The sequence below is a fragment of the Corynebacterium sp. TUM25015 genome (assembly GCF_056393505.1).
Genome location: NZ_CM150783.1, coordinates 1,729,172 through 1,786,842, shown reverse-complemented (window position 1 = coordinate 1,786,842; position 57,671 = coordinate 1,729,172). Strand labels below are relative to the sequence as shown.

General features: G+C 59.3%; 52 protein-coding genes and 1 tRNA gene (2 of these 53 running past the window's edge). 28 read left to right on the top strand and 25 right to left on the bottom strand.

The window, feature by feature from the left end:
* From whiA to secG, 6 genes are all read left to right on the top strand, one after another.
* Positions 1-130, top strand: the 3' end of a protein-coding gene (gene whiA / locus AC06DS_RS08090; protein WP_477100463.1) for a DNA-binding protein WhiA. The gene continues 857 nt to the left of window position 1, outside the view; the window shows 130 of its 987 coding nt (coding positions 858-987); its start codon lies off the left edge, out of view; the stop codon is at positions 128-130.
* Between the two features lie 186 nt (positions 131-316).
* Positions 317-1,324: a type I glyceraldehyde-3-phosphate dehydrogenase gene (gene gap / locus AC06DS_RS08085; RefSeq protein WP_293791483.1), complete on the top strand. Its 1,008-nt coding sequence runs from the start codon at positions 317-319 to the stop codon at positions 1,322-1,324.
* Between the two features lie 155 nt (positions 1,325-1,479).
* The gene (locus AC06DS_RS08080) at positions 1,480-2,691 is read left to right on the top strand and encodes a phosphoglycerate kinase (protein ID WP_477100462.1); all 1,212 of its coding nucleotides are present in this window, start codon (positions 1,480-1,482) and stop codon (positions 2,689-2,691) included.
* Positions 2,692-2,751: 60 nt separating this feature from the next.
* Positions 2,752-3,537 (top strand): triose-phosphate isomerase, encoded by a 786-nt coding sequence (tpiA, locus tag AC06DS_RS08075; protein WP_293791481.1) that lies wholly within the window; start codon positions 2,752-2,754, stop codon positions 3,535-3,537.
* Positions 3,538-3,607: 70 nt separating this feature from the next.
* Positions 3,608-6,388, top strand: coding sequence for a phosphoenolpyruvate carboxylase (gene ppc, locus AC06DS_RS08070; protein WP_477101195.1), 2,781 nt, complete (start codon positions 3,608-3,610; stop codon positions 6,386-6,388).
* Between the two features lie 108 nt (positions 6,389-6,496).
* Complete coding sequence (gene secG / locus AC06DS_RS08065) at positions 6,497-6,736, top strand: preprotein translocase subunit SecG (RefSeq protein WP_293791480.1); 240 nt, start codon at positions 6,497-6,499, stop codon at positions 6,734-6,736.
* 33 nt (positions 6,737-6,769) lie between these two features.
* Here secG and pgl read toward each other — a convergent pair whose 3' ends face one another.
* The 5 genes from pgl to tkt all read right to left on the bottom strand — a co-directional run bounded on the left by pgl (position 6,770) and on the right by tkt (position 13,602).
* Positions 6,770-7,603: a 6-phosphogluconolactonase gene (gene pgl, locus AC06DS_RS08060; RefSeq protein WP_293791479.1), complete on the bottom strand. Its 834-nt coding sequence runs from the start codon at positions 7,601-7,603 to the stop codon at positions 6,770-6,772.
* Positions 7,600-8,676, bottom strand: coding sequence for a glucose-6-phosphate dehydrogenase assembly protein OpcA (locus AC06DS_RS08055; RefSeq protein WP_293791478.1), 1,077 nt, complete (start codon positions 8,674-8,676; stop codon positions 7,600-7,602). Before AC06DS_RS08055 ends, pgl begins: the two co-directional genes overlap by 4 nt.
* Before the next feature lie 73 nt (positions 8,677-8,749).
* Positions 8,750-10,312 (bottom strand): glucose-6-phosphate dehydrogenase, encoded by a 1,563-nt coding sequence (gene zwf, locus AC06DS_RS08050; protein WP_473963286.1) that lies wholly within the window; start codon positions 10,310-10,312, stop codon positions 8,750-8,752.
* Between the two features lie 40 nt (positions 10,313-10,352).
* Positions 10,353-11,465, bottom strand: coding sequence for a transaldolase (gene tal, locus AC06DS_RS08045; RefSeq protein WP_477100461.1), 1,113 nt, complete (start codon positions 11,463-11,465; stop codon positions 10,353-10,355).
* Between the two features lie 46 nt (positions 11,466-11,511).
* Complete coding sequence (tkt, locus tag AC06DS_RS08040; RefSeq protein ID WP_477100460.1) at positions 11,512-13,602, bottom strand: transketolase; 2,091 nt, start codon at positions 13,600-13,602, stop codon at positions 11,512-11,514.
* Between the two features lie 277 nt (positions 13,603-13,879).
* Here tkt and AC06DS_RS08035 point away from each other — a divergent pair, with 277 nt between their 5' ends.
* Complete coding sequence (locus tag AC06DS_RS08035; RefSeq protein WP_473963289.1) at positions 13,880-14,872, top strand: heme o synthase; 993 nt, start codon at positions 13,880-13,882, stop codon at positions 14,870-14,872.
* Positions 14,873-14,899: 27 nt separating this feature from the next.
* Here the strand turns inward: AC06DS_RS08035 and AC06DS_RS08030 are convergent, their stop codons facing one another.
* From AC06DS_RS08030 to mptB, 5 genes are all read right to left on the bottom strand, one after another.
* Positions 14,900-15,694: a hypothetical protein gene (locus AC06DS_RS08030; RefSeq protein ID WP_477100459.1), complete on the bottom strand. Its 795-nt coding sequence runs from the start codon at positions 15,692-15,694 to the stop codon at positions 14,900-14,902.
* Positions 15,695-15,745: 51 nt separating this feature from the next.
* Positions 15,746-16,816: a COX15/CtaA family protein gene (locus AC06DS_RS08025; protein ID WP_293791472.1), complete on the bottom strand. Its 1,071-nt coding sequence runs from the start codon at positions 16,814-16,816 to the stop codon at positions 15,746-15,748.
* A gap of 69 nt (positions 16,817-16,885) precedes the next feature.
* Positions 16,886-17,677, bottom strand: coding sequence for an ABC transporter permease (locus tag AC06DS_RS08020; RefSeq protein WP_477100458.1), 792 nt, complete (start codon positions 17,675-17,677; stop codon positions 16,886-16,888).
* Positions 17,674-18,654 carry an ABC transporter ATP-binding protein gene (locus AC06DS_RS08015; RefSeq protein ID WP_293791470.1) on the bottom strand — a complete coding sequence of 327 codons (981 nt, stop codon included), beginning with the start codon at positions 18,652-18,654 and terminating at the stop codon, positions 17,674-17,676. The genes AC06DS_RS08020 and AC06DS_RS08015 overlap by 4 nt, the downstream gene beginning before the upstream one ends.
* On the bottom strand, positions 18,638-20,431 hold the full coding sequence (gene mptB / locus AC06DS_RS08010) for a polyprenol phosphomannose-dependent alpha 1,6 mannosyltransferase MptB (RefSeq protein ID WP_477100457.1): 1,794 nt from the start codon (positions 20,429-20,431) through the stop codon (positions 18,638-18,640). The genes AC06DS_RS08015 and mptB overlap by 17 nt, the downstream gene beginning before the upstream one ends.
* Positions 20,432-20,687: 256 nt before the next feature.
* On the opposite strand from mptB, the gene AC06DS_RS08005 reads away from it, so the two are divergent.
* From AC06DS_RS08005 to AC06DS_RS07975, 7 genes are all read left to right on the top strand, one after another.
* Entirely contained in the window at positions 20,688-21,371 is a 684-nt protein-coding gene (locus AC06DS_RS08005; protein WP_448307663.1) for a helix-turn-helix transcriptional regulator, read from the top strand.
* A gap of 3 nt (positions 21,372-21,374) precedes the next feature.
* Positions 21,375-22,817: a Fe-S cluster assembly protein SufB gene (sufB, locus tag AC06DS_RS08000; protein ID WP_293791258.1), complete on the top strand. Its 1,443-nt coding sequence runs from the start codon at positions 21,375-21,377 to the stop codon at positions 22,815-22,817.
* A gap of 5 nt (positions 22,818-22,822) precedes the next feature.
* Positions 22,823-24,034, top strand: a complete 1,212-nt coding sequence (sufD, locus tag AC06DS_RS07995) for a Fe-S cluster assembly protein SufD (protein ID WP_448307664.1) — start codon at positions 22,823-22,825, stop codon at positions 24,032-24,034.
* Positions 24,035-24,084: 50 nt separating this feature from the next.
* Entirely contained in the window at positions 24,085-24,840 is a 756-nt protein-coding gene (gene sufC, locus AC06DS_RS07990; RefSeq protein ID WP_448307665.1) for a Fe-S cluster assembly ATPase SufC, read from the top strand.
* A 92-nt stretch (positions 24,841-24,932) separates the two neighbouring features.
* Positions 24,933-26,186 (top strand): cysteine desulfurase, encoded by a 1,254-nt coding sequence (locus AC06DS_RS07985; protein ID WP_477100456.1) that lies wholly within the window; start codon positions 24,933-24,935, stop codon positions 26,184-26,186.
* 16 nt (positions 26,187-26,202) lie between these two features.
* Positions 26,203-26,667, top strand: a complete 465-nt coding sequence (sufU, locus tag AC06DS_RS07980; RefSeq protein WP_477100455.1) for a Fe-S cluster assembly sulfur transfer protein SufU — start codon at positions 26,203-26,205, stop codon at positions 26,665-26,667.
* 10 nt (positions 26,668-26,677) lie between these two features.
* Positions 26,678-27,094, top strand: coding sequence for a metal-sulfur cluster assembly factor (locus AC06DS_RS07975; RefSeq protein WP_293791253.1), 417 nt, complete (start codon positions 26,678-26,680; stop codon positions 27,092-27,094).
* On the opposite strand, the gene AC06DS_RS07970 is transcribed toward AC06DS_RS07975, so the two are convergent.
* A complete protein-coding gene (locus AC06DS_RS07970) occupies positions 27,084-27,920 on the bottom strand; it encodes a lycopene cyclase family protein (RefSeq protein WP_477100454.1) in 837 nt (278 codons plus the stop codon). The genes AC06DS_RS07975 and AC06DS_RS07970 overlap by 11 nt on opposite strands.
* A gap of 695 nt (positions 27,921-28,615) precedes the next feature.
* Between AC06DS_RS07970 and AC06DS_RS07965 the strand changes: the two genes are divergently transcribed.
* Positions 28,616-30,247 carry an ABC-F family ATP-binding cassette domain-containing protein gene (locus AC06DS_RS07965; RefSeq protein ID WP_477100453.1) on the top strand — a complete coding sequence of 544 codons (1,632 nt, stop codon included), beginning with the start codon at positions 28,616-28,618 and terminating at the stop codon, positions 30,245-30,247.
* Here the strand turns inward: AC06DS_RS07965 and AC06DS_RS07960 are convergent.
* Both AC06DS_RS07960 and AC06DS_RS07955 read right to left on the bottom strand, forming a co-directional pair.
* The gene (locus AC06DS_RS07960) at positions 30,244-30,987 is read right to left on the bottom strand and encodes a glutamine amidotransferase (RefSeq protein WP_477100452.1); all 744 of its coding nucleotides are present in this window, start codon (positions 30,985-30,987) and stop codon (positions 30,244-30,246) included. The two genes, AC06DS_RS07965 and AC06DS_RS07960, sit on opposite strands and share 4 nt — an antisense overlap.
* Before the next feature lie 37 nt (positions 30,988-31,024).
* Positions 31,025-34,408: an indolepyruvate ferredoxin oxidoreductase family protein gene (locus tag AC06DS_RS07955; RefSeq protein WP_477100451.1), complete on the bottom strand. Its 3,384-nt coding sequence runs from the start codon at positions 34,406-34,408 to the stop codon at positions 31,025-31,027.
* Positions 34,409-34,646: 238 nt separating this feature from the next.
* Here AC06DS_RS07955 and AC06DS_RS07950 point away from each other — a divergent pair, with 238 nt between their 5' ends.
* Complete coding sequence (locus tag AC06DS_RS07950) at positions 34,647-35,126, top strand: Lrp/AsnC family transcriptional regulator (RefSeq protein WP_477100450.1); 480 nt, start codon at positions 34,647-34,649, stop codon at positions 35,124-35,126.
* Here the strand turns inward: AC06DS_RS07950 and AC06DS_RS07945 are convergent.
* The 5 genes from AC06DS_RS07945 to acnA all read right to left on the bottom strand — a co-directional run bounded on the left by AC06DS_RS07945 (position 35,103) and on the right by acnA (position 41,126).
* Positions 35,103-35,861: a hypothetical protein gene (locus AC06DS_RS07945; RefSeq protein ID WP_477100449.1), complete on the bottom strand. Its 759-nt coding sequence runs from the start codon at positions 35,859-35,861 to the stop codon at positions 35,103-35,105. The genes AC06DS_RS07950 and AC06DS_RS07945 overlap by 24 nt on opposite strands.
* 59 nt (positions 35,862-35,920) lie before the next feature.
* Positions 35,921-37,294, bottom strand: coding sequence for a PFL family protein (locus AC06DS_RS07940; protein ID WP_293791246.1), 1,374 nt, complete (start codon positions 37,292-37,294; stop codon positions 35,921-35,923).
* A gap of 18 nt (positions 37,295-37,312) precedes the next feature.
* Positions 37,313-37,582: an ACT domain-containing protein gene (locus tag AC06DS_RS07935; RefSeq protein WP_293791245.1), complete on the bottom strand. Its 270-nt coding sequence runs from the start codon at positions 37,580-37,582 to the stop codon at positions 37,313-37,315.
* A gap of 31 nt (positions 37,583-37,613) precedes the next feature.
* Positions 37,614-38,183, bottom strand: coding sequence for a TetR/AcrR family transcriptional regulator (locus tag AC06DS_RS07930; protein WP_448307676.1), 570 nt, complete (start codon positions 38,181-38,183; stop codon positions 37,614-37,616).
* 132 nt (positions 38,184-38,315) lie between these two features.
* Complete coding sequence (gene acnA, locus AC06DS_RS07925) at positions 38,316-41,126, bottom strand: aconitate hydratase AcnA (RefSeq protein ID WP_477100448.1); 2,811 nt, start codon at positions 41,124-41,126, stop codon at positions 38,316-38,318.
* A gap of 249 nt (positions 41,127-41,375) precedes the next feature.
* Between acnA and AC06DS_RS07920 the strand changes: the two genes are divergently transcribed.
* Together AC06DS_RS07920 and AC06DS_RS07915 are read left to right on the top strand one after the other, a co-directional pair.
* Complete coding sequence (locus AC06DS_RS07920; RefSeq protein WP_473963300.1) at positions 41,376-41,903, top strand: Rv1476 family membrane protein; 528 nt, start codon at positions 41,376-41,378, stop codon at positions 41,901-41,903.
* A 401-nt stretch (positions 41,904-42,304) separates the two neighbouring features.
* Positions 42,305-44,170: a DIP1281 family NlpC/P60 protein gene (locus tag AC06DS_RS07915; RefSeq protein WP_477100447.1), complete on the top strand. Its 1,866-nt coding sequence runs from the start codon at positions 42,305-42,307 to the stop codon at positions 44,168-44,170.
* A gap of 6 nt (positions 44,171-44,176) precedes the next feature.
* Here the strand turns inward: AC06DS_RS07915 and AC06DS_RS07910 are convergent, their stop codons facing one another.
* On the bottom strand, positions 44,177-44,953 hold the full coding sequence (locus AC06DS_RS07910) for a hypothetical protein (protein ID WP_477100446.1): 777 nt from the start codon (positions 44,951-44,953) through the stop codon (positions 44,177-44,179).
* 25 nt (positions 44,954-44,978) lie between these two features.
* Here AC06DS_RS07910 and AC06DS_RS07905 point away from each other — a divergent pair, with 25 nt between their 5' ends.
* The 3 genes from AC06DS_RS07905 to AC06DS_RS07895 are packed head-to-tail and all read left to right on the top strand — an operon-like array spanning position 44,979 to position 47,464.
* Positions 44,979-45,809 carry a DUF3097 domain-containing protein gene (locus AC06DS_RS07905; protein WP_476727667.1) on the top strand — a complete coding sequence of 277 codons (831 nt, stop codon included), beginning with the start codon at positions 44,979-44,981 and terminating at the stop codon, positions 45,807-45,809.
* Positions 45,810-45,831: 22 nt separating this feature from the next.
* On the top strand, positions 45,832-46,272 hold the full coding sequence (locus AC06DS_RS07900) for an NfeD family protein (protein ID WP_477100445.1): 441 nt from the start codon (positions 45,832-45,834) through the stop codon (positions 46,270-46,272).
* Between the two features lie 16 nt (positions 46,273-46,288).
* Positions 46,289-47,464, top strand: a complete 1,176-nt coding sequence (locus AC06DS_RS07895; RefSeq protein ID WP_293791237.1) for an SPFH domain-containing protein — start codon at positions 46,289-46,291, stop codon at positions 47,462-47,464.
* On the opposite strand, the gene AC06DS_RS07890 is transcribed toward AC06DS_RS07895, so the two are convergent.
* The 3 genes from AC06DS_RS07890 to AC06DS_RS07880 all read right to left on the bottom strand — a co-directional run bounded on the left by AC06DS_RS07890 (position 47,461) and on the right by AC06DS_RS07880 (position 48,890).
* Positions 47,461-48,081: a DNA-binding protein gene (locus tag AC06DS_RS07890; RefSeq protein ID WP_477100444.1), complete on the bottom strand. Its 621-nt coding sequence runs from the start codon at positions 48,079-48,081 to the stop codon at positions 47,461-47,463. The two genes, AC06DS_RS07895 and AC06DS_RS07890, sit on opposite strands and share 4 nt — an antisense overlap.
* A gap of 5 nt (positions 48,082-48,086) precedes the next feature.
* Complete coding sequence (locus AC06DS_RS07885) at positions 48,087-48,704, bottom strand: TVP38/TMEM64 family protein (RefSeq protein WP_477100443.1); 618 nt, start codon at positions 48,702-48,704, stop codon at positions 48,087-48,089.
* 100 nt (positions 48,705-48,804) lie between these two features.
* Positions 48,805-48,890: transfer RNA gene (locus AC06DS_RS07880), tRNA-Leu, on the bottom strand.
* A gap of 151 nt (positions 48,891-49,041) precedes the next feature.
* Between AC06DS_RS07880 and AC06DS_RS07875 the strand changes: the two genes are divergently transcribed.
* Positions 49,042-49,599: a YbhB/YbcL family Raf kinase inhibitor-like protein gene (locus AC06DS_RS07875; RefSeq protein ID WP_477100442.1), complete on the top strand. Its 558-nt coding sequence runs from the start codon at positions 49,042-49,044 to the stop codon at positions 49,597-49,599.
* On the opposite strand, the gene AC06DS_RS07870 is transcribed toward AC06DS_RS07875, so the two are convergent.
* Entirely contained in the window at positions 49,596-50,699 is a 1,104-nt protein-coding gene (locus AC06DS_RS07870) for a quinone-dependent dihydroorotate dehydrogenase (RefSeq protein WP_448307685.1), read from the bottom strand. The two genes, AC06DS_RS07875 and AC06DS_RS07870, sit on opposite strands and share 4 nt — an antisense overlap.
* 27 nt (positions 50,700-50,726) lie before the next feature.
* On the bottom strand, positions 50,727-51,845 hold the full coding sequence (locus AC06DS_RS07865) for a hypothetical protein (protein ID WP_477100441.1): 1,119 nt from the start codon (positions 51,843-51,845) through the stop codon (positions 50,727-50,729).
* A 70-nt stretch (positions 51,846-51,915) separates the two neighbouring features.
* Here AC06DS_RS07865 and AC06DS_RS07860 point away from each other — a divergent pair, with 70 nt between their 5' ends.
* From AC06DS_RS07860 to AC06DS_RS07850, 3 genes are read left to right on the top strand one after another with little or no spacing between them, the layout of a single operon-like run.
* A complete protein-coding gene (locus AC06DS_RS07860) occupies positions 51,916-52,788 on the top strand; it encodes an undecaprenyl-diphosphate phosphatase (RefSeq protein ID WP_477100440.1) in 873 nt (290 codons plus the stop codon).
* Between the two features lie 11 nt (positions 52,789-52,799).
* Complete coding sequence (gene mshC, locus AC06DS_RS07855; protein ID WP_477100439.1) at positions 52,800-54,047, top strand: cysteine--1-D-myo-inosityl 2-amino-2-deoxy-alpha-D-glucopyranoside ligase; 1,248 nt, start codon at positions 52,800-52,802, stop codon at positions 54,045-54,047.
* A gap of 24 nt (positions 54,048-54,071) precedes the next feature.
* Positions 54,072-54,548 (top strand): hypothetical protein, encoded by a 477-nt coding sequence (locus AC06DS_RS07850; protein ID WP_477100438.1) that lies wholly within the window; start codon positions 54,072-54,074, stop codon positions 54,546-54,548.
* Here AC06DS_RS07850 and AC06DS_RS07845 read toward each other — a convergent pair.
* Positions 54,545-55,390 carry a thioesterase family protein gene (locus tag AC06DS_RS07845; RefSeq protein WP_477100437.1) on the bottom strand — a complete coding sequence of 282 codons (846 nt, stop codon included), beginning with the start codon at positions 55,388-55,390 and terminating at the stop codon, positions 54,545-54,547. The two genes, AC06DS_RS07850 and AC06DS_RS07845, sit on opposite strands and share 4 nt — an antisense overlap.
* Positions 55,391-55,479: 89 nt before the next feature.
* Between AC06DS_RS07845 and AC06DS_RS07840 the strand changes: the two genes are divergently transcribed.
* The 3 genes in view from AC06DS_RS07840 to aspA are tightly spaced (at most 58 nt apart) and all read left to right on the top strand, a layout consistent with a single transcriptional unit that may run on beyond the window.
* Complete coding sequence (locus AC06DS_RS07840) at positions 55,480-56,487, top strand: phosphoribosyl-ATP diphosphatase (protein WP_476727674.1); 1,008 nt, start codon at positions 55,480-55,482, stop codon at positions 56,485-56,487.
* Between the two features lie 24 nt (positions 56,488-56,511).
* On the top strand, positions 56,512-57,357 hold the full coding sequence (hisG, locus tag AC06DS_RS07835; RefSeq protein ID WP_293791226.1) for an ATP phosphoribosyltransferase: 846 nt from the start codon (positions 56,512-56,514) through the stop codon (positions 57,355-57,357).
* 58 nt (positions 57,358-57,415) lie between these two features.
* Positions 57,416-57,671, top strand: partial view of an aspartate ammonia-lyase gene (aspA, locus tag AC06DS_RS07830; RefSeq protein WP_293791225.1) — the 5' end (the start) only. The gene runs 1,304 nt beyond the window's last position; the window shows 256 of its 1,560 coding nt (coding positions 1-256); its start codon is at positions 57,416-57,418; its stop codon lies beyond the right edge, outside the window.

The following is a 57,671-nucleotide window of genomic DNA, read 5'->3' as shown; positions in this document are numbered from 1 at the left end:
GATGACCAAGGATGCCGTGGCAGGTCGCATTCGACGCCTGCTTTCAATGGCTGATAAACGCGCCGAGGAACTGGGATTACCGGACACACATTCCGCTGTCACCTCGGAGTTGTTCAACGACGTTGATTGATTTCTAACCCCGTAGAAGTCAGCACGGATACCCCCATCGCATATGGGATAAGAATCGCTGCGAACCCTAGGAGGCGCAGGTACTCTCGGAGGTGTCGGCGTGAGGGTCGAGGGCTTGGAGTTTTGAGCCGTAGGCCTTGGCGTCTAGCTCGAAGAAAAATAGACGCAGTTTTTAGGAGTTCAACTTATGACTATCCGTGTTGGCATCAACGGTTTCGGCCGAATCGGCCGTAACTTCTTCCGCGCAATCCGTTCCCAGGGCGCTGACCTGGAGGTTGTGGGCATCAACGACCTGACTGATAACAAGACGCTGTCTGTCCTGCTGAAGAACGACTCCGTTATGGGTCGCCTGGATGCCGAGATCGAGTACGACGACGAGTCCATCACCGTCGACGGCAAGCGCATCGCCGTTTCTGCTGAGCGCGACCCGAAGAACCTGAACTGGGGCGAGCTGGGTGCGGACATCGTTATCGAGTCCACCGGTTTCTTCACCGATGCTGAGGCTGCCAAGGCACACATCGACGCGGGCGCTAAGAAGGTCATTATCTCCGCTCCGGCGAAGAACGAGGACGCTACCTTTGTCGTTGGTGTAAACCACACCGACTACGACCCGGAGAACCACCACATCATCTCCAACGCCTCCTGCACCACCAACTGCCTGGCTCCGCTGGCCAAGACTCTCGACGAGGAGTTCGGCATCGTCAAGGGCCTGATGACCACCGTTCACGCTTACACCGGCGACCAGCGCCTGCACGACGCTCCGCACAAGGACCTGCGCCGCGCCCGCGCCGCAGCCGTTAACCTGGTTCCGACCTCCACTGGTGCTGCAAAGGCCGTTTCCCTGGTTCTGCCGCAGCTGAAGGGCAAGCTGGATGGCTACGCAGTGCGCGTTCCGGTTATCACCGGCTCCCTGACCGACCTGACTTTCGAAGCTGAGAAGCCGGTCACCGTCGAGGCTGTCAACGCTGCACTCAAGAAGGCAGCCGAGAATGAGCTGAAGGGGATTGCAAAGTACTCCGATGACGCTCCGCTAGTCTCCACCGACATCGTGGGTGATTCTCACTCCTCTATTTTCGACTCTGGCCTGACCAAGGTCATCGACAACCAGGTCAAGGTTGTCTCCTGGTACGACAACGAGTGGGGCTACTCCTGCCGTCTGGTCGACCTGGCAACCTACGTCGGCGAGCGCCTCTAAGTAGGCCTTGTCCGCAAAGCTATAAGGATTACGGGTTCGGCTCCGATCGCCGCACGTGTCGCGCGTCGCGGGGTCGAGCCGGCCCGTTTTCTCATGTAGCCCCCACCCTCTACCTTCATTAACCACCCAAATAGAAACTTTTTAAGGAGCTTCCCATGGCCATCAAGACCGTTAAAGACCTGATCAACGAGGGCGTCCAGGGACGCCATGTTCTGGTTCGTGCGGACCTGAATGTCCCGCTGTCTGACGGCAATATCACCGACCCGGGTCGTATCGATGCTTCCGTACCTACGTTGAAGGCTCTGTTGGAAGCCGGAGCTCGCGTCGTTGTCTCCGCCCACTTGGGTCGCCCCAAGGGTGAGTTCAAAGAGGAGTTCTCCCTGGCTCCCGTCGCGGAAGCTCTCGCTGAGCGCCTAGACCAGTGGGTACCGCTAGCCACTGACGTCACCGGCGAAGATGCTCACGAGCGCGCCAACGGCCTTGACGACGGTGACATCCTGCTGCTGGAGAACGTTCGCTTCGATGCCCGCGAGACCTCTAAGGACGAGACAGAACGCGCTGAATTCGCGGCCGAGTTGGCTGCCCTCACCGGTGACAATGGTGCCTTTGTCTCCGATGGCTTCGGCGTGGTTCACCGCAAGCAGGCCTCCGTCTACGATGTGGCCAAGAAGCTGCCGCACTACGCAGGTGGTCTTGTCGAGGCCGAGCTGAACGTGCTCCGCCGCGTGTCGGCGACCCCGGAAAAGCCCTACGCCGTTGTGCTGGGTGGTTCCAAGGTGTCTGACAAGTTGGGCGTCATCGAGGCACTTGCACCGCGCGTGGACAACCTCCTGATCGGCGGTGGCATGTGCTTCACCTTCCTCGCGGCACAGGGCTACTCGGTTGGCGGCTCTTTGCTGCAGGACGACATGATCGACACCTGCAAGGATCTGCTGGAACGCTTCGGTGACGTCATTGTTCTGCCCACCGATGTAGAGGTCGCCGAGCGTTTCGACAAAGACGCCGACCACCGCACCGTCGACCTGAACTCCATCCCGGAAGGTTGGATGGGTCTGGACATCGGCCCGGACTCCGTTCAGCTGTTCTCCGAAATCTTGGCCAAGTCCAAGACCGTGTTCTGGAACGGCCCGATGGGCGTATTCGAGTTCCCAGCCTTTGCGGCGGGTACGCGGGGTGTTGCCGAGGCGATTATCGACGCCACCGGCGGCGGTGCATTCTCGGTCGTCGGCGGCGGCGACTCGGCCGCGGCTGTTCGCACCCTGGGCCTGGGAGAGGAAGGTTTCTCCCACATCTCCACTGGCGGCGGTGCCTCCCTGGAGTTCCTGGAGGGCAAGGAACTTCCCGGCGTTTCCGTCCTGGAAAGCTAAACGCACCCCGTACGTTCCAGAAGTACTAAGCAGTAAGCACAGTAGAGAGGCATTGACACAATGACCGCACGCAAGCCACTTATCGCCGGCAACTGGAAGATGAACCTGAACCACTATGAGGCTATTCAGGTCGTGCAGAAGTTCGTCTTCGCACTGCCGAAGGAGTACTACGAGTCCGTGGATGTGGCCTTTATCCCGCCGTTCACGGATATCCGTTCCGTTCAGACTCTGGTGGATGGAGACAAGCTGGAGATTACTTACGGTGGCCAAGACGTATCCCAGCACACTTCGGGTGCTTACACCGGTGAGGTATCCGGCGCAATGTTGAAGAAGCTGGGCTGCACGTGGGCCATCATTGGCCACTCCGAGCGTCGCCAGTACCACGGAGAGACCGACGAAACCGTAGCAGCCAAGGCTCGCGCAGCACTGGATAATGAACTGCAGCCGATTGTCTGCGTGGGCGAACAGCTGGATGTCCGTGAAAAGGGCGAGCATGTCGAGTTCGTTAAGAACCAAACCAAGGCCTCCCTGGCGGGACTGTCCGCTGAGGACCTTTCCAAGACCGTCATCGCATATGAACCCGTCTGGGCAATTGGCACCGGCAAGGTTGCCTCTGCCGAGGATGCACAGGAAGTCTGCCACGCGATCCGTGAGCTCGTCGCCGAGCTAGCTGGCGAGGAGGTCGCTGGTGGTATTCGCATTCTCTACGGTGGTTCGGTGAAAACCGATTCCGTCGGAGAGCTAGTCAGCCAGCCAGACGTGGATGGCGGACTCGTCGGCGGGGCGTCGCTAAACGGCGAAGACTTTGCACGCCTGGCAGCGGCCGCAGCAAAGGCGACGGCCTAACACAATGAGCAACGACACGATCCGCGGCACCGCCATTCCCGTCGCTCCTGATGAAATCGCCCACCCAGAGATCAGCCCCACGGTGCGAGACGATACCCGTTACCTGGGACGGATCCTGGGAGAGGTAATCCGTGAGCAGGAGGGCGAGTACACTTTCAACCTCATCGAAAACTCCCGGCGTGCAGCTTTTGACCTGCGCTACGGAGAGATGCAGATTGATCAGCTGGCCGAGCAGTTCAACTCACTGCCGACGGAGAAAGCGCTGCCAGTGATTCGTGCATTCTCGCACTTCGCTTTGATGGCGAATCTGGCGGAAGACCTCTACGTCGAACGGGTTCGTGACCTTGAGGAGGATCGGGGCAATACCGCCCCGCGCTCCACCCTGGCATATACGTGGCAAGAACTTCACAACCGGGAAGTGCCGGGGGAGAAGGTCGCCGACATCATGGCGAATGCCCTTGTAGCGCCTGTCCTCACGGCGCACCCAACAGAGACCCGCCGCCGGACCGTGTTCGATGTGCAAACCGACATCATGAAGATGATGCGTCGGCGCGCACGCGTGCTCAAAGAACTCAAACTTAACCCCGACTCCGTCCGCGCGGCTCGCCAACTGACGCAGATCGAGCTAGTAATTCGCCGCCGCATGACGCTACTGTGGCAGACCTCCTTGATCCGTAGCGTGCGTCCGCGTATCGAGGACGAGATCAAGGTGGGATTGCGCTACTACGGCATCAGCCTGCTGAGCGAGATTCCGGCGATCAACCGTCGCGTCAATGAGCATATGAAAGAGCAGTACGGAGATACCGTGCCCCATACTGCCATCGTGCGCCCCGGTTCGTGGATCGGTGGCGACCACGACGGTAACCCCTATGTCACCGCAGAAACGGTCAGTATCGCCACGACCGCGGCCGCCCGCACTGTCTTCGACCACTACCAGAAAACCATTTACGCGCTCGAGCACGAGCTCAGTCTGTCGTCGCGGTTTATCGACACCACCGAGGCACTTGAGCAACTAGCCGATCGTGGCCACAATGACGTTCCTTCCCGCGTGGATGAGCCTTTCCGCCGCGCCTTACACGGCATGCGCGGACGCGTGGCAGCGACGGCCAAGCAAACCCTCGGGGAGCCGGTGGTCTCCGGCGGCATTCACAAGGGACACGAGCCCTACGCGGGTCCGGAGGAGCTTCTGGCCGACATCGATACGGTGGATGCTGCGCTACGCCACTCGATGGACGATCTTCTGGCCGACCACACCTTGGCTGACCTGCGCGAGGCCGTTGAAACTTTCGGCTTTAACCTCTACGCACTGGATCTGCGGCAGAACTCCGAAAGCTTCGAGAACGTCCTGACCGAGGTCTTTGCCCGCGCCGGTGTCGCTGAGAACTACGCGGAGCTGGATGAAGACCACAAGATCCAATTGCTTCTGCGCGAGCTGGCCAGCCCACGTCCACTAGCGGATCCGGGCGCCGAATGGTCCGAGAAAACTGAACGTGAGCTAGGTATTTTCCGCGCAGCGGCACAAGCAGCAAAGAAGTTCGGAACTGATATGGTTCCGCACTGCATCATCTCTATGGCATCGTCCGTTTCTGACGTTATCGAGCCGATGATCCTGCTGAAAGAAGTCGGACTTATCCAGGCAAACGGTGATCACCCCCGGGGTTCGGTGGATATCATCCCGCTGTTTGAGACCATCGATGACCTCGCTGGGGGTGCGGACATCATGCGCGAGCTATGGAAGCTCCCGCTCTACCGCAACTACGTCGCGGAACGCGGAGATACCCAGGAGATCATGCTGGGTTACTCTGATTCCAACAAGGACGGTGGTTATTTTGCCGCCAATTGGGCGCTGTACGACGCCGAACTGGAGCTTGTGGCCGCCTCCCGCGAAGCGGGACTATTCCTGCGCCTCTTCCACGGACGCGGTGGAACCGTCGGTCGCGGTGGCGGTCCATCCTACGACGCGATCCTGGCGCAGCCGCAGGGTGCTGTGCAAGGTGCCGTACGCATCACTGAACAGGGCGAGATTATCTCCGCTAAATACGGCGATCCCGCGAACGCCGCCCGAAACCTCGAGGCTCTCGTCGCCGCCACACTGGAGGCCAGCCTGCTGCCCGTCGACGATCTCGACAATCCGGAGGAGGCCTTCGCCACCATGCGCCAGGTCGCCGAAGAATCGCGCAAGGCATACTCCGCGCTTATGCACGAAGACCCAGGCTTTATCGAATACTTCACCACCTCCACGCCATTGACAGAGATCGGCAGTTTGAACATCGGTTCCCGCCCATCGTCGCGCAAACAAACCACCGCCGTATCGGATCTGCGCGCCATCCCCTGGGTACTCAGCTGGTCGCAGTCCCGCGTAATGTTGCCTGGTTGGTTCGGCGTCGGCAGTGCCTTAAAGCGCTGGATCGACGGCGGTACCTCTGTCTCTGGTGACGCCACCTCGCGCCTCAACTACCTGCGGGATCTGCACAAGCGTTGGCCTTTCTTCGCCTCGGTGTTATCCAATATGGCGCAGGTGATGTCAAAGGCCGACCTGTCGATTGCACGGCTTTACTCCGAGCTCGTGGCGAACAAGGAGGCAGCGGAGCGAATCTTCCGTGTGATCGTGGAGGAGTACAAGCTGACAGTGGAAATGTTCCTGCAGATTACTGAACGGGACACCCTCCTGGCAGATAACCCGGAGCTGGTGAGCTCGGTGCGCAACCGCTTCCCATACCTGGTGCCTTTGAACCTGTTGCAGGTGGAGCTGCTGCGTCGCTACCGAGCCGGTGATGATTCCGATAGCGTACGTTCTGGGATTCAGCTGACCATGAATGGCCTCGCCACTGCGCTACGCAACTCCGGCTAGGCTTCTGCCGCGTGGCGGGTTGTCACTTCAGGGCCACAGCGGGTAAATTCGTGGTGTTAAACAAAAGGTTTAGTAAGTCGATTACGAAGAAGAGTTGAGGGTAGGGCATTGATCCTAACGCTGCAGATCATCCTGGTTGTCACCAGCTTGCTGATGGGCCTGTCCGTTTTGCTGCACAAAGGTAAGGGTGGAGGCCTGTCCAGCCTGTTCGGTGGCGGCATGCAGTCCAACCTGTCCGGTTCCACCGTGGCGGAGAAGAATCTGGATCGTCTGACTGTGGGTACCGCCGTTATCTGGCTGATCTCTTTGATTGCACTGAACCTAGTTCTGCACTACGGCCTGGGATAACCCACAGCCCCTAAACCCCCTAGAAGCAACAATCTAAAGCAGTGGGTTAGCTTCCTTGTCTACCCACAGCAGCGTTGCCTCGATACCCGAGGCCAAGGCTGCGGGCCACTCGGCGCCATTACCGCCGTCAAACACCTGGCTCGCAGCCTCTTTCTTTTCCGCACCACAGACCAGCAACCACACTGCTCGGGAACGGTTCACCGCCCGCATAGTCAGGCTAATACGCTCCGCCGGAGGCTTTGGACATTCGCGGACAGACACTACAGAACCTTCGGCATGTAGTAGCGCGTCAGTGTGAGGGAATAGCGAGTTGATATGGCCTTCTGGCCCCATGCCCAACAGGTGAATGTCAAAGCCCTCCGGCGCGACCTGATCTACAGTCTTCCCATAGAACTCAGCCGCCGCATCCAGTGCTGGCCCATCCGCCTGCTCGCCTGCCGCCAGGGCGGGGAAGCGGAACACATTTAGAGAGGGAATGTCCACGTGTCGAAGCAACGCGTCAAAAGCTTGTTTATCATTGCGCTCCGGGTCGCCGGCGGGCAAGAAACGCTCGTCGCCGAAGAAGACATACACCTGTGACCAGTCGATCCGGGTGACAGGAAAGTCCTCCGCCGTCTGCTTTGCCGCGTGATCCAGTGCAGCAATCTCTGAAAGAGTAGCAATGCCCGCGCCACCGCCGGTCAATACCACCCGGACAATGCCATCACCGGTGACTGTTTCCCCGGTACGCTGCAGTTCAGCTACGGTGTTGATGAACTCACGGGCCGCGGCAGTAGCGAGATCCTGCTTGTTGTCACGGGGTCGCAACTCGATACCGGTCTTCTCACTGACAACTGCGTCGTGGCTGTGATCGTGTGTGGGCTTCATCGTAGAGACTCCTGACCGTCGAAGTTGTTGTAGGTATCGCGGGCGTCGCGGGAGGTCCAGCGATCTAGCTTGTCCTCCTGTGCATCCGTTGTCTTAACACCGCGGAACTGGGAATTCCGTGGACCTCGGTCGGGCCTGTTTACCCGCACCAGGCCACGCAACGCATGGCCAAAGGCATAATCCGGGTCGAGGTGGCGCAGCTCTTCGGCCAGGCAATCGGCAAGCGCACGCCTGCCAAGAGTGACCATAGAGTTCTGGTCACCGACGGTCAGCGAGACCGTGTTGGCGTCAATAACCTCCACCTCAATGGCACCCACCTGGCGATGCAGCACCGCCTTTTCGATCGAAATCAGTCGATCGCCGTCCGCATCCTCACTGAACCGACCTTCGACCGTGACGTGCCTGGTCACCGGAACGTCCAAACGCTCGGCGAGCCATCCGGCGGCAATGTCTACGGAAGGATCGTGCTTCGGCCCCCAGACCTCTGCGGAAACAATGGCATGGTGCGGGGGCTGATCCAGTGCAGAGGCCAATAGTCCGCGCCATAGGGTGATGCGGCTCCACACCATGTCGGAATCGCCGCGGGTATACGTCATGCGACGGCGGTAGAGGGCATCCTCGTCTTCGTCCGTGAGAGAGTCCGTGATACGGCGGGTAGCCAGCGCGCCGATGGGATCGGCCGCCGGGTTACGCGGACCGGTCGCAGGCCACCAGGCCACAATCGGAGTATCGGGCAGCAACAGCGGAGTCACGACCGAGGCGCGGTTGGCTGACAGCTCTCCGTGCAGGTGCATAATGATGATCTCTGAAGCACCCGCATCTCCGCCGATGCGCAGCTGGGCATCCAGCAATGGCTCTTCGCTGCGGTGCATCACCAACACGATGACACGTGCAGGGTGCTCGCGGGACGCGTCATGTGTGGAGCTAATGATTCGATCGAGATCATCCTCCTCGTTAGCTACCACGATCAGGGTAAGGACGCGGCCGCTTGTAACGTCGCCGCGCTCCTCACGCAGCGCACGGATGCGGTGTTCAATGTCTTTGGTCTTGGTGTTCGGTAAGTCGATAATCATGGGCGTTGAAGTGCGCTCTCCTCACGCGGGTGGGGACGGTGCGGGTAGGGGTCTGGCGGTTTCTAGGGTGCTTCTACGGACGACGCCACTGCCGTCCCGACCGGGACAGAATCTCTTCGGCGCCCTTCGGCCCCCATGTGCCGGCGGGGTAGTCCTCCGGGCGCCCATGCAGCGCCCAATGATCCAGGATCGGATCGAGGATTCTCCAGGACAGCTCAACTTCCTCGTTGGTGGGAAAGAGGCTGGCTTCGTCCAATAGGGCATCCAAAATCAAACGTTCATAGGCTTCGGGCGATTCTTCGGTAAAGGCCTCGGAGTAGCTGAAGTCCATGTTGACATCGCGCACCTCCATAGCCGATCCCGGGACCTTGGAGCCGAAACGCACCAGCACGCCCTCTTCGGGCTGCACGCGGATGACCAGCATGTTGTTACCCTGGGCAGTGGTTTGTCCGGGGCCAAATGGCAGGTGAGGGGCTTCCTTGAAAACAATGGCGATCTCCGTCACGCGGCGCCCCAGGCGTTTGCCGGTGCGCAGGTAGAAGGGAACACCCGCCCAACGGCGCGAAGCGATTTCGAAAGTAGCGGCGGCATACGTTTCGGTAGTGGATTCCGGGTCGAAGCCATCCTCCTGGCGCAGCCCCTTCACTGGGATGGATCCCTGCCATCCGGAGGTGTATTGTCCACGGGCCGTGGTCTGCGCAAATGGACCCACTGGGCTCGTGGCGCGGAGAACCTTAACCTTCTCTGCCTGCAACTCGGACGGGTTGAACGTCACCGGCTCTTCCATAGCAATCAGCGCCAACAGCTGCAGCAGGTGGTTTTGGATCACGTCGCGGGCCGCACCAATGCCGTCGTAGTAACCCGCACGGCCTCCCAGACCGATGTCCTCAGCCATGGTGATCTGCACATGATCCACGTAATGCGCATTGAACATCGGGTCGAAAAGCTGGTTGGCGAAGCGCAGCGCCAGGATGTTCTGCACTGTCTCCTTGCCCAGGTAGTGGTCGATACGGAACACGCTGGATTCCGGGAACACGCTGTTTACGATCTCATTGAGCTCGTGGGCGGACTGCTCATCATGGCCGAATGGCTTCTCAATAACCACGCGTCGCCAGCCATTGTGCAGCTCGCCCAGTTCCGGATCTGGCTTCGCCAAGCCCGACCGTTCTAGCTGGTGGCATACGCTGGGGAAGTGGTCCGGGGGTACCGAAAGATAATAAGCCCAGTTGCCAGCAGTGCCGCGTTCGTTATCGATCTCACGGGTTTTCTCCGCGAGGGCGTCAAAAGCAGCGTCCGTGGTGAAGTCACCAGTGACAAAGAAGATGCCTTCCGCCAGCCGCTCCCAGACATTCTGGCGCCACGGGGTGCGCGCCCGCTCCTTGACTGATTGCAGAACCTGCTCTTCGAACTCTTCCTTGGACCAGTCACGACGACCGTAACCGATCAGACTAAAACCCGGGGGCAGCAGACCACGGTTGGCAAGGTCGTACACAGCAGGCAGCAGCTTCTTGCGTGCTAGGTCACCGGTCACGCCGAAAATCACCAAGCCACAGGGCCCGGCGATGCGGGGAAGGCGCTTGTCTAATTCATCGCGCAGCGGATTGCGCCATTCCTCGGCGGAAAAAGGTAGTTGCACTTGTTTAAAGTCCTCTGTTACGTGGGGTAGTCGGGGGTTGCTATTTTGCGTTCAGCTGCTCTGCGAGGGTGCCCAAAAGTTCGTTCCATGAGGCTACGAACTTTTCCACACCTTCATCTTCTAGCACGGCCCACACCTCGGCCAGATTCACTCCGACCTCGTCCAGGCTGGCGAAAACCACATGTGCCTGGGATGCAGTTCCAGACAGCGAATCGCCACGGATTTCTCCATGGCCGATCGTCGCGTCCAGCGTATTCTCTGGCATCGTGTTGACGGTGTGCGGGCCGGCCAGCTCGGTGACGTACAAGGTATCTGGGTACTCCGGGTTCTTTACTGAGGTTGACGCCCACAGTGGGCGCTGTACTCGAGCTCCCTTGTCGGCCAGCTTCTGCCATTCGGGGTTGTTTAGCAGCTGCTCCTCGAAGGCAGCATAGGCCAGTTGGGCATTGGCCACGCCCGCCTTGCCCTTCAGCTGCTTGGCTGCTTCGGAGCCGATGCTATCTAAGCGCTTGTCGATCTCGGTATCCACGCGGGAGACAAAGAAGCTAGCCACGGAGTGAATCTTGGAGAGATCTTTGCCCTCTTCGGCAGCACGGTTAATGCCCTCAATGAAAGCTTCCATCACCTGAATGTAGCGGGAGACAGAGAAAATCAAAGTGACGTTGACGCTGATTCCCTCAGCCAAGACTTCAGTGATCGCAGGAAGGCATTCCTCCGTGGCGGGAATCTTAATCATAAGATTGTCGCGTCCGACCTTGGCAGCCAGTTCCTTGGCTTGGGTAACCGTGGCCTCGCGCTCATTGGCTAGGCGCGGGTCGACCTCCAAAGAAACGCGGCCATCGAATCCCTCCGTGCGTTCGTAGAGGGGGAGGAACACATCGCAAGCATCCGCAACATCGTCCGCAGCCATTTCGAACACGGCGCTATCTGCTGGGGTACCCGCGGCAGCGAGCTCGCGTAGCTGTTCGTCGTAGGCGGTTCCCTGGGACATAGCTTTGGCAAAAATCGCCGGGTTGGTGGTTACACCAACTACGCCCTTGTTCTCGATTACCTCGGCGAGGTTACCGGAGCGTAGGCGGTCGCGAGACAGGTCATCCAACCACACGGAGGTACCGGCGGCGGCAAGGGCTTCGATGTTGGCGGGAGTGCTCATAGGTGAAGGATCAGTCCTTGTAAACGGGGGTAAACGGGGTCAGAAATTATTTATTGGCGGCAATGGAATCGTGAGCCGCTGCGACGACAGCCTCGGCGGTTATGCCGAACTCGCGGTATAGAGTCTGGTAGTCCGCGGAAGCACCGTAGTGTTCCAGGGAAACCGTACGACCGTTGAGGCCTACGAAACGGTGCCACGGCATCGCAATGCCAGCCTCGACGGAAACACGGGCGGTGACGGAGCTCGGCAGCACCTGCTCCTGGTACTCGGCATCCTGCTCCAAGAACCACTCCATAACTGGCATGGATACAACACGAGTGCCCACGGCCTGGTTCTCCAGCTCCTTTGCGGCTTCGACGGCGAGCTGTACCTCAGAGCCCGTAGCCAGCAAGATAACTTCTGGGGTGTCAGTGGACTCCTCGACCAGCACATAGGCTCCGCGGGCCACACCGTCGGCAGCTTTTTCCTGCGTGCCTTCCAGCACAGGCACGTTCTGGCGCGTCAGAATCAATGCCTTCGGCGATTCCTCGGCGCGCAAGGCGGCAGCCCAGCCAGCGGCAGCCTCGTTAGCATCCGCTGGGCGAATTACTGCCAGGTGGGGGATAGCTCGCAGAGAAGCCAGGTGCTCGACCGGCTGGTGGGTCGGACCATCCTCGCCCAAGCCAATGGAATCGTGGGTCCATACGTGATAGACGTCCGACTTCATCAGCGCGCCGAGGCGAATGGCACCACGGGCGTAGTCAGAAAACTGCAGGAAGGTAGCGCCATAGGGACGGGTCGGTCCGTGCAGTGCAATGCCGTTCAAGATGGCCACCATGCCGTGCTCGCGGATGCCGAAGTGCAGGTTCCGTCCGCCGGGTTCCGTAGTAAAGCTGCGGGTGCTGATGGCCTCCGGACCGAAGCTCGGGGAGCCCTTGATGATGGTGTTTGTGGAGCCAGCGAGGTCGGCCGAGCCACCCCACAGCTCAGGCAGAGTCTTGCCCAGTGCCTGCAGCGTAGCCTCCGAGGCTTTACGCGTGGCCAGGGACTCGCCGGCCTCCCAGCTGGGAATCTCGGCATCGAAATCCGTCGGAAGTTCACGGGAGTAGAGACGGTCAAACAGAGCCTTGTTCTCCGGGTTCTTCTCCGCCCAGGCGTCGAAAAGACCCTGCCACTGCTTGTGCGCCTCCGCGCCGCGCTCGACCAGACCGCGGGTGTGGGCGATTACGTTGTCCTCTACCGGGAACGGCTCGTCGGGGAAGTCCAGCGCCTCCTTGATACCGGTGATTTCCTCCGCACCCAGTGCGGCACCGTGAGAAGCACCCGTATCCATCTTCGTAGGTGCCGGGTAGGCAATAACGCTGCTCAGTCGGACGAAGGTCGGGCGAGTTGTGTCCGCTTTCGCACGCTCAACGGCGTCCAGAATGCCCTCGACGTCCTCACCGGTGACCTCAAGAGTCTGCCAGCCGTAAGCGGCGTAACGGGCGACGACGTCTTCATTGAAGGCAATCTGCGTCTGATCCTCGATGGAAATGCCATTGTCATCCCAGAACACAATGAGGTTCCCCAACTGCTGCGTCCCAGCCAAGGAGGAAGCCTCCGCAGTCACGCCTTCCTGCACGTCGCCGTCAGAAGCGATGACGTAGATGAAGTGGTCGAAAGGCGACTCGCCCGCCGGTGCCTCCGGGTCGAATAGCGCGCGCTCGCGACGGGCGGCCATAGCCATGCCCACGGCAGAGGCGAGGCCTTGGCCGAGAGGGCCGGTAGTGATCTCCACACCGTCGGTGTGATGAACCTCCGGGTGGCCTGGGGTCTTGGACCCCCAGGTGCGTAGCGCCTGCAGATCCTCTAGCTCCAGGCCGAAACCACCCAAAAACAGCTGAATGTACTGCGTCAGAGACGAGTGACCCGCCGACAGCACAAAGCGATCCCTACCTACCCAGTGGACATCCTTCGGATCGTGTCGCAACACACGCTGGTACAGGGTGTAAGCCAGCGGTGCCAGGCTCATTGCCGTACCGGGGTGACCGGATCCGCACTTTTCAACGGCATCAGCAGCCAGCACACGGGCGAGGTCGACCGCGCGCGTGTCGGTCTCCGTCCAGTCGGCTGGGTAATTCCGCACGGTGAGTGCCTGCTGTTCTGGGGAGAGAGTCACTGTCAGTTGCCTTTCTTCATCAAGCTGAATACCCCATACATACTAATGGTCGCGGCCGACCGCCGTGGCTAGTGGGCACAGATGGTGGGCGCCAATTTTGTATCAGGGTGTGCCATAACCTTTTTACTGAAAGTTGGAACTTTATCGGCGCTCCAGCCGACCATATAGAGATGCACGCCTGAATCCCGTGCATTAGCAAGGCTTTCAGTGCCACGGACACTTGTTCCGAGGGCGCGGTTCGGCCAGCATGAAACGCTCGGGTAGCGTTAGACGCGAAATGGATAGACTGCAGGTGGAACTGCATGACCTGAACTTGGAGGCGAGGCAGCCGGTGAAGACATTCGCTGAGACGGCCAAGGCATACATAGCACTGACCAAACCTAGGGTCATTGAGCTATTGCTGGTAGCCACGATTCCTGCAATGTTGCAGGCACAACGCGGCGAAGTGAACTTCGGTCTTATCCTGCTGACCCTTATCGGCGGCTGGATGGGAGCCGGGGCTGCTAACACCTTCAATAACGTCGTCGATCACGACATAGATCAGCTGATGCGTCGCACCCGGCGCCGTCCGACGGCTCGTCAGACCGTTTCCGTCAGCGAAGCGCGCATCTTCGCCTGGGTGTTGCTCATTATCTCGGTGCTGTGGCTCGGCTTCCTCTGCCATTCGTGGCTGGCCGCCGGGTTCATCGTGCTGACGAACTGGTTTTACGTCTATGTCTACACCAAGTGGTTGAAGCGCCGTACCTGGCAAAACGTCATCTGGGGTGGCGCGGCCGGCTGTATGCCCGTCGTAGTTGGCTGGGCCGTAATCACCGATAACAACGGCGGGGCGTTCCACGCAGGCTGGTTGTCATGGGCCCAGGCGCTCATTTTGTTTATGGTTATTTTCTTTTGGACGCCACCGCATACCTGGGCTCTTGGCATGCGTTACCGCGAGGACTATGAAGCCGCGGGCGTGCCCATGATGCCTGTCGTCAAACCTCCGCTGGAGGTTACGCGCCAGATTCTTGCCTACACGTGGGCGACCGTGGTCACTTCGCTGCTACTGGTTCCCGCCGCTAGCTGGATCTACCTGGCAGCGGCCGTGCTGTCCGGCGCCTGGTTCATTATCAAGGCGCATCTGCTGCACAGTGGCGTGAAAAACGGCACCCCGGTCAAGCCGATGCAGCTGTTCTTCCTGTCGAACAACTACCTGTCGCTACTGTTCGTGGCTCTGTCTGTTGATGCCGTGCTGGGCTGGCAGACTCTCGCCGAGGCTGTGCTCGGTTAGCATCACGACCTAGGATCACGGCTATGATCACCAAGCCGTTCTGAGCCAATCGCGTTCGGCGAGGTTGAATACGGCTTCGCACTGTTTCTTCGTGAGCCCGGAATCGAGCTCCGCGTGGGTTTGCCCGGGGCGACGACTGATACCGACGATCGCCCAGCCGTTATTGTTCAAACCATCCACGACAGCGGTTTCCGCCGATGAGGCCATATTAAAACGGGTGCGATACCAGTCGGGCTTGCGCTTCATCTCAAACTCAAAGGAGTGCATCTGCCGGAACGAGCCATCAGGGTAAAGCACGTGGAGAGGCGCCCGATAGTAGTAATAGAACGTTGAGCCTGAAGATTCGCTTTCTCGCCTTTCAGTGCGGCAATGATAGACCTGCCCGACCAGCGCTGGGTAGTAGTCGATCCAGCCATTCTTCCAGGCGGTGACGATTCGTCTGCGTCGTGCTAGGGCGCTGGAGATCGAGTAGACCGCGACAACGACGAAGATCATTCCAACGATGAAAAAGACCGTATCCGTGAGACGGAGACTGTCGGCCGTTGCAACCCCTCGGCGAAGTTTGCTGAGAATCAGCATGAGACCAATAGCGGCGAAGACGGCACCGAAGAACCCAACGACCAGGAAGATAATCATACGACCCGGCAGGTCCCGAGCGTAAGGCTGCGGACCCGCTGCCTTTATTGCTTCAAAGGCCCCACTGTTATCCCGCATCGGGTTGGGGGTGGAGTAGTAGCGTTCGCCCCGTTCAGGCACCAGTGGAGTATCGACCCCCGAGTTGAATTTCAGTGTGGTGCGCGGCATGCGCGTTGGCTGAGTCATGGTTCGACCCCTCGTCGCTGTCAGCTAGACAATAACCCTGGACTCTGTATATTAGCCGTCTTTGGCGTTGACAGCCTCGTGGCGCTGACTATCCCCGGTGGTGGTGCCCGTGTGGCTGGCGTTGCCACCGCTGTAGCGGGACTTCAGTGCCCACAGGAATCCGGTGGCGGCGGTAGAGAGGCCGGAGCCGATGACGTGCAACGGAACGGACCAGCGAGGCACACCCAACCAGTACTGCATGATGCCAATGGCAGCCTGCACGATAATCGCGGCAATAACCCAGTAGGAAGCAGTCTTGATGCGGCGCTCAAGATTCAGAGCAAAGACGCCCGCCAACAGGCCGATCGTGAGCCCCAAGTATAGGTACATAAAGCCAGCGTGGATGTGTGCCATATCGATCAGAGGCACCTGCAGTCGGTGCTCCGGCAAAATAGCCTCATCGCCAGCATGGGGACCCGCGCTGGTAACCAAAGTGCCGGTCATAAGCACCACTGCCAAGCTAATCGCAGAGCCATCAGTGAGGATGCGCAACGGTCGGGGCATCAGCGGCTGCATTTCGCCGTCATCGGGTTCGCCGATTCGCACAACTAGTTTGGCGGCCAGGAATACCAGCAGCATGCTCGGCAGGAAGTGCAGCGCAACCATCCACCACATGAGATCCATGTGGACAGTGATTCCACCAATTACAGCCTGGGCGATAATGCCGATTCCCTGGACGAAAGCCAGGTGGAGGATTGAGGAGCGGCGCGCGGCTCGCACTACCGCAATGAAGCATATGAGGCAGGCGATGATCAGGACGAACGTCAGCGTTCGGTTGCCGAACTCAATCAGTTGGTGAATCCACGGAGCCGAACCCGGCACGGGAAGTAGCGATCCTGGGTGGCACTGAGGCCAGGTGTCACATCCCAGGCCGGAACCTGTCACGCGCACCAGTGATCCAGTGAAGGTGATTCCCGTCTGGCAAGCCAGCAGGATGATGGCAAATAGACGCTGACGGCGGATAGTCGGCGCGGTGACGGGGCGGGGGAAACCGAATTTGCGGTCTGCTGCATAAACGAATGCGTACAGCTTCAGCAGCGCCTTGACGAAGGGATTACTCTCCTCCGTGGCGCGTCGTTTCATAGTCTCAAGCACGCCTTAAGACTAACGTAAGCCCATGTCGCGGGGCTAATTGCCTAAAACCGAAATGTGCTAGTCGCTCTCCATGGTGAAGCGGAAGAATTTTAGCGCGAGGCCAGTGCCTACAACCGCCCATGCCAGCAGGCTCGCCAGCGCAACAAGGTTGCAGCCTCCGTTTTCGACTGCCGTGTGAAAACCCTCCATCAAAGCTACCGAGGGGACGGCCATAAGGAATCCATTGACGTTCTCGCCGGCGGGTGTCGTCATGGTGGCGTACACCGCTGCACCCAATAATACGAACCAAATCGTATTGCCCAGCGCCAGCACCAGTTCAGAGCTGAGAGTGCCGCCAAGAAGCAGCCCCAGGCTTGTGAAGGCTGCCACGCCCACCACCGCGGTCAGCAACGCCGCTGGAAATCCAACGATGTCCGGGCGCCAGCCCAGGGCGAAAGCTGCGATAGACAGAACCAGAACCTGCAGCAGTACCACAATGCATACGGCCACTACCTTCCCGGCGATCAGCGCCCACGTCGGCACACCTGCAGCGCCGATGCGTTTCAGGGCACCATAGCGGCGGTCGAAGGCTACGGCGATGGCCTGTCCGGTGAAACCGGCGCCCATGAGGGCAATCGCCAGCGCCATGGGGAAGATACGGGTCACAGCGTGGGATGCATCATCGCCGGGAACCAGCGTCAAACCAATAAGCAGTCCCAACGGAATGACCATAGAGAGCAGTTGCTGCTCGCCGTGGCGCAAGAATAGCAAGGATTCGATCTTGGCCTGTGCCTTTACAATGTCAAAGGATTTGGCCTGTTGCGGCGCCGGAGCGAAGAACCCGGGTTCGAAGCGGCTGGTGCTATTCATGAGCGAATGTCCTTTCCGGTGATAGAGAGGAACACGTCCTCCAGCGACTGTCGGTTAACTACCAGCTGGCTAATCATCACTCCCAGCTCAGCGAATGCTGCGGCAACGTCGGCAATCGTCTGCGGAGAAAACTCCGGGGCCTCTAGCTTGAAATGTCGGGGCCGGATTTCGTCCACTGTCAACTGTGCTTGTGTGTGCTTGGCAATGGCCGCGGTGACGTCGGGGAGTGGGGCGTCGGAATCAACCTGAACGGAAAGCCACGCAGCCGTAGAATTCGGGTCGTGGTGTGAAGTCATTTCCTCCGGTGTGCCTGCTGCAACCACCCGTCCGGAGTCGATAATGACCACCTGGTCGGCCAGCGCTTCGGCTTCATCCATCAGGTGCGTGGTCAAGATGACAGCCACACCGTCACGCTTCAGGGAAGCTACGAGATCCCACACCGCCAGTCGGGACTGTGCATCGAGCCCCGCCGTGGGTTCGTCGAGGAACACCAGCTCCGGACGACCGACCAGCGCACAGGCGAGACTGAGTCGTTGTTGTTGGCCACCCGAAAGGCGCCTATAGGGTGTCTTCTCGTGGCCCTTCAGGCCGACGGTCTGGAGCAACCATTCCGGATCCAAGGGATTCTTTGAATATGACGCCACCAAACGCAGCATCTCTCCCACGCGGATACCGGGATAAGCGCCGCCACCTTGCAGCATCACGCCGATGCGGCTGCGAACCTCGTCCGAGTGAAGCGCCGGATCCAGACCGAAGACTCGAATACTTCCTTCAGTGGGTTGAATAAAACCCTCGCACATCTCGACGGTCGTGGTCTTGCCGGCGCCGTTGGGGCCAAGTAGTGCGAGCACCTGGCCGGCAGCGAGATTGAAGCTGAGGCCGTTGACCGCGTGGCGATCGCCAAAAGTTTTGACGACATCGCGGAGTTGCAGTATGGGCTCGCTACCGGGTGCCTGTGAATCAGGTCCTGTTGTCATGTAGAGAGAGTCTAGTCCGCTGGCGGTGTATTACGTAGCGTCGCCACTGTTCGTCAGAAGTGCCGTCGCGAATCGACATGGCTTCCGCCAGGTCTGCGTTTCCACCCGCCAGCCACCTCATAATTGACACCACTACCAAGAAGAACACCAGGCTCATCAGGTAGATGTAAATGACGGTTGAGGTCGGAAGCGATAAACCCCGGGGCAGGATAAAGAAGCTAAAGACCACTGAGTAGATAATGGCGGTGAGGTGGAACGCCCGGCGATTTGCCCAGGCCGCAAGCGGGAGAATCGCCCATAGGAGGTACCAGGGGTGTACGACGGGGAAGAAGAGCACCAAGATGAGGGTGGCCACTCCCAAACCGCCCACGGAGTGAATACGCCCGCGGAATGCGGCCCAGAGCATACGCACCACCCAAAAGCCGCCCACTAGCAATCCCAAAGTACGGAAGACAACTAGGGAGGAGTCAATGTGATCTCCGAGCCCCAGGACTCCGCCCAGCGCACCTGAGGCTAGGCCGAGGGAGGTGGTGATGGACATCCAGGAGATGATCTCTGCAGCTCCGCCTTGGGAGGTGATCCAGCCAAAGCCCACACCAGTGAGCAGAGACATCACCACTGCGGCCGTCGCGGAGACCGCCACAGCAACCGCGGCGGCGGTGCACAGATCGACAAGGCGACCGCCAAACCAACGCGCCAGCGCTGCACCGGCAAATCCCAAACCGATCAGCGCGGTGACCTTCACCATGCCAGCCATTGTGATTAGTACGAATCCGCCGATGATGAGGATCCAACGACTAGTAAGGGGGCGATCTTCCTTGTCCACCCCGCGCAAGACCAATTCCATGCCAGCGAGGAGCAGGCCGATCAACGCGGCCTCGTTATGGATGCCGCCAATAAGGTGGAGGATCGCCAGTGGGTTAAGTACGCCCAGCCACAGCGCCGCACCACTGGACACGCCACAGCGGCGCGCCAAACGCACGAGTGCCCAACCACTCAGAGCAAGACCCAAGATGGCCACGAGGCGGTGCAGTACGATGCCGAGAATGATCGAGTTACCTGTGAGCATGGAGATCACTTCTCCATAGCCCAGGGCGACCGGCCCATAGGGCGCAGGGGAGTGTGCCCACATCAAAGGCACGGAGCGAGCCAGGGGATCGTCAATTCCCAGCAAGTCAACCGGGCCTCCGCCGTAAGGATCCCAGCCTTTGGCAGCGATGGCTCCTTGTGCGAGGTAGGAATAGATGTCCTGAGTAAACAGTGGCGGGGTGAACATCAACGGGCTGACCCACACGAAGAACGTGCGCCAATACGTGCGCACGGGAATCGGGTGGTTCGGCCTACCGGGGGTGGAGACAGCGAAACGCAGCAGTAAGAGCCAGCCGTAGACCAGGAACCCGATGCCTACGAAAACCATGACGGTGGTGGAGTGCAGCATTCTCGCCAAAGTGTTCACACCGGGGAAATCCCAATAGGGATTGTGAACCACGGGAAAGGCGCCGGCGCCAAGCCCTCCGACGGTGATCAGCATCGTGCCCAGGGCGCCCAAGAAGACGGCGACGTAAAGCCTCATGGACAGGGCACGGTTGAGTGGTTGGAGCTGTACAGCGCTTTCCGGAGCGTTGTCGCCCTCGGATTCAGAGTGCAGCTGAGCTGAGCGCGATCCCGCGAGGCCGAGTTGAGGCAATTGTTCCCTGAACCTCCGCCACGGTCGCAAGAAGCGGGTACCGCTGGAGTTAGCCAGGGTGTCCGGTGCGTCCGAAGTGGGGGTAGTCATAGGTGGGAATTCTACCGAAGGTCGTGGGAAATTCTCCTTAGCCATGGCCGTGACCAGCACCACAGAGCTAATTGAGCTATGTCACAGCGATGTGTGGCAACTAAGGCAGGGTTACCTTAGTAGACAAGACGGAATATTTACGACACACTTTTGTTGTCTAATCATGTAGGCACATTTTTAGTCGTTTAGTCGCACTGACTGGTCGCACAGACTAGTCGCACCGACGCACACTATTCGCGACAGAAGGAGGTATAGCGTGGCACGGACATCTGAGGAACGCTCATCGCAGCCAACCACAGAGCGTGACACGCGGCACCGCATTTTGTTGCACGTGCTGCGTCACGGTCCGGTGAGCGCATCGGACATTAGCGAGGCGTTTGGCCTAAGCGCCGCCGGCGTTAGGCGTCACTTAGACAACATCGTGTCAGACGGCCTCGCCGAGGTCGTCGAAGCGCCTCGCTCCGGGCAACGTGGACGGCCTGCCAAGCTGTTCCGGCTTACCGACGAAGGCCGGGCGGAGTTTGGACATGATTACGACACTCTTGCCTTGCTGGCACTGCGTGCCCTCCGCTCTGCGGGTGGGGAAGAGGCGGTGGAGGATTTCGCCGCCCAGCGTGTGCATGACCTACTGAAGGACGTGCCGGACGCCGACGCAGATGTGGCTGCAAGGGCTAAGGCCATTGCCGATGTGCTCACCGAGAGAGGCTATGCAGCCACTGTCGATAGTGCAGGCGGTGGCGTCCAGATTTGCCGTCACCACTGCCCGATCCAAGATGTCGCTCACGAGTTCCCAGAACTGTGCGCGGCGGAGCACCGAGTGGTCGCAGAGCTTCTAGGTCAGCACACTCAACCGTTGGCAACAATTGCCGACGGAAACGGTGTCTGCACCACTCATATTCCGCTTAGAACCATTGCCCCTTCCCCCAAGAAGGAAAGTTAAACCATGACTCAAGCTGCACAAACACCTGAAACCAAACCCCAGACAGACGAAGAGATCATTGATTCCATCGGCGCGTATGGCTATGGCTGGCACGATTCCGATGCTGCCGGCGCCTCTGCCCGCCGTGGTCTTAATGAGGATGTCGTCCGCGATATTTCCGCAAAGAAGAATGAGCCGGAGTGGATGCTGAAGCGTCGCCTGAAGGCTCTGGAGATCTTCGACAAGAAGCCGCTGCCGACGTGGGGTGCGGATCTTAGCGATATCGACTTCGACAACATTAAGTACTTTGTTCGCTCCACCGAGAAGCAAGCTCAGACCTGGGATGATCTGCCGGAGGACATTAAGAACACCTACGACAAGCTGGGCATCCCGGAGGCTGAGAAGCAGCGTCTCGTGGCTGGCGTGGCCGCGCAGTACGAATCGGAGGTTGTTTACCACCAGATTCGCGAGGATCTCGAGAGCCAGGGTGTGATCTTCGTTGACACGGATACCGGCCTGCGGGACTACCCGGAATTGTTTGAGGAATACTTCGGCAGTGTCATCCCCGCCGGCGACAACAAGTTCTCCGCTTTGAACACCGCAGTGTGGTCCGGTGGTTCCTTTATCTACGTGCCGAAGGGCGTACACGTAGATATTCCGCTGCAGGCTTATTTCCGTATTAACACCGAGAACATGGGCCAGTTCGAGCGCACCCTGATCATCGTCGACGAGGACGCTTATGTCCACTACGTCGAGGGTTGTACCGCTCCGATTTACAAGACCGATTCGCTGCACTCTGCCGTCGTGGAGATCATTGTGAAGAAGGGTGGCCGCTGCCGCTACACCACGATCCAGAACTGGTCTAACAACGTCTACAATCTCGTCACTAAGCGCACGAAGTGCGAAGAGGGCGGCACCATGGAGTGGGTCGACGGCAACATCGGCTCCAAGGTCACAATGAAGTACCCAGCGGTATGGATGACCGGCCCGCATGCAAAGGGCGAGGTTCTTTCCGTGGCCTTCGCTGGCGAGGGACAGTTCCAGGACACGGGTGCAAAGATGGTGCACATGGCTCCGCACACGAGCTCGAACATCGTGTCGAAGTCCGTCGCCCGCGCTGGCGGCCGCGCCGCTTACCGCGGTCTGGTGCAGGTGAACAAGGATGCCCACCACTCGGCGTCGAACGTTGAGTGTGATGCGTTGCTGGTCGATTCCATTTCGCGTTCGGATACATATCCGTACAACGACATTCGCAACGACCATGTCACGCTCGGCCACGAAGCCACGGTCTCCCAGGTCTCCGAGGATCAGCTGTTCTACCTGATGTCCCGCGGCATCGAGGAAGAGGAGGCTATGGCGATGATTGTCCGTGGCTTCGTCGAGCCCATTGCCAAGGAGCTGCCCATGGAGTATGCCCTGGAACTCAACCGTCTTATCGAACTGCAGATGGAAGGATCGGTGGGTTAAACCAAATGACCACCCCACTAAACGAAACCGAAGCGACAATCACGCCCGTCAAGGCTGGTACGAGCCACCAGACCAAGGGCGACCGTTTCACCTCTTTCTCGGCTGCGGACTTCGCCGTTCCGCACGGTAAGGACGAGGACTGGCGCTTCACCCCGTTGCGTGAACTGCGCGGCCTGCACGATGGGAAGGCTAAGGCTGGCAAGCGCGCCGCTGTCGCGGTCGATGTGGCTGATAACGACGCCCCCAGCGTGGCTATCGAACAGCTCCAGCAAGGCGATGAGCGTCTCGGTCGCGCGGGCGCACCCGTGGATCGTGCAGCGGCACAGGCTTGGGAAAACACCCAGGAGGCCGATTACCTGCGCATTACCAAGGATGCTGCATTGCAGTCTCCGGTAACCGTCACCATCGACGGTCCCGGCGAGGACGAGGTCTCCTACGGCACCCTCGTCGTCGAGCTTGAGTCGCACGCCGAGGCAGTGGTGTTCGTCCGTTATGAGGGTTCCGGTGCTCACTCCGACAACGTGGAGTTTGTTGTTGGCGATGGTGCGAAGTTGACCACCGTGGTCTTCGAGGATTGGAACGACGACGCTGTACACCTGTCGAACTCCCATATTCAGGTCGGTCGCGATGCGGTTGTGCGCCACTACTACGCAGCCTTCGGTGGTCACGTAGTGCGTTCTGTTCCACACGTGCGTTACACGGACACCGGCGGTGACGCAGAACTGCTGGGACTGTACTTCGCCGATGCCAACCAGTATTTCGAGCAGCGTCTGTTGGTGGATCACTCTATCCGCAACTGCCGCTCCAATGTGTTGTACAAGGGTGCTTTGCAGGGCGAACCGGAAAAGGGCAAGGACGCCCGCGAGGCTCGCACGGCATGGATCGGTGACGTATTGATCCGCCCAGATGCAACCGGTACCGACACCTACGAAAAAAACAACAACCTGCTGCTGACCTCCGGCGCCCGCGCCGACGCAGTACCAAACCTGGAGATCCAGACGGGTGAAATCGTTGGCGCCGGCCACGCTGCTACGGTGGGTCGCTTCGACGACGAGCACATGTTCTACCTACAGTCCCGCGGTATTGACCCGGCCAGCGCCAAAATGCTGATTGTCCGTGGTTTCTTCACCGACGTCATCAAGCGCATCCCGGAGGAACAGATCCGGGAGCTGCTCGAGGACAAGGTCGAGGCAGAGCTCCAGCACACCGTTCTTTAACCCCACCGAAGAAGTTACTTCCCAAAACCCATAGAAAGCTTTTACACACCATGAGCACTTTGGAAATTAAGAACCTGCACGCGCAGGTTGTCCCGGCCGACGAGAACGAGGATCCGAAGCCGATCCTGCACGGCGTCAACCTGACCATCAACTCCGGTGAAACCCACGCCATCATGGGCCCGAACGGTTCCGGCAAGTCCACCTTGTCCTATGCCATTGCCGGCCACCCGCGTTACGAGATCACCGAGGGTGAGGTGCTGCTCGATGGCGAGAACCTGCTGGACATGGAGGTTGACGAGCGCGCTCGTGCTGGCCTGTTCCTGGCGATGCAGTACCCGACCGAGGTACCGGGCGTATCCATGGCGAACTTCCTACGTTCCTCCGCCACAGCCGTCCGCGGTGAGGCTCCGAAGATCCGCGAGTGGGTGAAGGAAGCCCGCGCAGCAATGGAGGAGCTATCCATCGATCCTTCGTTCTCTGAGCGTTCCGTGAACGAGGGCTTCTCCGGTGGCGAGAAGAAGCGTCACGAAATCCTCCAGCTGGGTCTGCTGAAGCCGAAGTTCGCCATCTTGGATGAGACCGACTCCGGCCTGGATGTCGACGCCCTGCGCGTCGTCTCCGAGGGTATTAACCGCTACAAGGAGCGCGAGAACGGTGGCGTGCTGATGATCACCCACTACCAGCGCATCCTTAACTACGTAAAGCCCGAGTATGTCCACGTGTTTGCCAAGGGCCGCATCGTGGAAAGCGGTGGCCCGGAGCTGGCTCAGCAGCTGGAGTCCGAGGGCTACGAGAAGTTCGTATAACGACTTCCACCTCCGCGCTCCTCGCCACGCCCGCCTTTTCTTTCCCTACAACCTTGCTCGGCCAAGCTTGACCTGGCAGAAAGTGTGAACTTGTGAGTTCAAACGGTTCCCTGGACACCGCGAAGATCCGCAGCGACTTCCCGATCCTGTCGCGCACTGTGCGCGATGGCAAGAAGTTGGTCTATCTGGATTCCGGCGCCACCGCGCAGCGACCTGTGCAGGTGCTCGATGCGGAACGGGAATTCCTGACCACCCACAACGCCCCTGTGCACCGTGGTGCCTACGAAATCGCGGAGGAGGCCACGGAGGCATACGAGTCCGCGCGAGAGGCTATAGCGGCCTTTGTTGGAGCAGAGGATCGCGAGATCGCGTTTACCAAGAATGCTACAGAGGCCTTGAATGAGGTCGCCTATATGTTGGGCGACCCAAGGTCGGGGGAGCTGCAGGTCAGCGCTGGCGATGAGATCGTCGTCTCTGAGCTGGAGCACCATGCCAACCTGGTGCCGTGGCAGGAACTCGCCCAGCGTACCGGGGCTACGTTGAAGTGGTACTCGGCCACCTCAGACGGTCGAATTGACCTCGATAGCCTTCAATTCAGCGAACGCACCAAGGTCGTGGCGCTAACGCACCAGTCCAATGTCACAGGTGCTGTTTTGGACGTGGCCGAGGCCGTGCGACGCGCCCGCGCTGTGGATGCCATCTTTGTATTGGACGCATGTCAGTCCGTGCCGCACATGCCCGTGGATTTCCATGAGCTAGATGTAGATTTCGCTGCATTCTCAGGCCACAAGATGCTGGGACCTAATGGCGTCGGCGTGCTCTACGGCAAGTCTCAGCACATGGATCAGCTACCACCTTTCTTGACCGGCGGTTCGATGGTGGAGAAAGTGACGATGGAAGGCACCACGTTCACCGAAGCTCCACAGCGTTTCGAGGCTGGAACGCAAATGACCTCACAGGTCGTCGGACTCGGTGAAGCGGTGGCCTACCTCAATGAACTTGGCATGGAAAAGGTTGCAGAGCACGAAGCTGAGATCACCGCCTACGCGCTCAAGCAGCTGCAGACCATCGACGGCCTCCGCATTATCGGCCCCACTGACACTCAGAATCGTGGTAGTGCGCTGAGCTTTGTCGTCGAGGGCATTCACCCGCACGACCTAGGCCAGGTTGTCGATGACCAGGGCGTATGTATTCGCGTAGGTCACCACTGCGCATGGCCGGTGCACACGTGCATGGGAGTACAGGCAACTGCCCGCGCTAGCTTCTACATTTACAATGACCTCTCGGAGGTCGACGCGCTAGTTGCGGCCATCGCAAAGGCACAGGAATTTTTCGGAACCGCATAAGGGGATCCACGGTCACATGAAACTAGAACAGATGTACCAGGAAGTGATCCTGGACCACTACAAGCACCCGCAGCACGCTGGCCTGCGCGAACCTTTCGAATCTGAGGTGCACCATGTCAACACGTCGTGTGGTGATGAGTTGACGCTGCGCCTGCACCTTAGTGAGGACAACCAGACCGTGGAGGATATCTCCTATGATGCGGTGGGTTGTTCCATCAGCCAGGCATCCACGTCCGTTATGGCGGAGGAATTGGCTGGCCGCCCGGTCGAAGAGGCCTTCGCCAAGCTCGCCGAGTTTGAGCGCATGGTGACTTCTCGCGGCAAGATCGAAGGCGACGACGACATCATCGGCGACGGTGTCGCCTTCGCGGGCGTATCAAAATACCCGGCACGGGTGAAGTGCGCTCTTCTCGGCTGGAAGGCCTTTGAGGCCGCCGCTACTGAGGCCGGCGTAGCCCCCGAAACCCACGACGCAGAGTAAGGAACCTACCATGACTGACAATGCAAACGCTGCAGAGCCCACCGCACCGGAGATGGATCCCTCGCCGCTGGACCAGGCTCCGCAGGGTCCCTCCGAGCGCAGCCCGGAAGACATGGCCATTGCTGGGAAGGTGGAAGAGCATCTGCTGGACGTTATCGATCCTGAGCTGGGTATCAACGTTATTGACCTGGGGTTGGTCTACGACCTCTGGATCGAGGACAAGAAGGCTGTGATGAACATGACCTTGACCTCCCCGGCCTGCCCACTGCAGGATGTGCTGGAAGATCAGGCACGCGATGCTGTACTGAGCAACGTCGAAGAGGTTACCGACCTGCAGATCAATTGGGTGTGGAGCCCGGCTTGGGGCCCGCACATGATTAACGAGGAGGGTCGCGAACAGCTGCGCTTCCTCGGTTTCACCGTCTAGCCCACACCGCTTGTGCCACCGACCACGGTTGGCAAAACAGCGGTCGCAGGAATTTGTGCCGCAGCCCCGCTCCCTTCCGCAGCGCCCACATTGTGCGTGCCACCGCTAGGCCATCCCGTCCGGTGAGGTACGCCAGCTGCCGACGTGTATCGAGTGCAAAGAAGTGCCCGAAGAAGTCCTGCAAGGTTTCCCCATCAGCTCGCGCAATCAGCTCCCCACCGATTTGTCGCAATGTGTAGGCGGCCCAACCGCCGAGCGGTCGATCGTCCAGGAATTCATCTACTGCCTCTAACGCATGGCCTAGCGAATAGCCCGTTGCCGGGTTAATGAACCCTGCAGCGGCACCGAATTTCTTTCCTTTGTGACGCCGCCGCGTCCCCATTGGAATCGACACCTGTTCTTCGCGTATCACCTGTTCCTCGGTGAGGCGTTTCCATGAGCACCGCTGAGCCAGCCGTTCCCTCAGAAGCGTGAATAATTCCTGCTGGCTGGCAGGATCTGCATTACAGTGCGTCGCCAGGATCGTTTCCTCAAACAGCCAGCCCTCGCTTGTGCGTTGGGCATAGAAGAAGCTGGGCGGGGCTGAGGGATCTTTCAGATCGGGGACGGCCCAATCCATGAGAACTCCGTTTGCTTTCGGGTGTGTGGGAGCGAAGTCAAAGTTATCGAAGGGGAAAAACCACCCCACCGCAAGCTGCCACAGAGCAACGTCTGTGCGCGGAGCACCGGTGCAATCAATGGCTGACATGCCGTCGGGGAGTGCCTCTGGAATGATCTGCACACCATACCTGTCTAGCGTCTCGACGACAGCTTCTTGATCGAGCATGCGGTTTGTGAAGCCAAGCACACGTTGTCTCGGCGGCGATCCCGCAGCGATTCCTAATGGCGTCGGCGGGCCAAATAGGGGGTCTGCCCAAGAAGGGATTTGTGGGGTGAACACTCCGTAGGTACCCGGAAATGGGGTAGGGCTGCCCACTGTAAAAGAGGGATCGTATGCAACAATTGAGAACCCACGTTGAACTGCTCGTATAGCAAGCAAAGCCGCAGCGGGGCCGAACCCTTTAAGTACTAGCTGCCGACCCACAGAAACTCCTTTCTGGAAGTGGAAATGTGGCGGAGATTACTGGGTTTACCCCCGAACTTACAGCACCGTCGTTTACTTATATTGTTCTAAGACACACCGCTAGGTTATCGAGAGAGCTACAACTATAAGAACTACCTAATAGAAACTAAAGTGGCCGTAGTTCAGGTTTAGGTTGAGTGTTTGGGGGACAGGTACCGCAGGATATGTAACGCTTAGCCTGCGCAACCTGAACACAGTTTCTAACATAAACATTGTCCTACTCGGTACGAACATACCGTTAAAGTGGGGCAATGAAGAATGGGGGGAATGAAATACAGGCCCCGTCGACGACAGACAGGCCAGCGACTCGGGGGCTGTGGGGATCCCGAGTAACGCAGCGCCAGTGTTAATGGGGTGGGGAGGGTCGTCGGCGGGGATGACTGATAGGCTTCTTCCTTGTGATTGTTACTAATGACCTCGAGGTTCGGGTGGGGGCTCGAACTCTGCTGAATGCCCCCGGGCAGCACCTACGCGTACAGCCTGGCGACCGCATCGGCCTGGTCGGACGCAACGGCGCGGGCAAGACTACGACGATGCGCATCCTAGCTGGCGAAGGCGAACCCTACGGCGGCTCTGTCACTCGCAGCGGCGAGATGGGCTATCTTCCACAGGATTCAAAAGAGGGAGATATTGAACAGACCGCGCGCGATCGGGTGCTTTCCGCCCGCGGCCTAGACCGTATTCGCCAATCCATGGAGCGTCAGCAGGAGATCATGGAGACGAGCGAATCAGCTAGCCAGCGGGATGCGGCGATTCTAAAGTACAGCCGTTTGGAGGAGAAATATCACTCCCTCGGTGGCTACGAGGCCGACAGCGAGGCCGCACAGATTTGCGACTCTCTTGGCCTGCCAAGTCGCATCCTTGACCAGCAGCTCAAGACCCTTTCGGGCGGCCAGCGCCGCCGCGTGGAGCTCGCACAGATCCTCTTTGCAGCCACCGCCGGATCCGGACGCTCTCAGACAACATTGCTGCTTGACGAGCCGACTAACCACCTAGATGCCGATTCCATTACCTGGCTGCGCAGCTTCCTTTCCAAACACGAAGGTGGCCTGATCATGATCAGCCACGATGTGGAACTGTTGGAGGATGTTTGCAACAAGATCTGGTTCCTTGACGCGGTACGGGGTGAAGCCGATGTGTACAACATGGGCTGGTCGAAGTACAAAGATGCCCGCGCCACCGATGAGGCGCGGCGCCGCCGCGAGAAGGCCAATGCCGAGAAGAAGGCCAGCGCACTGAAGCAGCAGGCCGACAAGCTTGGCGCAAAGGCTACCAAGGCGAAGGCTGCCAAGCAGATGGCCGCCCGCGCGGAGAAAATGCTGGGCAGCCTCGATGAGGTGCGCGTGGAGGACCGCGTAGCCAATATCAGCTTCCCGGAGCCGGCCCCCTGTGGCAAAACCCCCATGTTCGCCAAGGGGCTGACCAAGATGTATGGCTCGCTGGAGGTCTTTGCCGGAGTGGATTTGGCAATTGACAAGGGCTCGCGCGTGGTCGTGCTGGGCTTCAATGGCGCCGGTAAGACCACACTGCTTAAGCTTCTGGCCGGGGTCGAACGCACCGACGGCGAGGGTGGCATTGTCTCCGGTCATGGCCTAAAGGTCGGCTACTTTGCCCAGGAACACGACACGATCGATCCGGATAAGTCAGTGTGGGCCAATGCCATCGAAGCCTGTCCCGATGCCGGCGAGCAAGATCTTCGTGGCCTGCTGGGCGCGTTTATGTTCTCGGGCGAACAGCTTGATCAGCCAGCTGGCACTCTGTCAGGTGGCGAAAAGACGCGCCTAGCACTGGCCACCCTCGTGAGCTCTCGAGCCAATGTGCTGCTGCTGGACGAGCCGACGAATAACTTGGATCCGCAGTCCCGTGAGCAGGTTCTCGATGCTTTGCGCACCTACACCGGCGCTGTCGTGCTGGTGACACACGACCCAGGCGCGGTAAAGGCTCTGGAGCCGGAGCGAGTCATCGTTTTGCCAGATGGTGTGGAAGATCTGTGGAACGACGATTACATGGAGATCGTCGAACTGGCTTAACCCACCATACCCAGTGAGCTGCGGGAATACTCCACAAATCGCCGGAATAGCGAGTTCGCCGCGGCTGTGTCCTGCCCTTCAAAGCGGGCGTAGGTCTCTGCAATCTCGGCTGGGTCACAGTAGCCCTCGTCCTCATAAAAACTCAGGCGACGTGTGATGCCCGCAGCATCCATTTCGGGGTGGAATTGGCTAGTCCACACGTTGTCACGATAGCGATAGATCTGCACGGGGCAGGTCTCGCCGGTGGCCAGCAATGTGGCTTCACTCGGCACCTCGGCCACGGAATCCTTGTGCCCCGTCAGCGCGGTGAAACACTGGGGGAGGCCACCAGTGATCGGGTCGATGCGTCCGGCGTCGGTAAGTGAAACCTCGCTAGTGCCGGCCGATTCGGAGTACGCACTATTGACCTCACCATCGAGATAATGCGCCAACATCGAGGTGCCGTAGCACGTGGAGAAGATTCCGAAGCGCTGCCGTTCCGACTCGATGGTGATGAAGTCGACGAGCTTCTGGGAAATGGTCTCCTGCCAGTCCACGTCGACTGGGCGGGTGATCGTAAACGGCGAGCCGCCGATGAATACTCCCTCCACGCCGTCGAAGCTGCCCAGGTCGGCTCCGGGATTGTCCAGCGGCCTCTGTTCCAGCTCAGCTGGATTGAGGCCACTGTAGCTCAGGAAGTCGGCGTATTCCGCCGCGAGCACCTCGGCGCCGCTGCGGGGGCAAAGCAGTACAAAAGTCACAAACGCGACTATAACAGACCGCTTAGTCTATTTACTATTATTTGACGCCATTTCGTGCCAACTTATCCAGCAACTCGTTGGCACTGTCGATCTTCTTCTGCTCGAATCCCCGCACTCCATCGGCCGCTGCTGCCAGTTCAGCCAGTGGAGCTACCTGCTCTGCAGTCTGCAGTTCACGTGCACGTCGCAGGATTTCATCGCGGTATACCTGCACCAGCTCGCGTTCGAGCTTGCGCACCTCCGCATAGCCGAAGATATCCAGGCGAGTACCACGGAGACGCTTGGCCTTGGCTAGGGCCCGTAGAACCGGACGCATGCGTGGACCTAGGCCAATCTTCCGATTCAACCCCAGTGCCCGCAGCAGTGGCGGCTGGAATTGGACAGTGACCTCCGCATTTCCCTGTGCAGCGGCGAAGCCGGGATCCAGTGCAAGACGAGCGACCTCGTATTCATCCTTATAAGCCGAGAGCTTGTGCAGCCCCGCGGCGAAGTTACGGGTGAGCTCGGCCGGGCCATCTGGATTCACCCGTCTCTCATGGGCATACACGGCACGTACGTCAGCCAGGTAGCTTTCGGCGTCCTCCGGCGTACCCCAGCGACCCATTTCGTCGACGTATACGCCGACTTGTTCCACCAAGCTGGCCTCCAGTAGGCGCTCCATCTTCGCGCGAGTACGCGCCAGGGGAGTAACCTCCATGTGCTGGGCGTAGTCTGGTTCTTTGCTCAACAGCTCGATCAGCGCTTCGGGACGGCTCACCAGCTGGCGACCCCGGCGAAACGCCTGGATATTCATCTCCGCTTTCTTGCCATTGATTCGCAGTGCTTGCTCTATCGACTCCGGCGTCACCGGCAGAGCACCCGCCTGCACTGCGGCACCGACTAGCAGCATGATTTGGAATGTGGACTCACCGAAAAGCTTCGTAGAAACACGGATTGCGTCGGTGATAATCGCCCGCCTTGCCGCGTGACCCAACGCACCCGCAATCTGCACCCCGTCGGGACGAGAAGCGGTGACGTCCGTGCACATCTGACCAGTCGGAGTCGTCGAATCCGAAAGCACCGCGATTGTCCGCGCCGCATTGAGCACCGAGGTGCTCGGATCCTCCGCACCTGTCACTCCGTCGAGGGCGATCAACAGATCTGCACTACCGCGCGGCACCGTTCCGGTGTGCTGGCCGATGGTCTTAGAGATACGCAAATCGGAGACTACCGACCCGCCCTTTTGTGCCAGTCCGGTCATGTCCGTACCACGTACTGCGAGGCCATCGAGGTGAGCCGCAGTGGCGATCACCGCAGATGCCGTCATAACTCCTGTGCCACCGACACCCGAGATGCGTACATTCCACGGATGCTTCGCATTGAGGTCACAGGCCGGGGCCGGTTCGAGATCGGTGGCGTCAACACGTGGCACTTCCCGGGGCCGTTCTTCCGACACAACAGTGGTAAATGCTGGGCAATCGCCGGTCAGGCACGAGCGGTCGACGTTGCAGCTTGTCTGGTCAACGCGGGTCTTGCGGCCAAACTGTGTGTCCACAGGCTGGAGGGAAAGGCAGCCGGACTTCTCTCCACAGTCACCACAGCCCTCGCAGATGCGTTCATTGATCACAATCTTCTCAGTTGGTCGGCTGCGCTTATTGCGATTTCGGGCACGGCGCTTTTCCGCGGCACATTCCTGATCGTGGATCAGCACCGATACACCCTTTTGCTCCGTGAGTTCCTTTTGCACCGATGTCAGTTCCTCGCGTGGGCGAACCTGTACCCCGGAACCGCGCAGTATTTTCCGGGTGCGTTGCACATCGTCACTGGTCACAATAATTCTGCCTGGATTCTCGGCACGCACCATATCCACCAGCCCCGCCAGGCTCGGCTGCCCCACAGGATCCTGGCCACCAGTCATTGCCACGGTGCCGTTGTGCAGCAGCTTAAGGGTTACGTTCACCTTTGACGCCACTAGCGCCCGCAGCGCCAGTGATCCAGAGTGCAGGAAGGTTCCGTCGCCCATGTTTTGCACAAAGTGCTCTTCTGTGACGAAGCTGTGCATACCGATCCAGTGTGCACCCTCGCCACCCATCTGAGCCGTGCCCATGACATTGCCCACGCGCTTGTCGTCCATCAGCATCACCATTGCGTGGCAGCCAATTCCAGCCCCCACCAGTGTGTCCTCGTCCGCGCGGGTGGACAGATTGTGCGGACATCCGGAGCAGAAGTGCGGTACGCGATTGGGTACGGCCAATGGCAGGGAGATCCGAGTTGGCCCCGTCGTCGGCCCGGCTACCTCGATACCGTCAGCGCGCAGCACGCGGGGGAGTTGCTTGAGTGGGTCTTGCACATGCTCGATCCGGGGGCGCACCGGCAGATCGTAGAGGCAGGCGCGCACGGATTCCAGCAGGTGAGTGCCCAGTTCCTCTGCGACAATCAGCGTATCCAGTCCGTCACAGAATCGTTCTAGCTCCTGCGGATCCAATGGAAAAGTCATGGCCAGCTGTAGTACGCGAACCTGCGCCTCATCCACAACTTCCGCAACCTCAAGCGACGTATTTCCGGCGCAGATCACGCCGACCCGGTCGCCGTCGTTGGCATTCCACCAGCGATTTAGGCGATGCTCGCGCGCATAGTCCAATGCGCGCTGCAGACGTTCACCTACGCGGGTGTCTTCCAAGGCCAAAAGCCGCTTGCCGAGTAGGCGGGCCTCCGGCTCGTGCTCGCCGCCGCGTTCTACCCCACGGGGAGACGTGGCTTCCTTGATTGCTTCCAGATCCACACTGGCTGATCCATCCGCAACGGGTGTAGTAATCCGCAACGCCGTCCACAGTCCGCTATAGCGAGACATCCACGCGGCGTGCGCGCCAAGGCGCAGAATGTCGCCCGCATCGACGGGCACCAACGTGGGCATGCCCAGATCGGCCAAGATACGCCCGGAAGCCGAGGGGATGGTGGAGGACTTCGCGGTCGGGTCGTCGCCTACGAACGCCACCGCTCCACCCGTTCCGCTGGTACCGGTCATGTTTGCATGTCGAAAGGCATCAGCAGCGCGATCGAGTCCCGGCGCCTTTCCGTACCAATAGCCGACCACGCCATCGACCCCAGGCTTTACGGTTGCCCGTGCAGTCATCTGCGATCCCGCGACGGCGGTGACGCCCAGCTCTTCATTGACGGCGGGGAAGTGCTGCACGTCAAAATCCTTGAGCAACGAGCCGCGGCGCCCCAGCTCTAGATCGTATCCACCCAGCGGGGATCCCTCGTAGCCGGAAATGAAGCTGGAAGTCTTTAACCCCATATCGCGGTCTGCCTCTGCACGATCCAGCACTGTCCGTACCAAAGCCTGGATACCGGTCAGATGGATATTTCCCGTTTTCTCGCGGTATCGCGACTGGGTGTAGTCGGGGAGTTGCTGAGTCGTGGGGATGAAGGTCGAGGTCATCGCTGTTCACCCTTTCATGTGTGCGGAAAATGTGTTTCGAATCACACTAGGTTGATGAGCGGACCAAACTTAAGTACCCCCTCCAAAATATTTCACTTAGCAAATATTTTTAGCTAACCCACCTTGAGAACTAGGCCAATGGCCTAGAATCTCATTCAACATAATCCATATTTGCTGACAAAAGTAGATACTTTTTAACAACAGGCCTTAATGGGCGTCACAAGGAACGAGAGCGCTAATGCGAGACCTTGACGAAACAGACATCAAACTCTGTGTACTGCTGAGCGAACGCCCCAAAGCTGGGGTGCGAGAGTATGCGCGTGTGCTCGGCGTCGCGCGTGCGACCGTCAGTAGCCGCATGGAAAAGTTGATGGACAGGGGAGTGATCAGTAGCTTTGCGCCACACTTCCACCCCGGAGCCTTGGGTTTTCCTTTAGGTGCCTTTGTCCATGTCACGTTGGACCAGCGCACCCTCGACCGCGTCACGGCCGAGTTTGCGAAGATACCGTGGATTATCGAGGCTCATTCACTCGCCGGTCCTTATGACCTCACCTGCAAGGTGGTGGCACGTGATCATGGCCACCTCGAACAAATCACTCTGAAGCTACAAGAGGTTAAAGGGGTTCAACGAACCCGGACGGAGATCATCCTGCGGGATCGGATCCCCGCCCGGCACAGCCAGCTCTTGCAGTCCCTATCGGATTTGCGCGACCTCTAGAGCTGCCTTGACCTGCTTTGCGGAAAGATCCGTGGCAATCGTCGCAGTCTCTGGCTGGCCAGCGATATAACGGCAGATGGTCCAGCCATTTGTGTACTCCGGCTCCAGCACATCCATCGGCCCTTCTGCCATTCGCAGGTTGTAGGCGTGGCCGTTCCAGTCGGCAGGAGCATTGAACTCTCCGGTGCGGAAGGTGAAGGGTTGAAGGCCATCCGTTGGATAAGCCTGAGCCATAGCCTTGTAATAAAACCGACGGTCAGTGTTAGTGGTATCGCCATTGTCGTTGTGGGTCGACACTCGCGAGATCCACACCCCTCCGACCCGTACGGGGGCAAAGCGCAGCCAGCCATTTCCCCAAGCCTTACCTAGAATCTGCAGGCGACCACGGCGTTTTCTTGCACTATAAAAGGCAATACCTGCCATCAACAGACCAATAGCTGAAAGCACAATGCCAATCACCGTGGATTGCGTTCCACCACGGATTCCCAAAAAGCCGCTGAAGAGCACCAGGCAGGCTCCTACGCACAGCACTGCCGTTTGCACCGCGCTAAAACCCGCGGCGTTGCCCGCCACCGGCATGCGCCCGTTATTCGACAAGGCGGCGTTAATTGCCGCCGAACCCGCAGGCAGAGAGCAACGCTCGTCGAAGGTACCGGCCTGGGCGCCCCGCACCAGACCATCCGCTGGGTCGTCGATTACGACCGACGAGCGACCGTACTGAAAGATCTCCACCATGTGCCGAACCACTCCTTGCTTGTTTTATTTTTCAGCTAGTTTTTAGGTTCCGCAAGTTCCTAATTCCGATAACCGTGCAACGGCGCCGGAATAAAGCCACCGCGGTTGATAAACTCCGCGCTGCTGACCTGATTGACGCCGATTACCGGCGCATAGCCCAGCAGACCACCAAAGTCCACGTTATCGCCCACCTTGGTTCCCACCGCGGGGATAACACGCACAGCGGTCGTCTTGTGGTTCATCACGCCAATGGCAGCCTCGTCTGCGATCATGCCTGCAATCGATTCCGCGGGCGTATCGCCAGGAATAGCGATCATGTCCAGCCCCACAGAGCAGATTGCCGTCATCGCTTCCAGCTTGTCGATGCTTATCGCACCGCTGCGCACTGCGTCAATCATTCCCTTGTCCTCCGAAACCGGGATGAAGGATCCGGACAATCCACCGACGCGTGAACAGGCCATCATGCCGCCCTTCTTCACTGCGTCGTTGAGCAGCGCCAGGGCAGCAGTGGTTCCATGCGTACCAACCTGGCCGAGCCCCATATGCTCCAGGATATGCGCCACCGAATCGCCAAGTTCTGCCGTCGGGGCCAACGAGAGGTCGACAATGCCGAAGGGAACTCCCAGGCGCTGTGCGGCCATGACACCCACCAGCTGACCTGTGCGGGTGATCTTAAATGCAGCGCGCTTGATCTCCTCAGACACCTCGTTCAACGTCGCGCCGGTCATCCCGGCTACTGCGCGATCCACCACACCAGGGCCAGATACGCCCACGTTGATTACGCAATCTGGCTCCTCCACACCGTGGTAAGCACCCGCCATGAACGGATTATCGGACACGGAGTTGGCGAACACCACGAGCTTTGCGCAGGCCAGTGTGCCACTGGAACCGTAGGTAGAGCAGTCCTTAATGACCTGCCCCATCTCGCGAACAGCATTCATATTGATGCCTGCTTTAGAGCTACCCACATTAACGGAGGCACACACGACATCGGTCTCATTCAGCGCCTCCGGCAGAGAGCGAATCAGATCCAACTCACCTCGTGTTGCGCCCTTTTCAACCAGTGCGGAATAGCCACCGATGAAGTTCACACCCACTTCATTTGCAGCCCGGTTTAGAGCCTCGGCGATGCGCACTGGATTGCCTTCCACTGCGGATGCGAGAATTCCCACAGGAGTGACAGAGATGCGCTTGTTAACGATCGGAATACCCAGCTCGCGCTCGATTCCTTGGCACACCGGCACGAGGCTGCGGGCATAGTCCACCACGCGCTCGTACACTGCCTCCGCGGTCGCCTGCATCGTCTCGCGAATACACGGCATAAGGTTGATGCCCATCGTCACCGTTCGAATATCGAGACGGTACTTCTCGATCATTTCGATGGTTTCGAGGATGTTGTTGCTCTGGTTTGTGACGCCACGACGTGGATTCATGTTCTAACCCCCGAACCCTTAAACGTCGTGCATGGCGGAGAAGATCGACTCCGACTGCACCCTAATAACCAGCTTTTCCTGCTTCTCGACCTCCGCCATGCGATCCTGCACATCGGCGATGCCAAACTTCGTGTCGTCAATGCGCACATGCAGAATCATGGTGAAGTAGTCGTCCATGATGGTCTGGGAGACGTTGAGAATGTTGACGTCGAGTTCTGCCAGGGCAGTGGACACGGCAGCGATAATTCCGGTGTGATCCAGCCCGGTCACGGTCATGATTGCGATCATGTACTACATGCTACTCACCGGGCCGGACGACTTATTGGCCGGGGGAACGCAGGGACCCTTCCACGAAATCCAGGGCATCAGATAACCCTTCCGTCCCCTGGAGCTGCGCGAGTCTGCCCAAAACGCCCTCCAACACCAACTCCAGGGTTTGAGCAATGGTTTCGATCTCTACATCAGCACGAATCCTGCCGCTGGCGCGCTGCTCCCGTAGTCGGGTGCGCACGGTTTCCTTTAACGCCAGCTGATCCAACTCCCACTTCGCTGCAAAGCAGGGGTCAATGTTGACGCGGCGAGTGATTTCAACTCGCATTCCCCACCAGTCTGTCAAGTCTTTTGACTTGACAAGCGTGCGGATTGCGCCGATTAGGCCTTCATCTGCAGCGAGCTCGGCCATTTTGCGCATATCCTCATGAGCCACCTCCAAAAACAGGTGATCCTTGTTTTGGTAGTGGTGGAAGATCGCACCGCGGGACTTGCCAGTGGCTTCCTCTAGGCGGGCGACGGTGGCTCCGTCGTAGCCGAAGGTCGCGAAGCAGTGGCGGGCGCCGGCGAGAATCTCGACCTTTCGCTCTGCCAAATCTCTGTCGCTTACTTTGGGCATCTGGGTTTAACCTTCTGTGGGAGTAAAAGCAAAAGGGGCGGTGACCAACGCTGGTCTTCCCGCTAGGGAAGAGGCGCTATGGTCACCGCCCTGTCATGACTATCGCCACGGCGCGTAAGGGTTTTTAAGTCCTTACTTGTCGGACATCATGTTGCGCAGAACGAACTGCAGGATGCCGCCGTTTCGGTAGTAGTCTGCCTCACCGGGGGTATCGATGCGGGTGACTGCGTCGAACTCAATCTTCTCGCCGTTTTCCTTGGTGGCAGTTACCTTGACGGTCTTCGGGGTGGAGCCATTGTTCAGCTCCTCGATACCCTCGATGTCGAAGGTCTCGGTGCCCTCGATACCCAGGGACTTCCAGGACTCGCCCTCCGGGAACTGCAGCGGAACAACGCCCATGCCGATCAGGTTGGAGCGGTGGATGCGCTCGAAGGACTCGGCGATGACGGCCTTAACGCCCAGCAGCAGGGTGCCCTTAGCAGCCCAGTCACGGGAGGAGCCGGTGCCGTATTCCTTACCACCCAGAACAACCAGCGGGGTGTTTTCCTTCTGGTAGTTCATTGCAGCGTCGTAGATGAAGGACTGCGGGCCACCCTCCTGGGTGAAGTCGCGGGTGTAGCCGCCGCTTACGCCGTCCAGCAGCTGGTTCTGCAGGCGGATGTTGGCGAAGGTACCGCGAACCATGACCTCGTGGTTACCACGACGTGCGCCCAGGGAGTTGTAGTCCTTGCGCTCCACACCATTGGCATCCAGGTACTGCGCGGCCGGGGTGCCGGGCTTAATGGTGGATGCGGGGGAGATGTGGTCGGTGGTCACGGAGTCGCCCAGCAGAGCCAGAACGCGTGCACCCTTGACGTCGTTGACAGCCTCCGGCTCCTTGCTCATGCCGTCGAAGTACGGAGCCTTGCGGATGTAGGTGGAGTTCGGATCCCAAGCGAAGGTCTTGCCGGACGGAGCCTCCAGGGAGCGCCAGCGCTCGTCACCCTCGAAGACATTTGCGTAGTCCTCGGTGTACAGGTCCTTGGTGATGGAGGAAGCGATGACATCCTCGATGTCCTGGGTGGACGGCCAGATGTCCTTCAGGAAGACATCGTTGCCATCCTGATCCTGGCCGAGCGGCTGGGTCTCGAAATCGAAGTCCATTGTACCGGCGATGGCGTATGCGATAACCAGGATCGGGGAAGCCAAGTAGTTCATCTTGACGTCCGGGTTGATACGACCCTCGAAGTTACGGTTACCGGAGAGCACGGCGGTAGCGGCCAGGTCGCCCTCATTGATGCCTGCGGAGATTTCCTCCGGCAGCGGGCCAGAGTTACCGATACAGGTAGTGCAGCCGTAGCCGACCAGGTAGAAGCCCATAGCCTCCAGGTCCTTCCACAGGCCAGCCTTCTCGTAGTAGCCGTTAACAACCTGGGAGCCCGGAGCCATAGAGGTCTTAACCCACGGAGCAGCCTTCAGACCCTTAGCAGCGGCGTTGCGAGCCAGCAGACCAGCGCCGACCATGACGGACGGGTTGGAGGTGTTGGTGCAGGAGGTAATGGAGGCGATTGCGACCATACCGTGATCCAGCTCCACGTCCTGACCGTTGTAGTTGACGGTGACCGGGTTGGACGGACGCCCCTCTGCGCCGGCGGCTGCGGAAAGAACATTGCCCTTCGCGTCAGCGGCAGAAGCCGGTGCATCGGCGGTCTGAGAGGAGGTGTTCTCGGTAGCCGGGCCTTCTGCATCGAAGTCCGGGGTAGCAGCGGAAGCATCAGCGTCGACGTAGTTGTGCAGATCCTTGCGGAACTGGGACTTGGCGTCGGTCAGCTCGATGCGATCCTGCGGACGCTTCGGGCCAGCGATGGACGGAACAACGGTGGACAGATCCAGCTCGAGGTACTCGGAGTACTCTGCCTCGTTCTCCGGATCCAGCCACATGCCCTGTGCCTTGGCGTATGCCTCGACACGATCCAGGGTCTCCTGGTCGCGACCGGTCAGCTCCAGGTACTTCACGGTCTCTTCGTCGATCGGGAAAATAGCGGCGGTGGAGCCGAACTCCGGAGACATGTTGCCGATGGTTGCGCGGTTAGCCAGCGGCAGCTCAGCAACGCCCTTGCCGTAGAACTCGACGAACTTACCAACTACGCCATGCTGGCGCAGCATATCGGTGATGGTCAGAACGACGTCGGTGGAGGTGACGCCTGCCTGGATCTCGCCGGTCAGCTTGAAGCCGACGACGCGCGGGATCAGCATGGAGATCGGCTGGCCGAGCATTGCAGCCTCAGCCTCGATGCCGCCAACGCCCCAGCCCAGGATGCCCAGGCCGTTTTCCATGGTGGTGTGGGAGTCGGTACCGACACAGGTGTCAGGGTAAGCCAGGCCGTTGTTGTCGAAGACAGAGCGAGCCAGGTACTCGATGTTCACCTGGTGGACGATGCCGGTTCCCGGAGGAACAACGCGGAAGTTCTCGAAGGCGCCGGTGCCCCAACGCAGGAACTTGTAACGCTCGTCGTTGCGCTGGTACTCGATCTCGACGTTCTTCTCCAGAGCGTCTGCATTGCCGAATGCCTCGATAATCACGGAGTGGTCGATGACCATCTCGGCCGGGTTCAGCGGGTTAACGTCGTCAGCCTCGCCGCCCAGAGCAACGACAGCGTCGCGGATGGTTGCCAGGTCAACGATGCAGGCCACGCCGGTGAAGTCCTGCATGATGACGCGGGCCGGGGTGAACTGGATCTCGAAGTTGGGCTCTGCGGAGGGATCCCAGTTGGCGATTGCCTCGATGTGCTCGCGAGTGATGTTCTGACCATCCTCGTTACGCAGCAGGTTCTCGCCGAGAACCTTCAGGGAGTAGGGAAGCTTCTCCATTCCCGGCACTGCGCTCAGCGCGAAGTAGTCATAAGACTTCTCGCCGACCTGCAGGGTGCTCTTGGAATCGAAGGAGTTGATGCTTTCAGCCACAGTGAGCTCCTTTAATCTCTTCTTTTAGTCGATATGTGTCGTCGATGTGGTCGCCGCCGCGCACTAGTCAGCTGCACTAATCAGCTAATGCCTTCGACTACTACGCAAGAGGCTCTGCTTACCATTGTGGCAGCATTGTTCCCGCGACGTCACTCAGAATTTTAACAGTACGTTCGTTCTGCTGCGAATCCTGCGATTTTAAGCGTGTCGTCAGCACCCCCACCCCTATTTCGGTGCTAAAACTGCCCCATGACCGATTCGCACGCCCCCTCTCCTTCGGACGACGTCGCACAGCTCATCGCCTCTCTTGATGACGCCTCAGTGTTCGTCGCCGAAGACTTCCCAACCGAGGTGGAGTCTGGATCAGCCGGCCTAACCAAAAGCCTCAATTCGATTGTCGAGGGCGCCAGTGGGGGAGAATCGGCGTCAAAAATAGGAAAGCTAAAGATCGGGTACATCACACAGGACGGCCCGCTTCATAATAGTTTGCGTGACAAGGCACAGAAGGTTCTCGATGGCACGGACGCGGATACCGTCATCCTGAAGTCTCCTGGGCAGGCGGCAGTCGTATCCGAAAACCTCTCGCGCTACGCGATCGAGTCAAATACGAAGATTCTCCGCGAGGCTAATAGTCACCCTGAGGTAACGCAGGACTTCCTCAATCAGGCCACCGGCTTTGAGGCTCCCACAGGGATGGCAAACGTTGGGGTTTTACTTTCGCTCATTATTGCGGCCGTAATCACCTCGTTATGCAAACTCCGCTCACCGCGGAACTAAATAACAGTTTGAAATAGTCAAGTCTGGGGGATTGACTATCTTTAAGTGCGGATTCAGAAAATCGCGGGGTCGACCCATGTAATGCAATGTGACACGCCTACGGTTTTCAAAATGTGACACATCTCACACTTGTAACTTTTTCGTTACTATTCGCAGGTCAAGGCAATTGCCGTTACTTATGTGACTGGTGCGGTTAGTGCGAAATATGTTGTAAAAGTTTACGGCCTTGACTCAAGTGCCCTAGGGTTCCGAGTGTCAACTTTTGAAACGAGTTGAACTCGAAGTGACTTTTGAGAATAGCCCGACGGGACCTGTACTGATCGCATGGGGAAGTGCGAACAGCTGGACCGAGGGTTTCGCTCGCTTCAATCCCAGTTGTAAAAACATCAGGAGAATCGATCGTGACACCACGACCTCAAAGCCGTAAGCGCACAGCGTTGGCAGTAGCAGTTACTGCCGGCGTGACGCTGCAATCCACGACTATGGTTGCCCACGCCGATGACAAGCGCACCGTAGAAAGCTTCCTGGCCGACCTCGTCGGTCAGGTCTCACGCGCAAAGTCTCAGGTATCCGATATGGAAACCGAGATGGGCACTCTTCGCGAAGATGCCAACAAGGCTCGCGTGGACCTCACCAATAGCCAAGGAGCGGCGCAGAAGGCACAGGACAAGGTTGTCTCCGCGCGTGACCGTCTGAAGTCCTCCGATTCTGCTGTCTCGAAGGCTCAGGTGAAGCTGAATGACATTGCACGTTCCGCCTATGCTCAAGGTGGCGACGCTTCCGCTGTTAATCTGGCCGCTAGCGGCAGCGATGCTGTGGGTGACACCCTTGATCGATCCTCCTACATTGAGGCTGCGGCGAAGAAGCAAAAGAGCGAGGTAGATCGTCTCGATCTCGCTCGCACGCAGAATGCCAACGAAGAATCGTCCCTGCGCGACTCCCGCAACAAAGCAAACAGCGCAGTTGACGACGCAGTTGAAAAGTACAACACTGCCCGCACCACGCTGAGCGATAGCCAGAAGAAGCTCTCCGATAAGCAAGCTGAGTACAAGCGACTGCTCAAGGAGAAGAAGAAGGCAGAGAAGGCGCTGCGCGATGCTCGCGCTGCTGTAGAGACTTTCACTAACCTCCACCCGGATGCTTCCAGCTGGGACAAGCGCAAGGTTGCCGAAAAGGCGGCCGAGAAGTCCGGTGCGAAGGTTGAAAAGAGCTCTGAGAAGGCTCCTGAGTCCGCTGGAACTACTGAGACCACTCAGCCTACTGAGACCACTGCGGCTACCGAGACCACCGAGAGCACCGAAGCTACTCCAGCTTCGGAAGAAACTGGTGAAACCAGCGAGACCAACGAACCTGAATCGAAGCCCGCCAGCTCCTCGCTGGGCAACCCAGCAGGCTTGCCCGAGCTTCCAGCCGAGCTGCAAGGTTCCTACGACCTGAACGCTGGCGGCGATAAGCAGCGTCAGGCTGCAATCGACGGCCTGCGCAAGGCTGGTGAATCCGCTCTGATGGCCGGGTTCTCCACCGCACTCGCCGGAAACCCGGATGGAGCATTGTCCGCCGCTGCTGAAGCGGGGCGCACTACCGCAGGTCAAGAGTACGACCGCGCTATGGGCACCGTGAACAACGCAGCTGCCCCCGCAGCTCCTTCTGCTCCTGAGGATCCCGCAGCTCCTGAGGCACCTGCTGCCGCAGGAACTCCGGCAGATCCCAACGCTGAAGAAGCCGAAGCAGGCACTGAAGAGGCTGCAACCCCGGAAACTCCGGAAGCCCCAGCTGCTCCGGAAACTCCAGCTAACCCCGCCGAGGCTATTGCCGACGCTCTGGATCCGAACGCCCCGGATACCTCCGGCAGTGCAGAGGAAAAGATCGAGCGCGTCATCAAGCGTGCCGAAAGCCAGCTGGGGCAGCCCTATGCCTGGGGTGGCGGTAACTTCTACGGCCCAACCAAGGGCATTCGTGACGGTGGTGTGGCTGACGCCCACGGCGACTACAACAAGATCGGCTTCGACTGCTCTGGTTTGATGATGTACGCCTTCTACAGCGTAGGCGTCGAGCTTCAGCACTACTCCGGCTACCAGTACACTGCCGGTAAGCAGGTACCGTCTTCGCAGGCAAAGCGCGGAGACATGCTGTTCTGGCCCGGCCACGTCGCCCTGTACCTGGGTGATGGCAAGATGATTGAGGCACCACAGTCCGGTGATGTCGTCAAGGTCTCGGACGTGCGCTGGGGCGGCATGCAGCCCATGGCCGTCCGCATGATCGAGTAAGAAAACCTACCGCAGCAACTCGCGCTGCGCGTAATCCACAGCCACCATCCGGGCAGTCCTTATTGCCCGGAGCATTGGCATTATATGGGGGTCCAGGCTCGCGCCCACAGCCGAACGCTTCGTAACTTCCACAATCGCCGCCACATGGTCAGCCCTGGCCATCAATTTGGCCGCCCGGTTCGGCACTCCCGGCGGCATCCCCGGTAATCCAAACGCATCATCGAGCGCTCCAACCGCTAACTCTGCTCGTTGAAAAGCCGCTGCGCCCATCGGCACATGCCCTGTAGCTCTCACCATTGCTGTCGCCTTGTCGGCAGCCTCACGCAGCAACTGATCAGCCTCACCAGGAGAATAGACCGGAAGGGGTGGGGTAGGGCCTTCCACCTGATGCCACGACCAACTGACCAAGTGGGCATCGATAACTTCAGGGCTCAGTACGTGGCTCACTAAAGGGTCGCGATCAGCGACGATAAGTGACGCCCCCTCGACCCCCACCGGTAGAAGCGCCGCGTCGCCGGGGCCGGAGAGCATCAGTTGAATCAGTGGACGCTCGTCCAACCCGATGGGCGCGTCGTTCGTCACTGCACGAACTTGCGCTAACAACTCCACGAGTCCGCCGCCGTCCGGCTCCAAACGATGATGCTTGCCCTGGGTGGCATGGAAGGCGTCGATCACCTCGTCTGCACTGATAATCCCGTGCAACCACCACGCCAACCACAGGGAGGTGTTCTGGACGGGCGACCACAGTTGCGCCCCAAGCCACGTCGGTACCGGATCAGTCATTTTTCCTAGCCTAAGCTGGTTGCCCATGAGCTTCAATTACGGTGATATCTTGCAGGGGCACGCCCGCAACCAAAAACCCACCTTCCCGCGTGTAACTCCGGAGTTGGGCATGGTGGTGGAAGTGATTGCCGATGATTTCGTCGGTGCGGTAGTGGGCGGGGAGAAGACTGCCGACGGTGACTTCATTCGCTTGGAGGACCGCTATGGAAAGACCCGCCTTTTCAAGCTCCGCGAGGGCGCTTTTCTGCTTGAAGGCAAGCCAATTACCTTGACTCGATTTGTAGATCCCAGGTCGCTCCCTCCGAAGAAGCGAACCTCCAACTCTGGTTCACGCCGCGTGGAAGGCTTGCAAGCCAAGGTGGCGGCACCCTCCCGCATCTGGGTGGAGGGTATCCACGACGCCGCCATCGTCGAACAAGTCTGGGGGCATGATCTGCGCGTGGAAGGTGTGGTTGTGGAGTACTTGGAGGGCCTCGATAACCTTCCTGAACGCCTGGCCGAGTTCCAGCCGTCAGCCACCCGCCGCGTCGGCGTGTTGGCCGATCACCTCGTGGAGGGGACGAAGGAGGCTCGCCTGACCGAGTCCCTGGGACCGCATGTGATGGTAACCGGCCACCCATATATCGATATCTGGGAAGCCGTGAAGCCCGCCAGTGTGGGCATCCGCGCGTGGCCACAGATTCCCCGCGGAATAGATTGGAAGACCGGGGTATGCCAGGAACTGGGGTGGGGCACCCCACAGGATGGCTGGCGTCGTGTAGCCCGTGCAGCTAAGACGTTTCGCGACCTCGATTCGACACTGATCGGGGCAGTGGAACGACTGATCGATTTCGTGACGGTTCCACCAGAGTACTGACCCAACCATTAGGATCGGAAGCATGGGTCCGATCATTTGGTTAATCGCAGCTGGACTCCTCGCCCTAGGGGAGCTTCTGGTAGCTGATATGTCTTTGCTGATGCTCAGTGCGGCTGCGCTGATCACAGCCGGCGTGTCTTTGGCGGGCATTCCCATATGGCTGGAGATTGTCGTTTTCGGCATCGCCTCTCTGACAACTGTCCTGGCGATCCGACCCATTCTGCGCAAGCGCCTCCTCCGCGCTCGTTCGGCTCAAACTTTCGACGTCAACGAGTTGCAGGGCCAAAGGGCCGAAGTCATCGAACCAGTCTCGGACGAAGTGCAGCACGGCGGTATGGTGCGCGTTGCCGGCGAGCTATGGTCGGCGCGATCGGCGAACCCAGGGGATCACTATACCCAGGGGGAAACGGTGCAAGTGTTAAAAATTGACGGCACGACGGCAGTCGTGTGGAAGAACAACTAGAGAGTGCTTGAGGCTTATGAACTTTACGATTTTCCTGGTGGTCTTATTGATCATCATCGTGACGCTGGTAGTCAAAATGGTTGCCCTTATCCCGCAGGGTGAGGCGGCCGTTATTGAGCGCTTGGGTACTTATACCCGCACTGTGTCTGGTGGTTTGACGCTCCTAGTCCCCTTTATCGATCGTATTCGCGCCAAGGTCGACACTCGTGAGCAGGTCGTAAGCTTTCCACCGCAGGCCGTGATTACCCAAGATAACCTGACCGTCGCCATCGACACGGTGGTGACCTTCCAAATCAACGATCCGGCTCGCGCCATTTACGGCGTGAACAACTACATCGTGGGCGTGGAACAGATTTCCGTGGCTACCCTGCGCGATGTGGTTGGCGGCATGACCCTGGAGGAAACCCTGACCTCCCGCGAAGTCATCAACCGCCGCCTGCGCGGCGAGCTCGACGCCGCCACCACGAAATGGGGTCTGCGCATTTCCCGCGTTGAACTAAAAGCCATCGATCCGCCGGCATCCATCCAGCAGTCGATGGAGATGCAGATGAAGGCTGACCGCGAAAAGCGCGCCATGATCCTCACGGCCGAGGGGCGCCGCGAATCGGACATTAAGACGGCCGAGGGTGAAAAGCAGGCACGCATTCTTTCCGCTGAGGGCGAGAAGCACGCACACATCCTGGCAGCCGAGGCTGAGCGCCAAGCCGCAATCCTGCGTGCCGAAGGTAACCGTGCAGCCCGCTACCTCGAGGCACAGGGCGAAGCCAAGGCTATTCAGAAGGTCAATGCTGCCATCAAGTCCGCTCAAGTAACCCCGGAGGTGCTGGCCTACCAGTACCTGGAGAAGCTACCGGAAATGGCGAAGGGCTCGGCCAACAAGACTTGGATGATCCCAATGCAATTCGGCGACTCCCTCGAGCAATTCGCCAAGGCGCTGGCTAAGAAGGACGACGAGGGCGTGTTCCGCTACGAACCGAAGCCTGTGGATGACGCCACTCGCGAGCAGGCCAACGAGTCGAGCTCCTCGGATTGGTTCAACACCGCTTCTTCGCCGGAGATTGCCGAGGCCGTGGCCGCTGCCAACGCCGTGGCAAATAAGCCCGTGGATCCGGTCGATGAGCCACCGGCTTCTACCCCCGAGCAGCAGCACCCCACCGGCGATTACCCCAATAATCCCTACAACCAGGGTTAATTTCTTAGCTCATCGGCCCTGGCCAGCATGTGCACCGCCAAAGTCCAGCCGGCCTGTTCCGCATGCCACCCGGCGGCGGCCAGCCGCTGGCTCATGGCCTGCTTGCTAATTCCCACAATCTCCGCGGCCTCGGCCTGCAAATGACCAGCGCGCAGCAGGGCAGTGGCCTCCCGGCCTTCCTTGGTACGTCGCGCCAATACGTGCGCCAAAAGGGTAAAAGCCGCCGCGATATCCTGGGCCACTTCCGCAGCCAATCCTGGTGCTATAACTCCTCCCGGCCCAGGTTTTTCAATCCGTACCGAAACCGCGCCTGCGCGCTGAGAGCGCTGAACCGCGCGCGTAGCGGCGCCTATAGCTTCGGCAACGGAGGACGGGGCGTCACCATCTACATCCGACACCACCGTGCCAATGCCGAGCGCGAAGTCACCCGCCTGCAGCAAAGAGAGCACCAATCCACCAGCCTCATCGGGGCCGGGCGCAATACAGACGAAGTCGTCAATGCCCTTCATCTCCACGGAATCAACCATCGAGGACTGCTCGAGCGCCGCTGCGACATCGCGTACATATTCCCCACGACGCTGAGAGCGGCCCCTATACGCGGCATACACGGCAAACATAACTATTAATTTACTTCATTAGCTTTGCTGACTTTGCTGAGGCGTCGCCAGAGCCGAATCTCGTTGGCTGCCAGGGCAAAACCTACACAGACCACAACAAAACTCACGAGCAGAATCCAGGGTCGGCCGCCCGTTGCCAGAGCATCAGAGGCCATAGCCGTGGCGATCGTATTCGGAGCCGATCCCACAACCGTCGCAGCGAGGTACGGGACGAAAGGTATAAGGCTCAACCCACAGGCGTAGTTAAGAAGCGAAAAGGGGATCGGAGGAACCATGCGCAGGCCCAAAACAGCAATCCAACCGCGCTCGGCGATACGCTCCTGCAGCAGCTGAATGCGCTTATCGCTGCGGGTTTTCTTCTCCACCCAGGTGCCTCCCACTGCACGCACCAGAAATAGCGACAGCGCACCAGAGATGCCTACGCCCGTTATGGCCAGAATGGAACCCCAGAGGGGGCCGAACATCACACCGGCAGCGATAGTCCACATCGTGCGGGGCAGTGGCAGCTGTGTAAAGCCGACCATAAGCAGCAGGTAGGTCAACGGAGCCCAAGGGCCGGTAGACGCCACCCAAGCTCGGATATCGCTGACGGCAGGCTTTGGAACGAAATAAACGAAAGCCACCAGAAGAATGGGTACGAGAACGCTTAGAAAGCGATACCGTAGCTTCAACCCCCACCACGCGCTGAAGGCGCTGGCTACAAAGCGTGGGATTTTCATGTTGTGTCCGGAGGGGGACTTGAACCCCCACGTCCGTTAATAGGACACTAGCACCTCAAGCTAGCGCGTCTGCCATTCCGCCACCCGGACAAGGTTAGGCGCTCACCACATGTGTGGTAGCAACTCCCGTCACTTTAATGCCAAGGGCGGGATTTACACAAATACGCAGGTCAGAACGAGATAGTTGTGTTGGAATAAGCACTTTAGTGCACCCGCGAGAAGCTTTGACTAGCGTGGGGCTATGTCCGATAACAATGCACAACACCAGCCCACCTACATCGATGATCGCTTCCCCGGCCCCGATCCCTACGCGCCGCTGACGGATCTGCCGCCGTTGCAGGTGACCAGCGAAACCTTTGCTGACGGCGATCGTCTGCCGGAGGATCAACTGGGCGGCAACGATGTTTCGCCCCAGCTGAGCTGGTCTAAGGGGCCGGAGGGCACCAAGACGTACGCGGTGACCTGCTTTGATCCCGACGCCCCTACGGCCAGTGGCTTCTGGCACTGGGCAGTCTTTAATATTCCAGCGGATGTCACCTCCCTGCCTCTCGGCGCAGGGGACGCAGACCTCAGTGGCCTACCAGAAGGAGCAGTGGCGCTACGCGGCGATTCCCGATCCTGGGGTTACTACGGTGCTAACCCGCCGGCGGGTCATGGTCCGCACCGCTACCTATTCGCGGTCCACGCAGTGGGCGAGGAGCTGGACATCGACGACCGTCAGACCTGTACCGTCCTCGGTTTTAACCTGAACTTTAAGGCCACCGCTCGTGGCATTCTGTGGGGCTGGACCGAAAACTAGGCTTCCTTCCACGGCAACTCGCTGCCCACGGCCTCTGCAATGTTCTGCAGGCCGTGGGCTTTAAGCTGCGCGGCAAGGCCCAGGTGAATCTCGCGGATCCAATCCGGCCCACCATAGATGAACGGCGTATAGCCCTGGATCAGGCTCGCGCCAGCGCAAATTCGCTCCCATGCTGCACGCGGGGAGTCGATTCCGCCCACGCCGATCAACACTAGCTTTCCGTCGGCTCGCGCTGCTAAGCGGCGCAAGACCTCTAGTGCGCGGGCCGCCACTGGCGCACCGGAGATACCGCCAGCTCCCATGGCCTGCACCTCATGCGCTGGGGTTTGCAGCCCCTCGCGGCTAATGGTGGTGTTCGTCGCGATCAACCCGGTCACTCCCATTTCGATCGCCAGGTCGCAGACCTTGTCGATATCCTCGTCGCTGAGGTCTGGGGCGATCTTTACGAACAAAGGTTTGGAGCTTTCCTCCTGTACAGCGCGGATGATGGGCCGCAGTGATTCCACGGCCTGTAGATCCCGCAAACCCGGGGTGTTGGGGGAGGAGACGTTGATGACCAAGTAGTCGGCCACCCCACCGATAGCTTTAGCGGACTCACGGTAGTCGCGATCCGCAAGTTCGGCGGCCACGATCTTGGACTTACCCAGGTTCGCGCCCACCGGAATGTCAGTGTTGCGCTTCTGTAGGCGCATGGCCGCGGCACGAGACCCCTCATTGTTGAACCCCATTCGGTTGAGGATTGCCTTGTCCGCCGGAAGTCGGAACAGGCGTGGGGTAGGGTTACCCGGCTGCGCCAATGCGGTAACGGTGCCGATCTCTGCGAAGCCGAAGCCCAGCGGCCCCCACGCGTTGACTTCCTTGGCGTTCTTGTCGAAGCCCGCGGCTAGGCCAAGCGGCCGGGGGAAATTCAACCCGGCAATCTTCTGACTCAGCGATTCATCGTGCACGACTAGCGTCCCATCGAGTGCCGACAGCGCCGTCCTGGAGCCGGCCACCTGCTGCAGGCCTCGGGACATCAGCCCATGAATGCGCTCGGGGCGCAGCGTAAACATTCCCTTCAGCGCAGCTTGGTAAGCGCTGTGGCGGATCTTCTTCAACATTGTGTGCTCCTCTTTTTCGTCCCGTTTCTAGTCCCGCTTCACCGGATAGTCATCCTTGGCCTGGCTCTTCATCGACTTGAGGTTCTCCTCAATCTCCTTCGCACTGAGGATGTTCACCTTGCCGTTTTCCGCCACAGTCACCAGCGCCCCATTAGCAGCGTCGAAAACCCCGCGAACCTTGCTCTGAGTCTTTACCTGGGCAGCCTTTACTGGCACGCCACTGTCGATGCGATAGGCCTTGACGTCGTTACTACTGGTGGAGGACACCCACGCAAGCTTCCGCTGTGCATCCCATGTGACACCCCAGGGTGTCTTGATCGGAGTGGCCTGGTGTAGACGCACCACATCATTCATGGTGTAGATCAGCAGTTGTCCTTGACGAGCATCGCTGGCCACAACCACACCGTCGTCGCCACGCCCAGAGGCAACCTGCCCCACACCCTGTCCGATACGGAGAGAAGCGTTCAACGAACCATCGTCCACGTCCACATCGTTGATGCTGGTTTGCCCGCGGTCAATCAGTGCTGCGCGCTGGCCACGGTCATGCGGTTTGACCAATACAACCTGGTCCAGGCTGCGGCTCACAATGGCGTTGCCGGTCTCTCCACCCTTGTCATCAAAGAAACGAGCCTTGTCTTCTCCCGCTTTGCCCAGCACGGCCTTGCCATTGTCCAGGAAGGTCACGGTCGTCACCTTGCCTTCTACGTCCAGGTGGCGTTTTTCCTTCCCATCTGCGCCCAGCTCAATGGCCTTATCCTGACAAGCCACAGCCACGCCAGTGGCGGAGGAGGAGATGTTGTCACAGGAATCGTCAACGTCTACCTGTCGCGGTTCTGCACTAGGATTCGCGGCGTCAATAAAGTGCACTTTGCCCTTCGTGAGCACCGCCACCGCATTCGCACCCGGTGCGTTCTCGTCGGCAGAAAGGCTAACGCGCGCGGCACCTAGTACCGGGCTCTTCACGTCTACAGAATCACCAGATCCGGGCGCGGAATCAGGTCCATCCTGTGGCTCTGCAGGTTCACCGGCAACGGGCGCGTCCTCGACAGCGTCATCGGATCCACAGGCGGAAAGGGTTCCCATGGCCAGAGCAGCCACGGCGGTCATACAAAAGGTACGGGTAAAGCGATTGACGTGCACATTCACAAACACCAACGCTACCAGCCCGGCCACGTTACACCGTCAAGGCGGGCCGAAAGGACTAGGCTTTGTCCCCATGACTACAGACATGACTTGGGCGCAGACAATCATTCTGTCGCTCATCCAGGGCCTAACGGAGTTCCTGCCGGTTTCTTCGTCTGGACATCTGCGCATTTTCTCTACTTTGCTGTGGGGCGAGGATGCCGGAGCATCGTTTACCGCTGTCATACAGCTGGGAACTGAGCTGGCGGTGTTGGTGTTCTTCGCCAAGGACATCTGGAATATCGCCAGCGCGTGGTGTCGGGGCATGTGGGAATGGATCACCGACCTTACCGGCAAGCACGGCCGCCGTGAGTTCCGCAGCAAATTCGACTACCGCATGGGCTGGATGGTCATCGTTGGCACCCTGCCCGTCGCCATTCTGGGTTACCTGGGCAAAGACCTCATCCGGGAAAACCTACGCAACCTGTGGATCACCGCGACCATGCTTGTGGTTTTCTCCTTCGTGTTCATCCTCGCCGAGCGCATGGGGCGCCGGGAACGCAGCTTTGGCGAGCTCACCATGCGTGATTCCATCATCATGGGTTTCGCTCAGTGCCTGGCACTAATCCCGGGTGTTTCCCGCTCCGGCGGCACCGTCTCGGCGGGACTCTTCCTCAACCTCGACCGTGAGGTCGCCACCCGTTACTCTTTCTTGCTCGCCATCCCTGCCGTTCTGGCCTCGGGGCTTTTCTCTCTTCCCGACGCCTTTAGTCCCGACGCCGGACAGGCCGCCTCGGGCGCCCAATTGTTCGTGGGCACGGCCATTGCTTTTGCAGTGGGCTATGCGTCGATTGCGTGGCTGCTGAAGTTCGTGGCCCACCACTCCTTTGCCTGGTTTGCACTGTGGCGTATCCCGCTAGGCCTGGCCGTAATGGGTCTACTCGCATTCGGCGTGCTGCAAGCTTAGAATCGATTGCCATGCACTCTTGGCCGGAACCGGAAGTCCCACAGCTGCCGGGCGAAGCCCCACAGTTTCGCCTGTATGACACTGCCGACGATGTTCTCAAGCCCGTCGACCTCTCCGGAGACGAGGTAGGTATGTATGTCTGCGGCATCACCCCATACGATTCAACTCATCTGGGGCATGCCGCGACTTATCTCACCTTCGATCTGATTCACCGCTATCTGCGCACTGCGGGGCACAGCGTGCACTTCGTACAAAACATCACCGACGTGGACGATCCGTTGTTCGAACGCGCTGAACGTGACGGGGTTGACTGGCAGGATCTGGGAAGCAGCCAAATTGACCTGTTCCGCTCCGACATGAAGGATCTAGCCGTCATTCCGCCCCGCGACTATATTGGCGCGATGGAATCCATCGACGAGGTTATCGAGATGGTGGCCAAGCTCCTGGAGGTCGGCGCTGCTTACCAGCTGGAAGATGACGAGTACCCGGACATCTACGCTGACTACACCTTCTTGCCGCAGTTTGGTTACGAGTCACGCTATAACGAGGAGCAGATGGCCGAGTTCTTTGCCGAACGCGGGGGAGACCCGGAACGCCCCGGCAAGCGCCACCCGATGGACGCGCTCCTGTGGCGCGCGCACCGGGAAGGGGAGCCGAAGTGGGATTCGCACTTTGGCCCTGGACGCCCCGGCTGGCACATCGAATGCTCAGCCATTGCGGTGAATCGTCTGGGCGCACCATTTGCCATCCAGGGCGGTGGCAGCGACCTACGCTTTCCACACCATGAGTTTTCCGCCACCCATGCAGAAGCAGCCCACGAGGTAGAGCGCATGGCGCACCACTATGTACACACCGGCATGATCGGTCTAAACGGGACGAAGATGAGCAAGTCCCTGGGCAACCTCGTTTTTGTTTCCAAGCTCACTGCCGCCGGACACGAACCGGCTGCGATTCGCCTCGGGGTGTACGCGGGCCACTATCGTCAAGACCGCGACTGGACCGGCGATGTGCTGGCACAAGCCGAACATCGGATTGCCCTCTGGCGGCAAGCCCTAGGCACGGGCTCCACCAGCCTGGATGAGGCTCGTGAGCTCGTCGCCACCGTGCGTCGCTGTCTGGCTAATGACCTCGATACCGCAGGCGCATTGGAGGCTCTCGACGACTGGGCAGTGGCAGTTAAGCCGGGCGCGGCAGGGGATGAGGCTGCGGCGTCAGAAATAAAAACCGCTATCGATGCGCTGTTGGGCGTGCGCCTCTAGCGTTTAGAGGGCACACTATCTCTTATGAGCACCACACAGCTGAGCACAGCCACCACCGATGTCCGTGAAGAGTTCATCGACAACCTGCGCCAAATGGCGACGGGAAGTTACCTCCGTGACGAGGATCGCGAATTCTGGGAGGCTCCGTACCCGGAGTCTGCGGTGGACGAAGCCGAGGGAATCATCGACGGTATGCTGCAGGCTGCACAGTCCGTGGCAGCTAGCGACGAGGCAGAGTTGAACAAGATCGCGGCCACCTTGCAGCTGCAAAACACTGAGGACAGTGCGGAGGAGCAGCCCAACGCCACCACTTTGGCGATCACCACTGTCATCACGCAGCACATTTCGAAGCTCAAGGAGCTCTCCGCCCGTCACGAGGACGCGCTGTTAGAGGACGAGGAGATCAAGGATCTGCTCGCCCTGGTCGAGAAGTTGGCCGTGGATCTCGATGCCGATGAGATCTTCGTGGCCAACCAGGCCGAGGCCGTCTGCGAAAGCTAACGCGGCGCCAGCATAATTGCCTGGTTGCAGGTGCCGATGAGCCCCTGTTGGTCATAGATGCGGGTGACCGTCGTACCAATGCCGTCGGTACCATAGTTCGCCTCGGCACTTAGCCCCAGCCAGTCACCGCGCATCTCGTGGTGCAGGTAGACGGTGGTATCGACGTTCATGTACGTCCACTTGTCGGTATCCAATAGGTTGTTCAGGCCATTGGCTATGTCCACGGTCTTCATGAGCCGTACCCAGGTGGAATCTTCCTTGCCAGCCACAGCAGGCAGCTGCGTACGCGACCAGTAGATTGCGGGGTTGCGCTTTGCGGCAACCTCCAGCTGGCTATCGTCCAGGTCTGCCTTACGCACATCGATCGAATCGATATAGCCGCTTGCCCAGCGTTCGAGAAACTCCGTTCCGTCCTCGGCAGCGTGTGGGCCGGGCATGGACTCACCGACGGTGCGCTCAATTTCCGTGGTGTCCCCGCGGCGAATCCACCATCCGGAGCCGCGGATGTACTCACGGCCCGTGACGTCTGTGACGACTGCCTCGAGGAAGCTGATGCGCTTTCCCGGACGCACCACCCGGGCAGTGGTTTGCAACTCGCCCAGTGGCACGGCGCCGAGGATTTCCACGGTCATGCGGCTGAAGCGGCCTTCCTGCAAAGACAGTCCAGCATCGCGCGCACCGTCCTCCAATACAGTGGCGATGAGTGCCGCAGGAGGGGAGCCGTGTTGAAAGCCCGGCCCCCATGGACTTTCGGTGTGACGGGTGGGGTGATAGTTGCGGTATATCTGGCCACCTTCTTCCTTAGCCTCGCCAGGTATGAAGTAAGCCGACTGCTCGCTCATGCTGTTCCTTTCATAGGTGTGTCCTACGTCACTTACTATCGCATATGGTCGAGGGCGGGCGACGGGTTTGTCCTAAACTGAGGCTCATCATGAAAGCAATACTTTGGGACATGGACGGCACCCTGGTCGATTCCGAACCGCTATGGGGCATCGCAACTTTCGAAATGGGCGAGAAAATGGGGCGTCCGCTAACGCCCGAGGTCCGCGAGCGGACGGTGGGCGCGACAACCCCCACAACCGTCGAAATTTGCGCCGAGCATGCGGGGTTAGTACTCGATGACGCCGCCAAGGCGGAGTGGTTGAACTTTATGTACACGCGCGTCGGCGAGCTCCTATCGCGGCAATTAGAGTTCCGCCCTGGGATCCGGGACATTCTCACCGAGGCCAAAGCCACCGGTTTCCCCATGGCGTTGGTAACCAATACCAACCGCGCGTTGACGGAGCTCTCCCTGGAATCCATCGGACGGGAATTTTTCGACTTCACCCTGTGCGGCGACGAGGTTCCACATGGCAAGCCCGCCCCTGATATCTATGCCACCGCTGCCGAGCGCTTTGGCTTTTCGCCGGATGAATGCCTGGTAGTGGAGGATTCCACAACCGGTATGACTGCCGCGCGGGATGCTGGCTGCCGAGTGCTTGGAGCCCCAACGGACGCAGGCACCGCAATTCCCGATAATGTGCACACCTTGGCTGAGCTGCGCGGGGGAGTGCAGGATCTGGAAGGCTTCACGCTACATGATCTGCGCCAGATCTACGCAGACCTAGGGCACACTGCACCGGCTGGTGTGCGATCTGCCACAATAGAAGATGTGGACGACGTAAACGAACAAGAACTCAAAACCTTCGATTCCCTTTTCGCTGAGCTTTCTTCCCGCGCCAAGGAGCGCCCGGAAGGGTCTGGCACGGTCAAGGCTCTGGACGCCGGAGTGCATTTCCAGGGCAAGAAGATCATTGAGGAGGCTGGTGAGGTATGGCTAGCCGCGGAGTACGAGTCCGATGAGGAGCTGGCCGAGGAGATTTCCCAGCTTCTGTACTGGCTACAGGTAGTCATGGTTGGCCGGGGCCTGACTCCCGCTGACGTCTACAAGTTCCTCTAAGCAAGAAAGGCAGTCACGACGATCATGCTGCGCGTCGCAGTGCCCAACAAGGGCTCCCTGTCCGAGAAGGCAACATCCATCCTGAAGGAAGCTGGCTATGCCACCCGAGGTGATTCCAAGTCTCTGACGATCACCGACGAGGCCAATGGCGTGGAGTTTTACTTCCTGCGCCCTAAGGACATTGCCATTTACATTGCCTCCGGACACCTGGACATCGGTATTACCGGTCGTGACTTGGCCGCCGATACCCGAGAAGAGGTCGACGAGCTGCTGGCTCTGGGTTTTGGCGCCTCGACTTTCCGCTACGCCGCCCCGAAAGATGAAGAGTGGACAGTGGAGCAGCTTGATGGGAAGCGCATTGCCACGAGTTACCCAAACTTGGTGCGCAAGGATCTCGCCGCACGCGGTCTAGATGCGCAGGTGATCCGTCTGGACGGAGCTGTTGAGATTTCTATCCGCCTGGGCGTAGCGGATGTCATCGCCGATGTGGTCTCCACCGGTCGTACCTTGCGCCAGCAGGGACTCAAGCCCTTCGGTGACGCGCTGTGTGTCTCCGAGGCCGTAATTGTGGGGCGAAAGGGAGCGGAGGTCACCGCTGAGCAGCAAGTGTTGATCAACCGTATCCAGGGCATTCTGCACGCACACAACTACGTAATGCTGGACTACAACGTGGATCGCAAGAACCTTGAGAAGGTTGCTGCCATCACCCCGGGCTTGTCCGCTCCAACCGTATCCCCTCTGGCCAACGACAGCTGGGTAGCCGTCCGTGCAATGGTGCCGAAAACGCAGGCAAACTCACTTATGGATGAACTTTCTGCCCTCGGCGCAGAGGCTATTTTGGCCACCGACATACGGATTGCTCGCATCTAGTCACAATTCGTTAGGGTAGGGGAAAGATCTTTATCCCCAACACCCATGAGGACGAATCGTGACTGATCAACCAATCCCCTCTGCAGCAGCGGCAAAGGTTCACGGCGACAATGTCGTCAGCTCCACCGATATCATCACGTCGGCTGAAACACACTCCCAGCTGGCGCGAGCTGCAAAGAGCTTCCGCACCGAGGAAGATCTCCTGGGAACCATGGAGGTTCCGGATCACGCTTATTACGGCGTGCACACCCTCCGCGCGGTCGATAACTTCCAGGTTTCCCGCACCACTATCAACCAGATTCCGGAGTTTATCC

Excerpts from the sequence above, each read along its gene's own strand:
- AC06DS_RS07875 (WP_477100442.1), top strand. The coding sequence starts at position 49,042 with ATGTCCGATAACAATGCACAACACCAGCCCACCTACATCGATGATCGC.
- AC06DS_RS07905 (WP_476727667.1), top strand. The coding sequence starts at position 44,979 with ATGAGCTTCAATTACGGTGATATCTTGCAGGGGCACGCCCGCAACCAA.
- AC06DS_RS07935 (WP_293791245.1), bottom strand. The coding sequence starts at position 37,582 with ATGATCGCAATCATGACCGTGACCGGGCTGGATCACACCGGAATTATC.
- AC06DS_RS08080 (WP_477100462.1), top strand. The coding sequence starts at position 1,480 with ATGGCCATCAAGACCGTTAAAGACCTGATCAACGAGGGCGTCCAGGGA.
- pgl (WP_293791479.1), bottom strand. The coding sequence starts at position 7,603 with ATGAAGCCCACACACGATCACAGCCACGACGCAGTTGTCAGTGAGAAG.
- AC06DS_RS07860 (WP_477100440.1), top strand. The coding sequence starts at position 51,916 with ATGACTACAGACATGACTTGGGCGCAGACAATCATTCTGTCGCTCATC.
- AC06DS_RS07850 (WP_477100438.1), top strand. The coding sequence starts at position 54,072 with ATGAGCACCACACAGCTGAGCACAGCCACCACCGATGTCCGTGAAGAG.
- AC06DS_RS07920 (WP_473963300.1), top strand. The coding sequence starts at position 41,376 with ATGACCGATTCGCACGCCCCCTCTCCTTCGGACGACGTCGCACAGCTC.
- tal (WP_477100461.1), bottom strand. The coding sequence starts at position 11,465 with ATGAGCACTCCCGCCAACATCGAAGCCCTTGCCGCCGCCGGTACCTCC.
- AC06DS_RS08035 (WP_473963289.1), top strand. The coding sequence starts at position 13,880 with ATGGATAGACTGCAGGTGGAACTGCATGACCTGAACTTGGAGGCGAGG.
- AC06DS_RS07900 (WP_477100445.1), top strand. The coding sequence starts at position 45,832 with ATGGGTCCGATCATTTGGTTAATCGCAGCTGGACTCCTCGCCCTAGGG.
- hisG (WP_293791226.1), top strand. The coding sequence starts at position 56,512 with ATGCTGCGCGTCGCAGTGCCCAACAAGGGCTCCCTGTCCGAGAAGGCA.
- AC06DS_RS07975 (WP_293791253.1), top strand. The coding sequence starts at position 26,678 with ATGACTGACAATGCAAACGCTGCAGAGCCCACCGCACCGGAGATGGAT.
- mshC (WP_477100439.1), top strand. The coding sequence starts at position 52,800 with ATGCACTCTTGGCCGGAACCGGAAGTCCCACAGCTGCCGGGCGAAGCC.
- AC06DS_RS07895 (WP_293791237.1), top strand. The coding sequence starts at position 46,289 with ATGAACTTTACGATTTTCCTGGTGGTCTTATTGATCATCATCGTGACG.
- AC06DS_RS07930 (WP_448307676.1), bottom strand. The coding sequence starts at position 38,183 with ATGCCCAAAGTAAGCGACAGAGATTTGGCAGAGCGAAAGGTCGAGATT.
- AC06DS_RS08020 (WP_477100458.1), bottom strand. The coding sequence starts at position 17,677 with ATGAATAGCACCAGCCGCTTCGAACCCGGGTTCTTCGCTCCGGCGCCG.
- sufB (WP_293791258.1), top strand. The coding sequence starts at position 21,375 with ATGACTCAAGCTGCACAAACACCTGAAACCAAACCCCAGACAGACGAA.
- AC06DS_RS07845 (WP_477100437.1), bottom strand. The coding sequence starts at position 55,390 with ATGAGCGAGCAGTCGGCTTACTTCATACCTGGCGAGGCTAAGGAAGAA.
- AC06DS_RS07910 (WP_477100446.1), bottom strand. The coding sequence starts at position 44,953 with ATGACTGATCCGGTACCGACGTGGCTTGGGGCGCAACTGTGGTCGCCC.
- tpiA (WP_293791481.1), top strand. The coding sequence starts at position 2,752 with ATGACCGCACGCAAGCCACTTATCGCCGGCAACTGGAAGATGAACCTG.
- mptB (WP_477100457.1), bottom strand. The coding sequence starts at position 20,431 with ATGACTACCCCCACTTCGGACGCACCGGACACCCTGGCTAACTCCAGC.
- AC06DS_RS08055 (WP_293791478.1), bottom strand. The coding sequence starts at position 8,676 with ATGATTATCGACTTACCGAACACCAAGACCAAAGACATTGAACACCGC.
- AC06DS_RS07970 (WP_477100454.1), bottom strand. The coding sequence starts at position 27,920 with ATGCTCGATCAAGAAGCTGTCGTCGAGACGCTAGACAGGTATGGTGTG.
- AC06DS_RS07890 (WP_477100444.1), bottom strand. The coding sequence starts at position 48,081 with ATGTTTGCCGTGTATGCCGCGTATAGGGGCCGCTCTCAGCGTCGTGGG.
- AC06DS_RS07955 (WP_477100451.1), bottom strand. The coding sequence starts at position 34,408 with ATGACCTCGACCTTCATCCCCACGACTCAGCAACTCCCCGACTACACC.
- AC06DS_RS08025 (WP_293791472.1), bottom strand. The coding sequence starts at position 16,816 with ATGAAACGACGCGCCACGGAGGAGAGTAATCCCTTCGTCAAGGCGCTG.
- sufC (WP_448307665.1), top strand. The coding sequence starts at position 24,085 with ATGAGCACTTTGGAAATTAAGAACCTGCACGCGCAGGTTGTCCCGGCC.
- AC06DS_RS07940 (WP_293791246.1), bottom strand. The coding sequence starts at position 37,294 with ATGAATCCACGTCGTGGCGTCACAAACCAGAGCAACAACATCCTCGAA.
- gap (WP_293791483.1), top strand. The coding sequence starts at position 317 with ATGACTATCCGTGTTGGCATCAACGGTTTCGGCCGAATCGGCCGTAAC.
- AC06DS_RS08015 (WP_293791470.1), bottom strand. The coding sequence starts at position 18,654 with ATGACAACAGGACCTGATTCACAGGCACCCGGTAGCGAGCCCATACTG.
- sufU (WP_477100455.1), top strand. The coding sequence starts at position 26,203 with ATGAAACTAGAACAGATGTACCAGGAAGTGATCCTGGACCACTACAAG.
- sufD (WP_448307664.1), top strand. The coding sequence starts at position 22,823 with ATGACCACCCCACTAAACGAAACCGAAGCGACAATCACGCCCGTCAAG.
- AC06DS_RS07870 (WP_448307685.1), bottom strand. The coding sequence starts at position 50,699 with ATGTTGAAGAAGATCCGCCACAGCGCTTACCAAGCTGCGCTGAAGGGA.
- AC06DS_RS08030 (WP_477100459.1), bottom strand. The coding sequence starts at position 15,694 with ATGACTCAGCCAACGCGCATGCCGCGCACCACACTGAAATTCAACTCG.
- AC06DS_RS07840 (WP_476727674.1), top strand. The coding sequence starts at position 55,480 with ATGAAAGCAATACTTTGGGACATGGACGGCACCCTGGTCGATTCCGAA.
- AC06DS_RS07945 (WP_477100449.1), bottom strand. The coding sequence starts at position 35,861 with ATGGTGGAGATCTTTCAGTACGGTCGCTCGTCGGTCGTAATCGACGAC.
- AC06DS_RS07950 (WP_477100450.1), top strand. The coding sequence starts at position 34,647 with ATGCGAGACCTTGACGAAACAGACATCAAACTCTGTGTACTGCTGAGC.